The organism is Bradyrhizobium zhanjiangense (assembly GCF_004114935.1).
Taxonomy (GTDB): Bacteria; Pseudomonadota; Alphaproteobacteria; order Rhizobiales; family Xanthobacteraceae; genus Bradyrhizobium; species Bradyrhizobium zhanjiangense.
On sequence record NZ_CP022221.1, the window covers coordinates 1441060 to 1497268 of the forward strand.

At 64.9% G+C, this 56209-nt stretch carries 51 protein-coding genes and 1 tRNA gene (2 of these 52 running past the window's edge); 25 read left to right on the forward strand and 27 right to left on the reverse strand.

The features are described 5' to 3' along the window. The 3 genes in view from XH85_RS06855 to XH85_RS06865 are tightly spaced (each overlapping or abutting the next) and all read left to right on the forward strand, a layout consistent with a single transcriptional unit that may run on beyond the window. A protein-coding gene (locus tag XH85_RS06855; protein ID WP_128931282.1) for a M3 family metallopeptidase crosses the window boundary here: on the forward strand, positions 1–280 show its final stretch. 1802 nt of this gene lie to the left of the window's left edge; 280 of the gene's 2082 nt are visible here — the last part of the coding sequence; the start codon falls outside the window, past its left edge; the stop codon is at positions 278–280. Then, positions 280–918 (forward strand): DUF1007 family protein, encoded by a 639-nt coding sequence (locus XH85_RS06860; RefSeq protein ID WP_128931283.1) that lies wholly within the window; start codon positions 280–282, stop codon positions 916–918. The genes XH85_RS06855 and XH85_RS06860 overlap by 1 nt, the downstream gene beginning before the upstream one ends. Then, entirely contained in the window at positions 915–2030 is a 1116-nt protein-coding gene (locus XH85_RS06865; protein ID WP_206734814.1) for a nickel/cobalt transporter, read from the forward strand. The genes XH85_RS06860 and XH85_RS06865 overlap by 4 nt, the downstream gene beginning before the upstream one ends. Before the next feature lie 157 nt (positions 2031–2187). Here XH85_RS06865 and XH85_RS06870 read toward each other — a convergent pair whose 3' ends face one another. Next, positions 2188–2586, reverse strand: a complete 399-nt coding sequence (locus XH85_RS06870) for an MAPEG family protein (RefSeq protein WP_091892110.1) — start codon at positions 2584–2586, stop codon at positions 2188–2190. 79 nt (positions 2587–2665) lie between these two features. On the opposite strand from XH85_RS06870, the gene hemH reads away from it, so the two are divergent. From hemH to XH85_RS06890, 4 genes are all read left to right on the forward strand, one after another. After that, on the forward strand, positions 2666–3703 hold the full coding sequence (gene hemH / locus XH85_RS06875; RefSeq protein WP_128931285.1) for a ferrochelatase: 1038 nt from the start codon (positions 2666–2668) through the stop codon (positions 3701–3703). Positions 3704–3714: 11 nt separating this feature from the next. After that, positions 3715–4692 carry an ABC transporter substrate-binding protein gene (locus tag XH85_RS06880; RefSeq protein ID WP_128931286.1) on the forward strand — a complete coding sequence of 326 codons (978 nt, stop codon included), beginning with the start codon at positions 3715–3717 and terminating at the stop codon, positions 4690–4692. 229 nt (positions 4693–4921) lie between these two features. Further along, the gene (locus XH85_RS06885; RefSeq protein WP_128931287.1) at positions 4922–5923 is read left to right on the forward strand and encodes an SPFH domain-containing protein; all 1002 of its coding nucleotides are present in this window, start codon (positions 4922–4924) and stop codon (positions 5921–5923) included. 70 nt (positions 5924–5993) lie between these two features. Continuing rightward, entirely contained in the window at positions 5994–6437 is a 444-nt protein-coding gene (locus XH85_RS06890) for an NfeD family protein (RefSeq protein ID WP_128931288.1), read from the forward strand. Positions 6438–6515: 78 nt separating this feature from the next. On the opposite strand, the gene XH85_RS06895 is transcribed toward XH85_RS06890, so the two are convergent. Continuing rightward, positions 6516–6911, reverse strand: coding sequence for a winged helix-turn-helix transcriptional regulator (locus XH85_RS06895; protein ID WP_128931289.1), 396 nt, complete (start codon positions 6909–6911; stop codon positions 6516–6518). Between the two features lie 71 nt (positions 6912–6982). Here XH85_RS06895 and XH85_RS06900 point away from each other — a divergent pair, with 71 nt between their 5' ends. Continuing rightward, complete coding sequence (locus tag XH85_RS06900; RefSeq protein ID WP_128931290.1) at positions 6983–7540, forward strand: carboxymuconolactone decarboxylase family protein; 558 nt, start codon at positions 6983–6985, stop codon at positions 7538–7540. A 237-nt stretch (positions 7541–7777) separates the two neighbouring features. Here XH85_RS06900 and XH85_RS06905 read toward each other — a convergent pair whose 3' ends face one another. Further along, positions 7778–8785, reverse strand: coding sequence for a KpsF/GutQ family sugar-phosphate isomerase (locus XH85_RS06905; RefSeq protein WP_164940100.1), 1008 nt, complete (start codon positions 8783–8785; stop codon positions 7778–7780). A gap of 193 nt (positions 8786–8978) precedes the next feature. Here XH85_RS06905 and XH85_RS06910 point away from each other — a divergent pair, with 193 nt between their 5' ends. Further along, positions 8979–10733, forward strand: a complete 1755-nt coding sequence (locus XH85_RS06910) for an outer membrane beta-barrel protein (RefSeq protein ID WP_128931292.1) — start codon at positions 8979–8981, stop codon at positions 10731–10733. 176 nt (positions 10734–10909) lie between these two features. Here XH85_RS06910 and XH85_RS06915 read toward each other — a convergent pair whose 3' ends face one another. Continuing rightward, on the reverse strand, positions 10910–12361 hold the full coding sequence (locus tag XH85_RS06915) for a glutamate synthase subunit beta (protein WP_128931293.1): 1452 nt from the start codon (positions 12359–12361) through the stop codon (positions 10910–10912). Between the two features lie 144 nt (positions 12362–12505). Further along, positions 12506–17239, reverse strand: a complete 4734-nt coding sequence (gltB, locus tag XH85_RS06920) for a glutamate synthase large subunit (protein ID WP_128931294.1) — start codon at positions 17237–17239, stop codon at positions 12506–12508. Between the two features lie 490 nt (positions 17240–17729). Between gltB and XH85_RS44750 the strand changes: the two genes are divergently transcribed. Beyond that, positions 17730–18494, forward strand: a complete 765-nt coding sequence (locus XH85_RS44750; protein WP_164940912.1) for a hypothetical protein — start codon at positions 17730–17732, stop codon at positions 18492–18494. 143 nt (positions 18495–18637) lie between these two features. On the opposite strand, the gene XH85_RS06930 is transcribed toward XH85_RS44750, so the two are convergent. Beyond that, entirely contained in the window at positions 18638–19102 is a 465-nt protein-coding gene (locus XH85_RS06930; RefSeq protein WP_164940099.1) for an Hsp20 family protein, read from the reverse strand. 207 nt (positions 19103–19309) lie between these two features. Here XH85_RS06930 and XH85_RS06935 point away from each other — a divergent pair, with 207 nt between their 5' ends. Beyond that, entirely contained in the window at positions 19310–20257 is a 948-nt protein-coding gene (locus tag XH85_RS06935; protein WP_128937129.1) for an alpha/beta fold hydrolase, read from the forward strand. Positions 20258–20475: 218 nt separating this feature from the next. On the opposite strand, the gene XH85_RS06940 is transcribed toward XH85_RS06935, so the two are convergent. Beyond that, a complete protein-coding gene (locus XH85_RS06940) occupies positions 20476–23286 on the reverse strand; it encodes a di-heme-cytochrome C peroxidase (RefSeq protein WP_128931297.1) in 2811 nt (936 codons plus the stop codon). A gap of 184 nt (positions 23287–23470) precedes the next feature. Then, on the reverse strand, positions 23471–25267 hold the full coding sequence (locus XH85_RS06945) for an adenylate/guanylate cyclase domain-containing protein (protein ID WP_164940098.1): 1797 nt from the start codon (positions 25265–25267) through the stop codon (positions 23471–23473). A gap of 211 nt (positions 25268–25478) precedes the next feature. On the opposite strand from XH85_RS06945, the gene XH85_RS06950 reads away from it, so the two are divergent. After that, positions 25479–26111, forward strand: coding sequence for a LysE family translocator (locus XH85_RS06950; RefSeq protein WP_128931299.1), 633 nt, complete (start codon positions 25479–25481; stop codon positions 26109–26111). Positions 26112–26173: 62 nt separating this feature from the next. Here the strand turns inward: XH85_RS06950 and XH85_RS06955 are convergent, their stop codons facing one another. Next, positions 26174–26926, reverse strand: a complete 753-nt coding sequence (locus XH85_RS06955; RefSeq protein ID WP_128931300.1) for a sulfite exporter TauE/SafE family protein — start codon at positions 26924–26926, stop codon at positions 26174–26176. Positions 26927–27097: 171 nt separating this feature from the next. On the opposite strand from XH85_RS06955, the gene XH85_RS06960 reads away from it, so the two are divergent. Beyond that, positions 27098–27988, forward strand: coding sequence for a LysR substrate-binding domain-containing protein (locus XH85_RS06960; protein WP_128931301.1), 891 nt, complete (start codon positions 27098–27100; stop codon positions 27986–27988). Between the two features lie 165 nt (positions 27989–28153). Here XH85_RS06960 and XH85_RS06965 read toward each other — a convergent pair whose 3' ends face one another. After that, entirely contained in the window at positions 28154–29119 is a 966-nt protein-coding gene (locus tag XH85_RS06965) for a Bug family tripartite tricarboxylate transporter substrate binding protein (RefSeq protein ID WP_128931302.1), read from the reverse strand. Between the two features lie 21 nt (positions 29120–29140). Then, complete coding sequence (gene hisN, locus XH85_RS06970) at positions 29141–29923, reverse strand: histidinol-phosphatase (protein WP_128931303.1); 783 nt, start codon at positions 29921–29923, stop codon at positions 29141–29143. Here hisN and XH85_RS06975 point away from each other — a divergent pair. Next, positions 29895–30161 (forward strand): hypothetical protein, encoded by a 267-nt coding sequence (locus XH85_RS06975; protein WP_128931304.1) that lies wholly within the window; start codon positions 29895–29897, stop codon positions 30159–30161. The two genes, hisN and XH85_RS06975, sit on opposite strands and share 29 nt — an antisense overlap. Before the next feature lie 287 nt (positions 30162–30448). On the opposite strand, the gene XH85_RS06980 is transcribed toward XH85_RS06975, so the two are convergent. Beyond that, positions 30449–31339: an N-formylglutamate amidohydrolase gene (locus XH85_RS06980; protein WP_128931305.1), complete on the reverse strand. Its 891-nt coding sequence runs from the start codon at positions 31337–31339 to the stop codon at positions 30449–30451. 331 nt (positions 31340–31670) lie between these two features. Here XH85_RS06980 and cpdR point away from each other — a divergent pair, with 331 nt between their 5' ends. The 5 genes from cpdR to XH85_RS07005 all read left to right on the forward strand — a co-directional run bounded on the left by cpdR (position 31671) and on the right by XH85_RS07005 (position 33766). Then, positions 31671–32030: a cell cycle two-component system response regulator CpdR gene (gene cpdR, locus XH85_RS06985; RefSeq protein ID WP_007597092.1), complete on the forward strand. Its 360-nt coding sequence runs from the start codon at positions 31671–31673 to the stop codon at positions 32028–32030. A 74-nt stretch (positions 32031–32104) separates the two neighbouring features. Next, positions 32105–32179 (forward strand) — tRNA-Val (locus XH85_RS06990). A 197-nt stretch (positions 32180–32376) separates the two neighbouring features. Further along, positions 32377–32592 carry a hypervirulence associated TUDOR domain-containing protein gene (locus XH85_RS06995; RefSeq protein ID WP_128931306.1) on the forward strand — a complete coding sequence of 72 codons (216 nt, stop codon included), beginning with the start codon at positions 32377–32379 and terminating at the stop codon, positions 32590–32592. Positions 32593–32615: 23 nt separating this feature from the next. Continuing rightward, a complete protein-coding gene (locus XH85_RS07000; RefSeq protein WP_128931307.1) occupies positions 32616–33152 on the forward strand; it encodes a DUF488 domain-containing protein in 537 nt (178 codons plus the stop codon). Positions 33153–33280: 128 nt separating this feature from the next. After that, the gene (locus tag XH85_RS07005) at positions 33281–33766 is read left to right on the forward strand and encodes an L-2-amino-thiazoline-4-carboxylic acid hydrolase (RefSeq protein WP_128931308.1); all 486 of its coding nucleotides are present in this window, start codon (positions 33281–33283) and stop codon (positions 33764–33766) included. A 48-nt stretch (positions 33767–33814) separates the two neighbouring features. Here XH85_RS07005 and XH85_RS07010 read toward each other — a convergent pair whose 3' ends face one another. Genes XH85_RS07010 through XH85_RS07030 form a run of 5 tightly spaced genes read right to left on the reverse strand, consistent with a single transcriptional unit; the run spans position 33815 to position 38474 of the window. Beyond that, positions 33815–34606 carry a shikimate dehydrogenase family protein gene (locus XH85_RS07010; protein ID WP_128931309.1) on the reverse strand — a complete coding sequence of 264 codons (792 nt, stop codon included), beginning with the start codon at positions 34604–34606 and terminating at the stop codon, positions 33815–33817. Between the two features lie 4 nt (positions 34607–34610). After that, complete coding sequence (locus tag XH85_RS07015) at positions 34611–35438, reverse strand: carbohydrate ABC transporter permease (RefSeq protein ID WP_128931310.1); 828 nt, start codon at positions 35436–35438, stop codon at positions 34611–34613. Then, entirely contained in the window at positions 35435–36331 is an 897-nt protein-coding gene (locus XH85_RS07020) for a carbohydrate ABC transporter permease (RefSeq protein ID WP_091892059.1), read from the reverse strand. Before XH85_RS07020 ends, XH85_RS07015 begins: the two co-directional genes overlap by 4 nt. Beyond that, on the reverse strand, positions 36328–37683 hold the full coding sequence (locus tag XH85_RS46120) for an ABC transporter substrate-binding protein (protein WP_128931311.1): 1356 nt from the start codon (positions 37681–37683) through the stop codon (positions 36328–36330). The genes XH85_RS07020 and XH85_RS46120 overlap by 4 nt, the downstream gene beginning before the upstream one ends. 26 nt (positions 37684–37709) lie before the next feature. Next, complete coding sequence (locus XH85_RS07030) at positions 37710–38474, reverse strand: FadR/GntR family transcriptional regulator (protein WP_128931312.1); 765 nt, start codon at positions 38472–38474, stop codon at positions 37710–37712. A gap of 172 nt (positions 38475–38646) precedes the next feature. On the opposite strand from XH85_RS07030, the gene XH85_RS07035 reads away from it, so the two are divergent. Beyond that, on the forward strand, positions 38647–40074 hold the full coding sequence (locus tag XH85_RS07035; RefSeq protein WP_245473393.1) for a sulfatase family protein: 1428 nt from the start codon (positions 38647–38649) through the stop codon (positions 40072–40074). Between the two features lie 3 nt (positions 40075–40077). On the opposite strand, the gene XH85_RS07040 is transcribed toward XH85_RS07035, so the two are convergent. Together XH85_RS07040 and XH85_RS07045 are read right to left on the reverse strand one after the other, a co-directional pair. Then, complete coding sequence (locus XH85_RS07040; protein ID WP_128931313.1) at positions 40078–40674, reverse strand: UbiX family flavin prenyltransferase; 597 nt, start codon at positions 40672–40674, stop codon at positions 40078–40080. Beyond that, positions 40671–42203 carry a UbiD family decarboxylase gene (locus XH85_RS07045; RefSeq protein ID WP_128931314.1) on the reverse strand — a complete coding sequence of 511 codons (1533 nt, stop codon included), beginning with the start codon at positions 42201–42203 and terminating at the stop codon, positions 40671–40673. The genes XH85_RS07040 and XH85_RS07045 overlap by 4 nt, the downstream gene beginning before the upstream one ends. A 99-nt stretch (positions 42204–42302) precedes the next feature. Between XH85_RS07045 and ubiT the strand changes: the two genes are divergently transcribed. The 3 genes from ubiT to ubiV all read left to right on the forward strand — a co-directional run bounded on the left by ubiT (position 42303) and on the right by ubiV (position 44777). Further along, positions 42303–42836 (forward strand): ubiquinone anaerobic biosynthesis accessory factor UbiT, encoded by a 534-nt coding sequence (gene ubiT, locus XH85_RS07050; protein ID WP_128931315.1) that lies wholly within the window; start codon positions 42303–42305, stop codon positions 42834–42836. Beyond that, entirely contained in the window at positions 42836–43813 is a 978-nt protein-coding gene (gene ubiU, locus XH85_RS07055) for a ubiquinone anaerobic biosynthesis protein UbiU (protein ID WP_164934691.1), read from the forward strand. Before ubiT ends, ubiU begins: the two co-directional genes overlap by 1 nt. A 67-nt stretch (positions 43814–43880) precedes the next feature. After that, complete coding sequence (gene ubiV, locus XH85_RS07060; RefSeq protein ID WP_164934690.1) at positions 43881–44777, forward strand: ubiquinone anaerobic biosynthesis protein UbiV; 897 nt, start codon at positions 43881–43883, stop codon at positions 44775–44777. Between the two features lie 187 nt (positions 44778–44964). On the opposite strand, the gene XH85_RS07065 is transcribed toward ubiV, so the two are convergent. From XH85_RS07065 to XH85_RS46125, 4 genes are all read right to left on the reverse strand, one after another. Then, entirely contained in the window at positions 44965–46056 is a 1092-nt protein-coding gene (locus tag XH85_RS07065) for an enolase C-terminal domain-like protein (RefSeq protein WP_128931317.1), read from the reverse strand. Positions 46057–46455: 399 nt separating this feature from the next. Then, the gene (locus XH85_RS07070; protein WP_164934689.1) at positions 46456–47679 is read right to left on the reverse strand and encodes an ABC transporter substrate-binding protein; all 1224 of its coding nucleotides are present in this window, start codon (positions 47677–47679) and stop codon (positions 46456–46458) included. 403 nt (positions 47680–48082) lie between these two features. Continuing rightward, positions 48083–49012 (reverse strand): alpha/beta hydrolase, encoded by a 930-nt coding sequence (locus XH85_RS07075; protein WP_128937133.1) that lies wholly within the window; start codon positions 49010–49012, stop codon positions 48083–48085. A 66-nt stretch (positions 49013–49078) separates the two neighbouring features. Next, positions 49079–49393 (reverse strand): hypothetical protein, encoded by a 315-nt coding sequence (locus XH85_RS46125; protein ID WP_245473391.1) that lies wholly within the window; start codon positions 49391–49393, stop codon positions 49079–49081. A 109-nt stretch (positions 49394–49502) separates the two neighbouring features. Between XH85_RS46125 and XH85_RS44755 the strand changes: the two genes are divergently transcribed. Beyond that, complete coding sequence (locus XH85_RS44755) at positions 49503–49643, forward strand: hypothetical protein (protein ID WP_164934688.1); 141 nt, start codon at positions 49503–49505, stop codon at positions 49641–49643. On the opposite strand, the gene XH85_RS07085 is transcribed toward XH85_RS44755, so the two are convergent. From XH85_RS07085 to XH85_RS07095, 3 genes are read right to left on the reverse strand one after another with little or no spacing between them, the layout of a single operon-like run. Next, on the reverse strand, positions 49640–51226 hold the full coding sequence (locus XH85_RS07085) for an ATP-binding protein (protein WP_128931318.1): 1587 nt from the start codon (positions 51224–51226) through the stop codon (positions 49640–49642). The genes XH85_RS44755 and XH85_RS07085 overlap by 4 nt on opposite strands. After that, entirely contained in the window at positions 51223–51927 is a 705-nt protein-coding gene (locus tag XH85_RS07090; protein WP_128931319.1) for a response regulator transcription factor, read from the reverse strand. Before XH85_RS07090 ends, XH85_RS07085 begins: the two co-directional genes overlap by 4 nt. 19 nt (positions 51928–51946) lie before the next feature. Further along, the gene (locus XH85_RS07095) at positions 51947–53455 is read right to left on the reverse strand and encodes a DUF4153 domain-containing protein (protein WP_164940097.1); all 1509 of its coding nucleotides are present in this window, start codon (positions 53453–53455) and stop codon (positions 51947–51949) included. Positions 53456–53644: 189 nt separating this feature from the next. Between XH85_RS07095 and XH85_RS07100 the strand changes: the two genes are divergently transcribed. Further along, positions 53645–55015, forward strand: a complete 1371-nt coding sequence (locus tag XH85_RS07100; protein ID WP_128931321.1) for a glycoside hydrolase family 3 N-terminal domain-containing protein — start codon at positions 53645–53647, stop codon at positions 55013–55015. Positions 55016–55076: 61 nt separating this feature from the next. Here XH85_RS07100 and hydA read toward each other — a convergent pair whose 3' ends face one another. After that, positions 55077–56209 carry the 3' portion of a dihydropyrimidinase gene (gene hydA / locus XH85_RS07105; RefSeq protein WP_128931322.1) on the reverse strand. 322 nt of this gene lie beyond the right edge of the window, so only the last 1133 of its 1455 coding nucleotides appear in the window; its start codon lies off the right edge, out of view — the gene reads right to left on this strand; it ends in the stop codon at positions 55077–55079.

The following is a 56209-nucleotide window of genomic DNA, read 5'->3' on the forward strand; positions in this document are numbered from 1 at the left end:
TCCCACGCAATTTGGCCACATCTTCACCGGCGATCATTATGCTGCCGGCTACTACAGCTACATGTGGTCGGAGGTGATGGACGCCGACGCCTTCGGCGCGTTCGAGGAGGCCGGCGACATCTTCGATCCTGCGGTCGCCAAGCGCCTGCACGACGACATCTACGCCTCGGGCGGATCGGTCGATCCGGAGGCCGCCTATGAGGCCTTCCGCGGCCGCCCCCCGGAGCCCGACGCGCTGCTGCGCCGCCGCGGGCTGCTCGACGACGCCAAGGCGGCCTGATGCGTATGCGCGCCCTGTTCGGATGGCTGCTCGCCGCCGCGATGACGCTGGCAGCGGGCGCGGCGAGCGCGCATCCGCATGTCTGGATCACCGCGACCAGCGAGCTGCTCTATGCCGCCGACGGCAGCATCACCGGCGTGCGTCACGCCTGGACGTTCGACGACATGTTCTCGGCCTATGCGGTGCAGGGGCTCGAGAGCAAGACCAAGGGCGCCTATACGCGCGAGGAGCTCGGGCCGCTGGCGCAGACCAATGTCGAGTCGCTCAGGGAATACGCCTACTTCACCTTTGCGCGAGCCGACGGCAAGAAGGAGCGTTTCCAGGAGCCGGTCGACTACTTCCTTGATTACAAGGATACGGTGCTGACCCTCCACTTCACGCTGCCGCTGAAGGCCCCGGTCAAGCCCAAGCAGCTGGTGCTCGAAGTGTTCGACCGCTCCTTCTTCATCGACTTCCAGATGGCCAAGGACAATCCGGTGAAGCTGGTCGGCGCTCCCGCGGGCTGCCAGATGAAGCTCGAGCGGCCGAACGACGGCACCGCGAGCGCGCAGAAGCTCAATGAGCAGACCTTCCTGAATGGCGAAAATTCGAATTTCGGCATGATGTTCGCCAACAAGATCGCGGTGGATTGCCCTTGAAACCGCAACTCTCCCAGTTCGCGCGCGGGCTTCTCACCTGCGTTGCCGCTCTGCTGGTCGTGTCCGTGGCCGACGCCGCGCCCCACGATCTTCTCGCGCAAAACCCGTTCGGCGCGCCGCGGCCGGTGCAGGCCGCCGAACCGGAGGCCAGCGGCCTCATCGGCTGGCTGCTGAGTAAACAGTCGGAATTCTATCGCCAGATGTCGGCGACCATCCGCGCCGCCAAGTCGGACGGATCGGCGGTGTGGACGCTGCTGTTCATCTCCTTTGCCTATGGCATCTTCCACGCCGCTGGCCCCGGCCATGGCAAGGCGGTGATCGCCTCCTATCTCGTTGCCAACCGCGAAACCGCGCGGCGCGGCATTGTGCTGTCGTTCGCTTCGGCGCTGATGCAGTCGCTGGTGGCGATCCTGATCGTCGGCGTGTCGGCCTGGCTGCTGAATGCGACCGCCAAGACCATGTGCAAGGCGGAAGGCGCGATCGAGATCGCGAGCTATGGCCTGATTGGACTGTTCGGGCTGAGGCTGGTCTGGGTCAAGGGCGGTGCGTTCATCCGCGCGCTGCAGGCCGCCCACCCGGTGCCGGCGATCGCCGGCGTGCCGCACGACCACCATGATCACGATCATCACCATCATCATGATGCCCACGACCATCATGGCCACGCTCATCACCACCACGATCACGGTCACGCCCATCACCATGGGCACGACCACGTCCATGACGAGCATTGCGGCCATTCCCATGGTCCCACCCCGAGCGAGCTCGCCGGCCCCGGCGGCTGGCGGCGCGGGTTCGCCGCGATCCTGACCGTCGGCATCCGCCCCTGCTCGGGCGCGATCCTGGTCTTGGTGTTCGCGCTGGCGCAGGGCCTGCTCTGGGCCGGCATCGCCGCGACCTTCCTGATGGGATTGGGCACCGCGATCACGGTCGCCGCGATCGCAATCGTTGCCGTCTCCGCCAAGGACATCGCCGCCCGCCTGAGCGGAGCGCGCGACGGCAGTGGCGCGTTGTTCATGCGCGGCATCGAATTCGGCGCCGCCGGCCTGGTACTGCTGTTCGGTGTCGGCCTGCTGTTCGGCTACATCGCCGCCGAACGGACGACGTGCTTTTGAGCTTTTTCCCCCTCTCCCCTTGCGGGAGAGGGTGGCTCGCCGCGTAGCGGCGAGACGGGTGAGGGGTCTGTCTCCTCACGAGCAGTCTTGCGAATGGGATAGAACCCCTCATCCGGCGCTTCGCGCCACCTTCTCCCGCAAGGGAGAAGGATGAAAGTCACACCGGCAGAAACCGCTTCAAGGCCGGCATGAAGAAGATCCCGAGATTGATCGCAAAGCCGATGCTCCAGAGGATCGAGCGCAGCGTCGGCCGGTTGCCGAGATAGGTCAGCACATAGGCGATCCGCACGATCAGGAACAGCGCCGCGAGCTCATCGATCAGCCGCTGCGGCGAGTCCCTGTATTCGGCGAGCAGCACCGCGAAGGCGAAGAACGGAAAGGTCTCGATGCCGTTCTGGTGCGCACCGAGCGCACGCTGCGCGATGGCATCCGCATAGAAGGCGGGGTCGCGCGGCCGGGAATTGTCGAACGTGCGAAACCTGATCCATTTGATCGAGGCGATCGTCGAGAGATAAAGCAGCAGCGCTCCCAGGACGCACCATTCCGCGAGTGTCATCTTCCCTCCCGTGGGTAGCGACCCTAGCGAAACCGGCCTCATCTTGACAAGTTCAGACCAACGCGCGAGGCACAGAGCCATGACCAGCGTCGTCCCCGTCGAAAGCGCGAAACCGGCCGCCCAATCCGCCCTGCCGCGCGTCGGCGTACTCCTGATCAATCTCGGCACGCCCGACACGGCCGATGCGCCCGGCGTGCGGGTCTATCTGAAGGAGTTCCTCTCGGATGCCCGCGTCATCGAGGACCAGGGCCTGCTCTGGAAGCTGGTGCTGAACGGGATCATCCTGCGCAGCCGTCCCCGCACCAAGGCGCTGGACTACCGCAAGATCTGGAACAATGAGCGCAACGAGTCGCCGCTGAAGACCATCACGCGCTCGCAAGCCGACAAGCTCGCGGTCGCGCTGTCGGATCGCGGTCATGTGGTCGTGGACTGGGCGATGCGCTACGGCAATCCCTCGATCAAAGCGGGCATCGATGCGCTGATCGCGAAGGGCTGCGAGCGCATCCTCGCCGTGCCGCTCTATCCGCAATATTCCGCCTCGACCTCGGCGACCGTCTGCGACGAGGTGTTCCGCGTGCTCGCCCGCCTACGTAACCAGCCGACGTTGCGGGTGACGCCGCCTTATTACGAGGATGCGACCTATATCGAGGCGCTCGCGACCTCGATCGAGACGCATCTGGCGAGCCTGCCGTTCAAGCCGGAGTTGATCGTCGCCTCCTTCCACGGCATGCCGAAATCCTATGTCGACAAGGGCGATCCTTATCAGCAGCACTGTATCGCCACGACGGAGGCGCTGCGCCGCCGGCTCGGCATGGACGAGACAAAGCTGCTGCTGACCTTCCAGTCTCGTTTCGGCAATGACGAGTGGCTTCAGCCGTATACGGACAAAACCATGGAGCGTCTGGCGAAAGACGGCGTGCGCCGCATCGCGGTGGTGACGCCGGGCTTTTCCGCCGACTGCCTGGAGACGCTGGAGGAGATCGCGCAGGAGAACGCCGAGATCTTCAAGCACAATGGCGGTGAGCAGTTTTCCGCGATCCCCTGCCTCAACAATAGCGAGCCTGGCATGGACGTGATCCGCGCTCTCGTGCTGCGCGAGCTTCAGGGCTGGATTTGATGGTGTGCCCCATGAATCGCCGCGAGCTCCTGGCGCTTCTTGGGATGATCGCGGCACTGCCGGCCTCAGTGCAAGCGCAGCAGCCGGATGCGACGCGCCGGCTCGGCGTGCTCTCGGTCACCGCCGCCGAGGATGCGATCGGGCAGGCGCGCAGCACCATCCTGGTCGAGGCACTCGCCGGCCATGGCTGGAAGGAGCGCGATAATCTGCGGATCGACTGGCGCAGCGGCGGCGGCGACCGGGCGCGGATTGCGCGCCTTGCGGACGAGCTGGTCGCACTCAAGCCCGACATCCTGCTCGCGGTCGGCACGCCCTCGGTGGAGGAGCTGCGCCAGCGCACCGCGACGATCCCCATCGTGTTCGCCGTCGTCACCGATCCCGTCAGTCAGGGTTTTGTCAAAAACCTCGCGCATCCCGGCGGCAACGTCACCGGCTTCACCGATTATGACGGCCCGCTCGCCGGCAAATGGCTGGAGATGCTGACGCAGATCACGCCGCCCGTCCACCGCGTCTTCGTCGTCTACAATCCCGCCACCGCGCCGTTCGCGCCCCTGATGCTGCGCACCATTGAAGAGGCGGCGCGGACACTTCACGTGACCATCGAGCCCGCGCCGGTGAACGACGCCGGCTCGATCGCCGCACTGGCCTCGCGGAAGGACGGCGGCCTCTTGGTCCTGCCGGACTTCTTCACCATGGCCAACCGCGCAGATCTGCTTGCGGCGATCGCGGAGGCGCGCGTGCCCGCGGTGTTCTGGAGCCGCACCTTCGTCGAGGAGGGCGGGCTGATGTCCTACAGCACCGACAGCGCCGAGCAGCTGCGCCGCGCCGCTTCCTATATCGATCGTATCCTCAAGGGAGCGCCGGCGGCCGATCTGCCGGTCCAGAATCCCACCAAGTTCGAGCTGACGATCAATCTGAACACGGCCAAAGCGCTTGGCGTCACGCTTCCGGCCGGCCTGCTCGCAATCGCGGACGACGTCATCGAGTGAAGCCGTCCGCGGCGGATGGCATGGCCGGATGTGTTAATATTTGTCGGTAGGTCTGCGCCGCTCGCTTTCAAGAGCCTTCCGCAAATACATATCGTGAGCATTCCCTCTCCGCGTGTCTTGTGCAGAATCGCGCTGATGCCGACGTTACTCGCGACCGCTGAACCGGTGGGGTCGCGATCCCGACCAATGACAGCGCGGGGAAAGGCTTTTTTCCCGGCTTGGAGGACATATGAGCGGTTTCGATATTTTCGCGATTGTTCTGGTTTTGCTCGTCATCGTCACGCTGGTAGCCGGCGTGAAGACGGTGCCGCAGGGTTATGACTGGACCATCGAACGGTTCGGCAAATACACCCAGACCTTGAGCCCCGGGCTCAATCTGATCGTGCCCTATTTCGACCGCGTCGGGCGCAAGATCAACATGATGGAGCAGGTGATCGACATTCCCGAGCAGGAGGTGATCACCAAGGACAACGCCACCGTGACGGTGGACGGCGTCGCCTTCTACCAGGTGTTCGATGCCGCCAAGGCGAGCTACGAAGTCGCCAACCTCAACCAGGCGATCACGGTCCTGACCATGACCAACATCCGCTCCGTGATGGGCTCGATGGATCTCGACCAGGTGTTGTCGCATCGCGACGAGATCAACGAGCGCCTGCTCCGCGTCGTCGACGCCGCGGTCTCGCCCTGGGGCGTCAAGGTCAACCGCATCGAGATCAAGGACATCGTGCCGCCGGCCGATCTCGTCGAAGCCATGGGCCGGCAGATGAAGGCCGAGCGCGTCAAGCGCGCCGACATCCTCGCCGCCGAAGGCCAGCGCCAATCGGAAATCCTGCGCGCCGAGGGTGCCAAGCAGGGCCAGATCCTGCAGGCCGAGGGCCGGCGCGAGGCCGCCTTCCGCGATGCCGAGGCGCGCGAGCGTCTGGCCGAAGCCGAGGCCAAGGCGACGCAGGCGGTGTCGGAAGCCATCTCCAAGGGCGACGTTGCCGCGTTGAACTATTTCATCGCCGACAAATATATCAAGGCGTTCGGCCAGTTCGCGGAGGCGCCGAACCAGAAGATCATTATGCTGCCGGTGGAAGCCACCAGCATGCTGGGCTCGCTCGCCGGCATCGGCGAGATCGCCAAGGCGACGTTCGGCGAGAGTGCCGCGTCCGCCGCCGCCGCTCGCCGTCCCGGCTCAGTGCCGCCGACCGGCGGCACGCCGCCGGCGGTGCCCCCGCGGCAGGGGTAAAGCGCATGCCTCGGAAAAGTGGACACCGGTTTTCCGACAAGGGCATGCGCCAAAATAAAGAGGTCGTGTCATGACCAACATGTTCGCATCGCTCGGCACCTGGAATTGGCTGATCTTCGGCTTCATCCTGATGGCACTGGAGGTGCTGGCGCCCGGCGTGTTTCTGTTTTGGCTTGGCCTCGCCGCGCTGCTGGTCGGCCTGATCTCATTCGCTGTCGCCGTGTCCTGGCAGATCCAGCTCGTGATGTTCGCGGTCTTCGCTGTCGCCACCGTACCGTTGTGGCGCCGCCTCGCCCGGCCGAAGCCGGACGCAAGCACGAGCCCGTTCCTGAACAAGCGCACCGAGGCGCTGTTAGGGCGCGAGTTCACGCTGGAGAAGCCGATCATCGACGGCAGCGGCACCGTGCGTATCGGTGACACGGTGTGGCGTGTTGCCGGCCCGGATACACCGGCGGGGACAAGGGTGAAGGTGGTGCAGGTGGACGGCGCGAATTTGACGGTGGCAGCGGCGTGAGATTCTTTGCCTCTCCCCGGGGAGAGGCCGGATTGCATCGCAGATGCAATCCGGGTGAGGGGGAGCCTCCGCGAGTCTTCACTGCTTCCGTCCGCGCGGAGGCTCCCCCTCACCCCGACCCTCTCCCCGCAAGCGGGGAGAGGGAGAAGAGCCTTTCCACCTCTCCGCAAACCGGTGCAGCGGCATGAACGTCTCGCACAATTCTCGCCCCAGCGGCGTCAGCCCGTAGCCTCCGGCCTCGCCCAACTCCACGAATCCTGCCTCGCGCAGCTCCGTTAGCCGCGCCTGCAGCACCGTCGGCGAAGCTTCGTCGCAGGCGGAGCGCAAGCCGCGGGAGGTGAGGGGCTCGCCGCGCAACTCCCACAGGATCCGCAGGCTCCAGCGCCGCCCCAGGAGGTCGAGCAGCGCCATGATCGGCCGCCCGGTGCGCGAGCCGCGCACGCTGCGCGATCTGGTAGTGGCCTGCTTCGACATCGTCGCCTCTTGCGTCATGCTACAGATAATGTAGCTTATCGCTACAATAATTGTAGCAAACGAGATGGCCCATGTCCCAGCCGATGCCGCGTATCGCGCCGCTCGATCCGCCTTATCCCCAGGAGATCCAGGCGCAGTTCGATCGCATCATGCGCGGCGCGCCCCCGCTGCTGCTGTTCCGGGTGATGGCGGGCTGCGCTCGCGCCTGGGACAAGTTTCGCGCCGGCGGCCTGCTCGATCCCGGCCCGCTCTCGCTGCGCCAACGCGAGATCGTCATCGACCGCACCTGCGCGCTGAACCAATGCGAGTACGAATGGGGCGTGCATGTTGCGATCTTTGCGGGGCCCGCAAAGCTCACCGAGGATGAATTACGCGCGACCGTGTTCGGCGATGCGACGTCGCCGTGCTGGTCGGTGGCTGAGCAGGCGCTGATCGCGGCCGTCGACGCGCTGCATCACCGTGCGATGTTGAGTGACGCCGAGTTTGCCGCGCTGTCCGCGCATTACGATGAGGCGCAGATCCTGGAGATCATGCTGTTGTGCGGCTTCTACCGCACGGTGTCGTATCTGGCGAACGGCTTGAGGCTGCCGTTGGAGGAGAGCGCGGCGCGGTTTCCGGCACCGCTCTAACCGCCGTCATTGCGAGCGCAGCGAAGCAATCCAGAGTCTTTCCGCACTGCAGTCTGGATTGCTTCGCTGCGCTCGCAATGACGGAGGAGAGAGAGGAGCACTACACTCTCACTGTCATTCCGGGGCGCGACGTAGTCGCGAGCCCGGAATCCATTGGGCAGCGACTCGGAGTGGAATGGATTCCGGGCTCGCGCCCAAGCGGGCGCGCCCCGGAATGACGATGTGGAGGCAGCGGCCCTACGCCACGCCCGCCCGCAACAGATCGTGCAGATGCACGATGCCGACCACCTTGTTTGCCTCGGTGACGACCAGCGTGGTGATCTTGCGGGTGTTCAGCACCTCGATCATCTCGGTCGCGAGCATCGAGGGCGGCACCGTCTTCGGCTCCCTCGTCATGATCTCGTCGACCGTCGCGGTCAGCAGGTCGGGGCGCATGTGGCGGCGCAGGTCGCCGTCGGTGATGATGCCTGCGATGGCGCCGGCGTCGTCGATGATGCAGACGCAGCCCAGCCCCTTGGCCGACATCTCGACCACGGCGTCCGACATCTTGGTGCCGAGCGGCTTGACCGGAATTTCCGCGCCCGTGCGCATGTAGTCGCGGACGAATTTCAGCATCGCCCCGAGCTTGCCGCCGGGATGGAAATGCGCGAACTCCAGCGCAGTGAAGCCGCGGCCTTCGAGCAGCGCGATCGCGATGGCGTCGCCGATCGCGGCCTGCATCAGCGTCGAGGTGGTCGGCGCCAGATTGTGCGGGCAGGCTTCGCGCGCCTTCGGCAGCTCGATCACGAGATCGGCGGCTTGTCCCAGCGAGGACGCCGCGTTCGAGGTCACCGCGATCATGGGAATCGCGAACCGCGCCGAATAATTCACGAGGTTCTTCATCTCCGGCTGCTCGCCGGACCAGGACAGCGCCATGATGACATCGTCGGGCGTGATCATGCCGAGATCGCCATGGCCGGCTTCGGCCGTGTGCACGAAGAAGGCGGGCGTGCCGGTCGAGGCCAGCGTCGCCGCGATCTTGCGGCCCATATGGCCTGACTTGCCGAGCCCGGTGACGATGACGCGGCCCTTGGCGTTGCGGATCAGGTCGACCGCTCTCGCAAATGCCGCACCCAGCGGGCCGCGCAGGGCGGTGGCAAGCGCGTTGATGCCGCCGCTCTCCGTCTCCAGCGTGCGGAGCGCGGATTCGACGCTATCAGGGATGGTGCCGGATGATGTGGTCATCAGCGGTTTCGAACTCGGCATGTTCAGGTCCAGGGAGGAGGGGCGTTCGCCCGTTGGCGCTTGCTTAGCACGCCGCGGCCGTGGAGGCGACGCGGCCCCCGAACCCCCTCAACGGGTCATTAACCATAATTGTTTTAACTCCATTAACGATGGTTCCCGCCAACCGATGGGAGGCCGTCGTGAAAGTGTTTGATTTCGTTGGAGTTCTTCCATCGTGGGGTCGTCTCCAGGCATCGGCCGGAGCAAACGCGCGCATTTCCTGCGCGCCGCTTTGCCGTGCCTCATGCTGACGGCCTTCGAGGGCGCGCCGGCGGGCGCCCAGAGCCTCACGCCTGACCTGTTCAATCCCAACCGCGGCGGCTTCGCCTCGCCCGAGACGCTGCCGACGCGCCGCACCGCCGGCGTGCCGCAGGCGCCATCGGATGCGCTGCCGACGCTGCCCGATCCCAACGATCCGCGCAGGCGCCAGCAGCCGCCGGCAGCTCCGCGCGCCGGCCAAGGCTCGACCAATCCGGTCCCGACCTACGGCCTGCCCGCCGCCAACGGCGCGAGCGGCTCCGGCTACGACTCGCTCAACCGCAAACGGCAGCAGCCGAAGCTCTATCCCGGACAGCCGAAGCCGAAGCGCCCGGTCGGCCCCGGCTCAAAGGTAGCGCCGGCAACGCCGGAGAGGACGCTCGCCCCGCCGCGCATCGCGCCGCCGCCGTCCGAGACCGCGCACAGGACGCCGGTGCCGCCCGCGATGGCGGGCAACGTGCCCGGCCAGCCACTGCGCCGACGCCTCAAGCTGGATGAGGATCCGTTCGGCGCGGTCGGCGACTATGCCGGCAGCTTCCTGATCAAGGGCGGGCTCGAGCTCTCGACCGGCTACGACACCAACCCCGCGCGCCTGAACAAGCCGGTCGGCTCGCCGGCCTACGTGGTCGCGCCCGATCTCCTTGTGGTGTCCGACTGGGAGCGCCACGCGCTGGTTGCCGATCTGCGCGGCTCGTTCTCGGGCTACACCAACAACATGCCGGCGACGATCAACGGTTTCCCTTCGCCGTCGCCGGTCGAGGTTGACCGCCCCGATTTCACCGGCCATGTCGACGGCCGCGTCGACGTCACCCGCGATTTCAAGCTGACCTCGCAACTCCGCCTGCGGCTCGCCACCGACAATCCCGGCAGCCCGAACGTGCAGGCCGGCCTGCAGAAATACCCTGTCTACGCCGCCTACGGCGCCACCGTCGGCTTCGACCAGACTTTCAATCGCTTCCAGGTCGCGGCCGGCGCCACCGTCGATCGCACCGCCTACACCGATTCAAAGCTCACCGACGGCTCGACCTCTGCCAATACCGATCGCGACTTCAATCAGTATGGCGGCGTGGGGCGATTCTCCTACGACCTGAAGCCGGGCCTCAAGCCGTTCGTGGAAATCCAGGGCGACACCCGCGTGCACGATCAGGCCGCCGACCGCAACGGCTACTTCCGCGATTCAAACGGCGGCTATGCCAAGGTCGGCTCGTCCTTCGAGTTCTCGCGCATCCTCACCGGCGAAATCTCGGTCGGCTATTCCGCGCGCAATTATGTCGACCCGCGTCTCAGCCAGCTCTCTGGCTTCCTCACCACGGGCTCGCTGATCTGGAATGCGAGCGGCCTCACCACGGTGAAGTTCTTCACCGACACGCAGATCGCCGAGACCACGATTCCCGGCTCTTCCGGCGTCCTGGTGCGCACCTATTCGGCCGAAGTCGACCACGACTTCCGCCGCTGGCTCACCGCCGTCGGCAAGTTCACTTACGGCACGCTCGACTACCAGAACCAGAATCGCAACGACAAGACCTACTCGCTCGAGAGCAATCTGATCTACAAGCTCAACCGCAACATCTGGATCAAGGGCACGCTGCGCCACGACATCCTGGATTCGAACGTCGCGGGGGCGAGCTCGTCGGGGACGGTGGTGGTGCTGGGGGTGAGGCTGCAGAATTAGCTGCGCGTGGCCCGGTGGTCATCGGCGCTGCCAAGCTCTCAGTCGTCGCCCTGGCGAAAGCCAGGACCCATTACCCCAAGGAGTGGTTTGGCGACGACTGGTCGTTCGGGATGAGTACCGTCTGCCCTGGATAGATTCCGCGGTATGGGTCCTGGCTTTCGCCAGGACGACAGCTGCTACCGCGGCAAATCCGTCTTCCCCATCAAGAACGTATCGATCGACCGGGCACACAGCCGCCCCTCGCGGATGGCCCACACCACCAGCGACTGGCCGCGGCGCATGTCGCCGGCGGAGAACACGTTCGGGCGCGAGGTCTGGTAATCGAGCGTGTTGGCCTTGACGTTGCCGCGCGGGTCGAGGTCGACCGCGAGCATCTTCAAGAGGCCCTCGTGCACGGGGTGGACGAAGCCCATGGCGAGCAGGACGAGCTCGGCGCCGAGCTCGAACTCGGTGCCGGCAATCGGCTTGAACTTGTCGTCGACGCGCACGCAGTGCAGCTTCTTGACCTTGCCGTTCTCGCCGGAAAATTTCTGCGTCAGCACGGCGTATTCGCGGATCGCGCCTTCTGCCTGGCTGGAGGACGTCCGCATCTTGAGCGGCCAGTTCGGCCAGGTCAGGCCCTTGTTCTCGCGCTCAGGGGGAGCGGGCATGATCTCGAGCTGGGTCACAGACAGCGCGCCCTGGCGCAGCGAGGTGCCGATGCAGTCAGATCCGGTGTCGCCGCCGCCGATGACGACGACATGCTTGCCGCCGGCCAAGATCTCCTGGACGCCGCCGAGCGGCTCCTCGGAGACGCGGCGGTTCTGCTGCGGCAGGAAATCCATGGCGTAGTGAATGCCTTGGAGATCGCGGCCGGGGATCGGCAGGTCGCGCGGAGCTTCCGCGCCGCCGGTCAGGGCGACGGCGTCGTACTCGTTCAGCATCTCGCGCGGATCGACATTGCCGTCAGCGCCGACATGGCTGTTGTAGTGGAAGGTGACGCCCTCGGCTTCCATCTGCTTGACGCGGCGATCGATGATGCCCTTCTCCATCTTGAAGTCGGGGATGCCGTAGCGCAGCAGGCCACCGGCCTTGGCGTACTTCTCGAACAAATGCACGTCGTGGCCGGCGCGCGCGAGCTGCTGCGCGCAGGCCATGCCGGCCGGACCCGAGCCGATCACGGCGACCTTCTTGCCGGTCTTCTCAGTCGGCACTTCCGGCTTCAGCCAGCCATTGTCCCAGGCGCGGTCGACGATCGCGCATTCGATGGTCTTGATGGTGACGGGGTTGTCGTCGATGTTGAGCGTGCAGGACGCTTCGCACGGCGCCGGGCAGATGCGTCCCGTGAACTCCGGGAAATTGTTGGTCGAGTGCAGGTTGCGCGAGGCTTCTTGCCAGTTGTCCTGATAGACGAGATCGTTCCAGTCCGGGATCTGGTTGTTGACCGGGCAGCCGGGCGTGCCAGGCGCGACCGAGCCGGTACCGTGGCAATAGGGAATGCCGCAATTCATGCAGCGCGCGGCCTGGTCGCGCACCTCCCTCTCGGAAAGGGGAACGACGAACTCCTTGTAATGCTTCACGCGCTCGGCGACCGGGGTGTACTTGCGGTCATGCCGTTCGATTTCGAGAAAACCCGTGATCTTGCCCATTAAACCCGTAGTCCCTGCCGGCTAATTCGTCTGTTGTTTCCTCAACCGTCATTGCGAGGAGCGAAGCGACGAAGCAATCCAGTCTGCATCAAGGAAGAAAGTCTGGATTGCTTCGCTTCGCTCGCAATGACGGGGTGTGTTGCCTTACGCCCCGATCGCGATCTTCGGCTCGGCGTCCGCGTTGGCGGCCATTTCGCGCAGCGCGCGCCGGTACTCGACCGGCATCACCTTGCGGAATTTGGGCAGCCAGTCCTTCCAATTGGCCAGGATGTCGGCGGCGCGCTTGGAGCCGGTCGCCTTGGCATGGCGCGAGATCAGCACGTGCAGCCGCTCGACGTCGGAGGCGAGCAGGTTCTTGAACACGTCGACCCGGCCATGCGCCTCGAGGTCACCGAACTGGTTGTAGGCGCTCTGGGCGATCATCTCTTCCGACAGCACCGGCTCGAGCTCGACCATCGACAGGTTGCACAGCCGGTCGAAATCGCCGGCCTCGTCCAGCACATAGGCGATGCCGCCGGACATGCCGGCCGCGAAGTTGCGCCCGGTCTTGCCGAGCACGACCACGATGCCGCCGGTCATGTATTCGCAGCAATGATCACCCGCGCCCTCGACCACCGCCACGGCACCCGAGTTACGCACGGCGAAGCGCTCGCCGGCGATGCCGCGGAAGTAGCACTCACCCTCGATCGCGCCGTACATCACGGTGTTGCCGACGATGATGCTCTCTTCCGGCACGATTGCAGAGTTCTTCGGCGGCTTGACGATGATCTTGCCGCCCGAGAGGCCCTTGCCGACATAGTCGTTGCCTTCACCCTCGAGCTCGAAGGTGACGCCGTGGGCGAGCCAGGCGCCGAACGCCTGGCCGGCGGTGCCCTTGAGGCTGACATGGATGGTGTCGTGCGGCAGACCGGCATGGCCGTAGATCTTGGCGACCGCACCCGACAGCATGGCGCCGGCGGAACGGTTGGTGCTGTTGATCGCAGCTTCGATTTTGACCGGCGCACCGCGGTCGAGCGCAGGCGTCGCCTTCTCGATCAGCGTGCGGTCGAGTACCGCCTCCAGATGATGGTTCTGACGCTCGGAGTGATAGATCTTCTGGCCCTTCTCTTCCTTCTGCTTGACGAACAGCTTTGAGAAGTCGAGGCCCTTGGCCTTCCAATGCGCGACCAGCCTGGTTTGGTCGAGCAGCTGCACCTGGCCGACCATCTCGTTGAAGGTGCGGAAGCCGAGCGAAGCCATGATCTCGCGGACTTCCTCCGCGACGAAGAAGAAGTAGTTGATCACGTGCTCGGGCTGGCCGGTGAAGCGCTTGCGCAGCACCGGATCCTGCGTCGCGACGCCGACCGGGCAGGTGTTGAGATGACACTTGCGCATCATGATGCAGCCGGCCGCGATCAAGGGCGCAGTGGCGAAGCCGAACTCGTCGGCGCCGAGCAGCGCGCCGATCACGACGTCACGTCCGGTGCGGAAGCCGCCGTCGACCTGGACCACGATGCGGCTGCGCAGCCGCTCGCGCACAAGCGTCTGATGGGTCTCGGCGAGGCCGATCTCCCAGGGTGAGCCGGCATGCTTGATCGAGGTCAGCGGCGAAGCGCCGGTGCCGCCCTCGAAGCCCGCTATGGTGACGTGGTCGGCGCGCGCCTTGGCGACGCCCGCAGCCACGGTGCCGACGCCGATCTCGGAGACGAGCTTGACCGAGACGTCGCCCGTCGGGTTGACGTTCTTGAGGTCGTAGATGAGCTGCGCCAGATCCTCGATCGAATAGATGTCGTGGTGCGGCGGCGGTGAGATCAGGCCGACGCCCGGCGTCGAGTGCCGGACCTTTGCGATGGTGGCGTCGACCTTGTGGCCGGGCAGCTGGCCGCCTTCGCCGGGCTTGGCGCCCTGCGCCATCTTGATCTGCATCATGTCGGAGTTGACGAGATACTCCGTGGTGACGCCGAAGCGGCCCGAGGCGACCTGCTTGATCGCCGAGCGCATGGAATCGCCGCTCGGCATCGGCTTGAAGCGGTCGGCTTCCTCGCCGCCTTCGCCGGTGTTGGACTTGCCGCCGATCCGGTTCATGGCGATCGCGAGCGTAGTGTGCGCCTCGCGCGAGATCGAGCCGAAGCTCATCGCACCCGTGGCGAAGCGCTTGACGATCTCCTTGGCCGGCTCGACCTGGTCGAGCGGGATCGGCTTGCGCTTCTCCTCCTCCGCGTTCTTGATCCGGAACAGGCCGCGCAGCGTCAACAGGCGCTCCGACTGCTCGTTGAGGATTTTTGCGAAGGCGCGGTAGCGCTCCTGCGAATTGCCGCGCGCGGCGTGCTGGAGCAGCGACACCGACTCGGCGGTCCAGGCATGGTCCTCGCCGCGGCTGCGATAGGCATATTCGCCGCCGACGTCGAGCGCGCTCTTGTAGACCTGAGCCTCGCCGAACGCGTCGGCATGACGGCGCACCGCCTCTTCCGCGATCTCGGCAAGACCGACGCCCTCGACGCGGGTGTGCGTGCCGGCGAAGAACTTTGCGACGAAATCCGCTTTGAGGCCGACCGCGTCAAAGATCTGCGCGCCGCAATAGGATTGGTAGGTCGAGATGCCCATCTTGGACATCACCTTGAGCAGGCCCTTGCCGATCGACTTGATGTAGCGCTTGACGATCTCGTAATCGTCGAGCGAGCCGGGCAGCCGGTCCTTCATCGCGATGATGGTCTCGAACGCGAGGTAGGGATTGATCGCTTCAGCACCGTAGCCGGCAAGGCAGGCGAAGTGATGCACTTCGCGCGGCTCGCCGGATTCGACGACGAGGCCGACCGAGGTGCGCAGGCCGGTGCGGATCAGGTGATGATGCACGGCGGCGCAGGCCAGCAGCGACGGGATCGGCACCCGGTCGGTGCCGACCATGCGGTCAGACAGGATGATGATGTTGACGCCCTCGCGCACTGCGCTTTCGGCGCGCGCGCAGAGTTCGTCGAGCACCTGGTCCATGCCGGCCGCGCCGAGACCGGCGTGGAAGGTGGTGTCGAGCGTGCGCGACTTAAAGTGCGTGTCGGCCACCTCCGAGATCGAGCGGATCTTTTCCAGATCCGCGTCCGTCAGGATCGGCTGGCGCACTTCGAGGCGCTTGGTCGTGGCCATTCCTTGCAGATCGAACAGGTTCGGTCGCGGCCCGATGATCGAGACCAGGCTCATCACCAGCTCCTCGCGGATCGGATCGATCGGCGGGTTGGTGACCTGCGCGAAGTTCTGCTTGAAGTAGGTGAACAGCGGCTTGGCCTTGTGCGACAGCGCCGAGATCGGCGTGTCGTTGCCCATCGAGCCCGCGGCTTCCTCGCCCGTGGCCGCCATCGGCGTCATCAGGATGGTGATGTCTTCCTGGCTGTAGCCGAACGCCTGCTGGCGATCGAGCAGGGACAGGTTGGAGCGCACGCCGGTGGTCGGCACCTTCGGCAGCTCTTCCAGCACGATCTGGGTCCGCTCCAGCCATTCCTTGTAGGGATGGCTCTTGGCGAGCTCGGCCTTGATCTCGTCGTCCGGGATCAGGCGGCCCTGCTCGAGATCGACCAGCAGCATCTTGCCAGGCTGCAAGCGCCACTTGGTGATGATCTGGTCCTCAGGGATCGTCAGCACGCCCATCTCGGACGCCATCACGATGCGGTCGTCCTTGGTGACGAGATAGCGCGCGGGCCGCAGGCCATTGCGGTCGAGCGTGGCGCCGATCTGGCGGCCGTCGGTAAAGGCGATCGCGGCCGGGCCGTCCCACGGCTCCATCAGCGCGGCATGATACTCGTAGAAGGCGCGGCGCTTCTCATCCATCAAGGGATTGCCGGCCCACGCCTCCGGAATCATCATCATGACGGCGTGCGGCAGCGAGTAGCCGCCCTGCACCAGAAATTCGAGCGCGTTGTCGAAGCAGGCGGTGTCCGACTGTCCCTCGTAGGAGATCGGCCAGAGCCGGTTGATGTCCTTGCCGTAGAGCTCGGAGCTCACCGAAGCCTGGCGCGCCGCCATCCAGTTGGTGTTACCGCGCAGCGTGTTGATCTCGCCGTTATGCGCGATCATGCGATAGGGATGCGCCAGCGACCAGGCCGGGAAGGTGTTGGTCGAGAAGCGCTGGTGAACGAGTGCGAGCGCGCTCTCAAAGTCCTTTTCGTGCAGGTCCGGATAGTACTTGCCGAGCTGGTCGGCCAGGAACATGCCCTTGTAGATCACGGTGCGGCAGGACATCGAGCACGGATAGTAGCCCGCAAGGCCGCGGTCGCGGCGCAGGTAGATCGCCTGCGAGATCGACTTGCGCAGGATGTAGAGCCGGCGCTCGAACTCGTCCTCGGTCTTGGCGGTGCCGTTGCGGCCGATGAACACCTGCATGCAGGCGGGCTCGGTCGGCTTCACGGTGACGCCGAGAGAGGAGTTGTCGGTCGGCACGTCGCGCCAGCCCAGCAGGGTCAGGCCCTCTTCCTTGATCTGGTCGGCGATGATACTCTTGATGACGTTGCGCCAGGCGGTGTCGCGCGGCATGAACAGCGCGCCGACGGCGTATTCGCCGGGCGCCGGCAGCTTGAAGCCGAGCTCCCCGGCCTTGCGGCTGAAGAAGGCGTGCGGGATCTGCACCAGGATGCCGGCACCGTCACCAGCGCGCGGGTCGGCGCCGACCGCACCGCGATGCTCGAGATTGCAGAGGATGCTGAGCGCGTCCGAGACGATCTCGCGCGACTTCTTGCCTTTGATGTTGGCGATGAAGCCGACGCCGCAGGAATCCTTCTCGAGGGCGGGATCGTAAAGGCCTTCGGCTTTGGGGCGCGAATTGTGCTCCTGAATCGGATCGGTCGTTTTCGAGGCGACCGTCGCCGACAGCTGTTCTGCCACGATGTTTGCGCGCTCGAATTGCGACCCGTTCATTGTCCTGTCCTCTCCATGCGGCAAGGTGCCTCACCGCCATCTTCGGCGCACCTTGGGCGTTCCGCGGCACCCGCCTCTGGGTCACCGCTCGTCCGCTGCGAGCCGCATTTTCTTAAATTCAGGCCTAGGCGTTCTTCGTCCCCGAGAACGGCTTTGCCTGGTACCTTCCCGGCGCTCGAGAGCACCAGTTCTCGCTGCAATCCCTGTGCCGGAACCGCAAGCAAAATTGAGACAGTCTTCCTGTCCTAACCATCACCTTGCCAAATTTTTGTCTAGCACACAAGCGCGCGGAAGTCCCGATTCCCGATCTGTCAATCAATCGCTTTCCAAAAGTTGCGCAGCCCCGGTTTTGAAGCAAACGCGCCCTGATCCGGCCCCGCGGGCGCCGAAATCCCCAATGAAGCTTCGGATCAACCCTTCGGAAGGCGCGCCATGCCGCGAGAAGCGAAAGAGGGCGGCCATCGGAGGGCCTGACAGGAGCGTCTCGACCATGAAGTTTTTCACAGGATGTGTGGCCGCTGCCGCGCTGGCGCTGGCCGCAAGCGCGGCGCACGCGCAGGTTCCCGCGAACGGTATCGCGAGAGGGGCCGTTATCGCAGCGTCGGATTTCGACGGGCCCTACGCGCCGCCGGAGGCCGCGCCGCTCCCGCCGCCGCGTTACGGCTATGGCTATGGCTACGAGGAGCGCGGTGCGGCCCCGGGGCTGCTGCCGTCGACCGAAGTCTACGCGGTGCTGCGCGAAAACGGCTTCTCGCCGCTCGGCATCCCGCGCCTGCGCGGCACCGTCTACACCATCGCGGTGATCGACCATCGTGGCGACGATGGCCGGCTGGTGATCGACGCCCGCGACGGGCGGATCATCCGCTTCATGCCCGCCGCTGACGCCTACGGCATGGCGCCCGCCTATGATGAGCGCGCGGTCGCGCCTTACGGCCCGCAAAGCGCGCTGCCGCCGCCGACCGTGATTCGCAGCGGCCCGCCGCGCCCGCCGGCTTCGATCCCGCATGTGGCAAGCCGCACCGTGCCGTTGCCCAAGGCCGCCCCGCCGCGCGGGGCTGTGCCGGTGGCAGCGGCGAAGCTGGCCGAACCCGCGCCGCAGCAGGCTCAGGCGCCGCAGGCACAGCCGCAGCCCGCGCAGCAAACCGCGGCCATCCAGGCCAAGCCCGCCGAAGCTACTGCTTCAACCGTCCAGGCCAAGCCGGCGGCAACGATCCTGCCGACGCAGGAGATGCCGGCGGCGCAGGGGCTGGACTAGGCTCCTGAGCTCCCGGTGTCGTCCCGGCGAAGGCCGGGACCCATAACGGCCTGCGCCGGGACGACATCGGAGAGTTTAGCAAAACGAAAAAAACGCCCCGGGGCACCGGGGCGTTTTCGCAACTCGGAAGTGGCGTGTGTGCGTTAGGCGGCTTGCGCCGAGTTCTCGATCACCTGCGCCTTCGGGGCGCTGGTGTTGATCGCGATCTGGCGCGGCTTCTTGGCCTCGGGAATCTCGCGTACGAGGTCGACGTGAAGCAGGCCGTTCTCGAGCGAAGCGTCCTTCACCTGCACGAAATCGGCAAGCTGGAAGGCACGCTCGAAGGCGCGCGCGGCGATGCCGCGATAGAGCACTTCGGACTTCGAGTTCTCGTTGGCGACTTTCTCGCCCTTGATCGTCAGCGTGTTTTCCTTCGCGACGATGGAGAGCTCGTCCTTGGCGAAGCCGGAGACCGCAACGGTGATGCGGTAGGCATTCTCGCCGATGCGCTCGATGTTGTAGGGGGGATAACCGGGGCTGCCGTCCGAGCCGGCCTGGTCGAGCAGGCTGAAGAGGCGGTCGAAGCCGACGGTGGAACGATAGAATGGGGTGAGATCATAGCTACGCATGGTCAAGTCCTCCATTGAGCGACTGTTTGGGTAACCCGCCCGCCAATCGGGCCGGGCTTTCGTCTGTGTGCAGCCTGATGTTCCGGTTCCGAAACACTGGTAGCGGCCTGCACGAAAATGATATGGGTGGAACGAGACGGCGTTCAAGAGGGCGGCATTTGCGCCTTTTCGGCGCTTTAGCCCCTTGATTTGCAGTACTTGCCGCCTATGACGCTGGTCTCGATCCCGTCCAATCCCGTCCCCGAAAACGTCGTCAGTGGCACCATCAAGACCCCCGATGGCGCCGAGCTGCGCTTTGCGCGCTGGGCGCCGCCGGCGGGCCGCAAGGGTACGGTCTGCGTCTTCACCGGACGCAGCGAGCAGATCGAGAAATATTTCGAGACCGTGCGCGACCTGCGCGACCGCGGCTTTGCGGTGGCGATGATCGATTGGCGCGGGCAGGGCCATTCCTCGCGTCGCCTGCGCGATCCGCGCAAGGGCTATGTGCGCGACTTCGCCGATTTCGAGATCGACGTCGAGACCTTCGTGCAGCAGGTGGTGCTGCCGGATTGTCCGCCGCCGTTCTTCGCGCTCGCCCATTCCATGGGCGGCACGGTGCTATTGCGGGTCGCGCATGCGGGCAAGCGCTGGTTCGACCGCATGGTGCTGTCGGCGCCGATGATCGACCTGCCTGGCCGCACCACGTCGTTTCCGGCCCGCGCGCTGCTCAAGACGATGCGCCTGTTCGGGCAGGGCGGCCGTTATGTCCCCGGCGGCAGCAGCCGCATCACCGGGCTCGATCCCTTCATCAACAATCCCCTCACCAGCGACCCGGTGCGCTATGCGCGCAATGCCGCGATCCTGGAGGAGGATCCGACGCTGGGGCTGGCGTCACCGACGGTGGCCTGGGCCGACGCGGCCTTCAGCGCGATGCAAACCTTCAAGCGCCTGAAATATCCGTCAGAGATCCGCCAGCCGATCCTGATGCTGGCGGCCTCCAGCGACACCGTGGTCTCGACCGCTGCGATCGAGGAGTTCGCCTATCATTTGCGCGCCGGCTCGCATCTCGTCATCGCGGGCTCGAAGCACGAGATCCTCCAGGAGCAGGACCGTTACCGCTCCCAGTTCTGGGCCGCCTTCGACGCCTTCGTGCCGGGCACGCCGCTGTTCAAGTGAGGACGGTGCCCCCCCTCGCCCCGCTTGCGGGGAGGGGGTGGGGGGGAGTCTCCGCAAGGATGATGAGAGTTGAGTTCGCGGAGAGTTCTTCATTCTCCGTCATTGCGAGGAGGTCGCGACAAAATTGCGTAGCAATTTTGCGCTGATGCGACGAAGCAATCCAGGCTGCCTGCGCGGAGACAGTCTGGATTGCTTCGCTTCGCTCGCAATGACGGTGCTCACAGCGTCTTCAAATACTCGATCAGGTCGTAGCGCTCTTGCTCCTTGAGCACGCGGCCGATGGTGCCGTCCTTGCCCGGCCCTGGCGTGCCGTCGAACGAGTGGCCGGCATTGCTGTTGCCAAACAACTCGGTGCCGTCAGACGCCCGCGTCGAGAAGCGCGACTGCCCGGTCTTGCAGCTCTCGCCGTCGGCGACCGCGAAGCCGACCTGCTTCGGATCGTAGTCGCGACCACCACCCATGCAGAACGATTTCGGGCGCTCGGCCGCGGGGCTCAGCATCCAGTAGAGCGAGGGCACCGATCCGTTGTGCAGGTAAGGCGCGGTGGCCCAGACGCCGTTGAGCGGACGCGCGCGATACCAGGGCCCCCGCTCCTCTTTATCGGGCGGCTGCGGACCGGGATTGGGACAGTTCCTGCGCTTACCCCACCAGGCTTGCTGAACCTTCGGCTCGATCTTGGCATCGTCCATCGCCTTGCGGGCGACGATGTCCACGAGCACCATCAGGCCGAGCGAGTATGGCATGTCGGTCGAAGAAATATCCGGCAGATTGCAGCTCCACCAGGCATTGAGCTTCTGAGTGGGATCGAGCTGTAGGAAACCCGGCACCTGAACCGTGCGCGTCGCCAGCACGCTGGCCTGAGCCGGGTCGGTCCCCATGCCTTTGGCGCTCTTCTGAACCTCGTTCAGGAATTTGTCAGCGCCGATGGTTTCCCACCGCGACGAGGACCAGATGCTCTGGGCCGGAAATTCGGTGTCGAACACGGGATCGTTGACCGGCCCGAGATGGCATTCGACGCAGATCTCCGCGTAGAGCTTGCGGCCACGTTTGACGCGGTCGCCATCGATCCTCCAGGCATCATCGCCGAAGATGTCCGACGGCCATTTCGGCGATGTCAGTCCGGAGAGCTGCTTTTTCGGATAGGGCGCCGACCCCTTCAGCAGATCCTCGATCCAGTTCAGATTCTTGATGTCCATCGACGAGCGGAACAGCCTGTCTTTGGGCGTAGTGTCGGACAGATTCAGCAGCGCGGTCACGCCCAGCGCTTCGCCGGCGTTGCGGATCAGCGGCTGCTCGATGGACGCGTCATATTGCGCGAATTTGAGCCAGGGCACGGTCCAGATCGGCGGGAAGCTGACCGGCGCATCCTTGGCATGCAGATTCTTCTCGAAGCCGCTGAGGCCGCTGAGCGTCATGTCCTGCGCGAACACCTGATTGCCGATGCGGTTGAGCGCGTCGAGGCGGCCGTATCCTTCCTCGGTGTCCTGCTGTGGCTCTTGCCGCTTCGTCTTCTCGTTGAACCTCGTCTTGCCGTCGATGGTTTTCGCGTAGGTCTTCTCCCAGTCGATCAGGAACGTGCTGATCGCGCGCAGCTTCTGCTTTAGCGCATCGCGGTCCACATCGCTGGCGGAGGCGCCGAGCACACGGTCGGCGAAGCGCGTAAAGCGGCCCGGCACGAACAGCGTATAGGCGATCGACAGGCCGGTCGTGACCTCGAGCCTTCTCAGGTCGGTCATCGCGGGGCCGCCGTCGAAACGGATGTCGATGCCCTTGTAGCGGATCTGGCCGGTGTGGCAGGCAGCGCAGGTCAGGCCGATCCGGTCCTCGCCGATCTGCCCGGTCGCAGGATCGGGGACGCCGGTCATGCGTGCGAAGCCGACGGGCAGGCCGTCGACGTTTTCGGCCTGAGCACCCCAGTTCACCGGCGGATCCCAGAGCCGCGCCGGCACCGGCTTCGTCTTGTCGTAGACGTTGGCATAGCCGAACCGGCGCAGCGTGGCGTCGTCGGTGTTGATCGTCTGCGGGCTCGGGATGAAGCCGAAGCGCTGCAGATGGTCGCTGTCATGCAGCATGCCGGGCTTTGCGAAGAAATGAAGCCGCGGCTGCTCGAGCGCCATGAACCAGCGGTAGGGCACCGGGAAGGTCGCGGTGCCCTGGCTGGCGTGATGAAACCAGTGCCGGTCCTCCAGCGCCCAGTTCTGCTCGAGCCAATACGCGGCCCGCGGTTCGACGTGCTCGGGCAATGGCGGCGCCACCAGATCCCCGAGAATGCCGGGCAGCATGGGCTGGAATTGATCCGGAAAACGCAGCGCCACGATGCCAAAGACGAGGAGCGCGGCGACGAGTCCGCCGGCAGCGCGCAAGATCAGTGAGGGCGGGGTGACGGGCTGGCTGACAACTCGCTGGGTGATCCTGTCAGGGAATTTGCGCTCGTTGAACAATGTACTCACCTCGGCCACGCTGAGATAGCGGTCATCACCCTGACCCTTGCCCATGATCTTGAGCAGGATCGGCCATTCGAACTTCATCAGGATCGGGTAGTACCAGCGCGATTGATTGCCGGCGCGCTTGAGGTTGTCCTTCATGAAGGTCTGGATTTGCGAGGCGTTGAGCCCGGTCTCGGTGCCGCCGCCATCGGGATCGGTATAGGTGCCGCCGAAACTGGCGAGCCGCGAGATCTCTTCCTCGTTGACGCGACCGTCGACGCCGAGGATGCGCGAGCCGGCACCGAGCTTGTCGAGCGGGCCGCCGCGCAACATATTGAGCTGCGCGCCCCAAAAGATGCTTTGCAGGATGCGACAGGCGCCGTTGGCGATCAGCGCGACGCCACGGACCTGGATGCGGGCCGAAACCTTCTTCACCCCCGTCTCGCCGCTTGCATTCGCGATGGTCTGTGACAGCGTCCGGAGCGGGACGGTCCCGCCATCGACGAAGCCTTCGCCGACGAGGCCGCGCAGGAATGGACAGGGATTGTTCGGCGAGACCTGGATCGAGGGGTCGAAGGGCGGCTTCGAAGCGCGGTCATGCATGGCCCAAATCCTGAAAGCAGCGAATCGCAAAAAAAGACGCGCCGATCAAGCGCGGAAAGTCCTAACAAACCGACAGCAGACCATACTACTTCAGCGTGTGATGAAGTGTGGCTGATTTCACTGTCCTGTCAACAACAGCGGGCGCGAGCAGCTTTTCGCGAAGGGCGGTACCGCGGCAGGCCCGTCAGGACTCGGCGGCGCGTTTGACGTCGCTCTGCACCAGGGTCAGCTTGCCAAGCGGCACGCCGGCCTTCAGCAGACCCTCGCGGTAATGGGCGATGTCCTCGGGCCGCTTCCAATGGAAGTTGCGCAAGTGCCTGTCGACATTCAGAGTTGGATAGTTTCCCATCAGCACGCTAGCGGCCTCGCTCGCCTCGCCGCTCCGTCCCATTTGGGCCAATGCCGCGGCGCGGATCGCCAGCGCCTGCATGTGGTTCGGGTTGATGTAGAGCTGCTCGCGCGCCCATGACAGGGTCGCGTCATATTGGCGCAACAGGTAGTGACTGAAGGCGTTCAGCGCCGCCCATTGGTAGCGCGGGTCGCTGTTGTCGCGCTGCGCCGCCATCGAGAACAGCTCGATCGCCTCGCGGTGCTCGCCGATAACGAAATGGCAGATGCCGAGCACGCCGCGTGCGCCGTTGTCATAGGGGTTGAGTGCGACCGCGCGCTTGGCGGCGTCCATCGCGGCCTCGTAATGCCCTTCCATCGCATGGGCCCAGGACAGGATCGAGAACGCGAAGGAGGAACGCGGGTCGAGCCTGACGCTGGTCTCGGCGAGGTTCATCGCCTCGGCCCACATCTCCCGCGTGCCCTTGACCCAGCCGAACTGGATGCTCTGGATCTGGATCGTGGCGAGATAGGCGTGCGCGATCGACAGCTTGGGATCGAGCCGGATGGCCTCGCGGAACAGGTCGACGGCGGTGGCCAAATCCTCCTTGGTCTGCCGGTAGTAGTGCGACAGCCCCTTGAGGAAGCGGTCCCAGGCGCTCACGTCGGTCGAGAGCCGCGCCGGCGCTGAGGCCTCGGCCCGTACGATCTCGGTGGCAATGGCGGCGGACAGGTTGGTGGTGATCTCGTCCTGCATCGCGAACAGGTCGCCGATGTCGCGGTCGTAGCGGCCGGTCCAGAGCTGCTCGCCGGTCTCCGGCGCGATCAGCTCGGCGGTGACGCGGATCTTGGCGCCGGCGCGCCGCACCGAGCCCTGGATCAGATAGGTGGCGTCGATCTCGCGCGCGATCAGCCGTGTGCTGATGTTCCTGCCCTTGAAGGCGAAGGTCGAGTTGCGGCTCAGCACGCGATAGAAGGATTGCAGCGACAGCGCGTGGATCAAATCCTCGGTCAGGCCGTCGGAGAAATATTCGTCCTGGGCATCGCTGAGATTGGCGAAGGGCAGCACGCCGACGATCGCGGTGCGATACTGCTGCGAGAGGGCGGACGCCTCCCTCAGCTCGGGCGCAAGCGCCGGCGCGCCCTCGGGCGTCCAGGTCCAGACCCCGACCGCGTCCTTGATGTTCTTGAAGCGATGGTTGCCGGCGTCGGTGAGCGGCACGGTGAGATGCTTGCTCGCCTCGCGATAGGCCTTCGCCGAGATGGCGAAGCCGCCGGGGCTCGCCACCGATTCCAGGCGGACGGCGATGTTGACATCGTCACCGAACACTTCGTCCTCGTCGGCGATGACGTCGCCCATGTGGATGCCGAGCCGGAACTGCATGGCGCGGTCCGCCGGCAGATGCCGGTTGCGCTCCGCCATCAGCGTCTGCATCGCCATCGCGGCTTCGGTGGCGCCGACGATCGAGGCAAACTCGAGCAGGAAGCCGTCGCCAGTGTTCTTCACGACGCGGCCGCCGTGATTGAGGATGATGGGGTGGATCGCGCTGCGATGGGCCTTGAAGGCGGCATGGGTGCCGGCCTCGTCGCTGCCCATCATGCGCGAATAGCCGGCGACATCGGCGCAGACGATGGCAGCCAGACGTCTTTCCATATCCCAGGAGCTCCAACGGATCTGCGACCGGCCACGGCGTGGCCGTCGCCTCGAATCCCGCATTTCAAGAACCCTGCCTTTATAGAGCAGATAAGGCGGCGCGAAAGTATGATCCGCATTGCAAATTCGAGGTAAATCCCACGCAATTGCGGCAGTGGACGGGGAAGGGCGAACCGAATATGCCGCCTCAAGGCCGACGCGGGGACCTCACATGCTGGGCATTCACGAAATCTGGCTTTTCATCCTGTCGGGCGTGCTGCTCAACATCACGCCGGGCCCTGATACCGTCTATGTGATCGGACGCAGCATGCAGATGGGCTGGCGGGGCGGGGCCGCCGCTGCGCTCGGCATCAGTTGCGGCTGCTTTTTCCACGTCACGGCCGCTGCGATCGGCCTTTCGGCCCTGCTGATGGCCTCATCGACCGCGTTTTCGATCCTGAAGCTGGTCGGCGCGGCCTATCTCCTCGTCACAGGACTTCAGATGCTGTGGTCGCGCCCGGCGCTGGCCTCGGCCATCGACGAACCCGTGCGGAGCTCGCTGCGGCGGGTCTTCCTCCAGGGCGTCTTCACCAATGCGCTCAATCCCAAGGTCGCCCTGTTCTTCCTGGCCTTCCTGCCGCAATTCGTCGCAGCCGATTCAGCCCACAAGCCGCTCGCCTTCCTGACGCTCGGCCTGATCTTCATCTGCACGGGCACGCTGTGGTGCCTGGTGCTGGCCGCGTTCGCGGCGAGGGCCGCCCATCGCTTGCGGCGCTCCGAGGGCGTGATCGCCTGGGTCAACCGCGCGCTCGGCGGCCTCTTCATCTATCTCGGCATCCGCGTCGCCATGCTGGAGACGCGGTGAGCGCACCTCTCCCTACGGGAGAGGTGAACGAGCGTCACAGCCTATATCGATTTCGTTAGCTCTCAGGCGAATTCCTTCAGCAGCGCGCTGCCGGCGAGATAGAGGCCCAGCAAAATCATCGCGATCAGGAACCAGCGGCGAAACGCTTCCGCCGGCATCCGCGCCCGCACCGACTGGCCGATGAACATGCCGGCAAAGGCCATGGCAAGGCCGACGGCGCCGGGCACGGCATTGGCCGGCGTCAGCAGTCCGCCGGCGGTCAGGTTGAAGGCGAGCGCCAGCGTCGCCGTCGTGAAGAACACGCCGAGCGCCTGCACCAGCTCGTCCTTCTCCATGCCGATCGCCTGCATGAAGGGCATGGAGGGGATCACCTGCACGCCGGTCGAGGCCGAGATCACGCCGGTGACGACACCGACCACGCCGCCGACCCATTTTTCGTTCTCAGGCGCGACGCGGAAGTGGAATTTGTTCAGGCCGATCACGGCGTAGATGACAAGCAGGGCGCCGAGCACGATCGTGCCGTAGCGCGCATGGGGGCCGGTCAGCGCGCCGGCATTGAGCCAGCATCCGATCACGGTGCCGATCATCAGCGGCCACAGCCGCCTCAGGATGTCGCGCAAGTGAGGGCCGACGAAGGTCTGCCAGATGTTGGTGACGATGGCGGGCACGATCACGATGGCGATCGCGCGGCTGGGCGCCATGCTCACCGCGAGCAGGCCGATGGACACGGTCGGCAGGCCGAGCCCGACCACGCCCTTGACGAACCCGGCGACCAGGAAGACGGCGGCGATGACAATGAGGAGGGGGTCGATCATATCTGCACATTGACCGAAGCCGCGAGCCGGCACAATCTGGAGGTTACGGAGACAGCCTTCGTTCTGAACGAAGGCTAGAGCGATCGGACCCGGAGGGCCGCTTTAGCGCAAAGTGCGCAGCGGTTTTCCGACAAGATCATGCTCAAACAATAAGGTTGAGAGAAAACCGTCATGCGCTTCGATCTCGTCGACCTCCAGCTCTTCATCGCGGTCGCCGACCAGCGCAGCATCACCCGCGGCGCGGAGCGCTCGCACTTGGCGCTGGCCTCGGCCAGTGCGCGCATCAAGGGCCTCGAGGACGCGCTCGGCGTCGCACTGCTCAAGCGCGGCCGCCGCGGCGTCGAATTGACCGCGGCCGGCGAGAGCCTGCTCGATCACGCGCGCCTCGTCATCCACCAGATCGACGCCATGCGCGGCGATCTCGCCGGCTTCGCCAGCGGCGTGCGCGCCAGCGTACATTTCCTCGCCAACACCTCAGGGCTCTCGGAACACCTGCCGAAGGCACTGGCCGGCTTTCTGCGCGAGCATCGCGACGTCGCCATCGACATTGAGGAGCGCGAGAGCACCGACATCGCGGCGGCGATCACCGCGGGCGCTGCCGATCTCGGCTTTGCCGCCGAGCACGCGCTGCCCGAGCATATCGAGCGCTTCCGCTTCAGCGAGGATCGGTTGACGCTGGTGACGTCGCGCCGCGGCCCGTTCGCCGGCCGTCGCCAGATCGACTTCCAGGAGGCGGGGGCCTGCGACTTCGTCGGCCTGACCAGCGCCACCGCGCTTCAAATGCACATCTCGAAGCACGCGGCCCGGCTCGGCATGCGCCCACATTTCCGCGCGCGCCTGCGCGATTTCGACGCGATCTGCCAGATGGTCGCCGCCGATGTCGGCGTGGCGCTCATGCCCGAAGCCGCCGCCCGCCGCTGCGCCAAGACCATGCCGCTCGCCATGGTCCGCCTGCGCGATGCTTTCGCCAACCGAAAGCTCGTGATCTGCGCGCGCAGCTTCAAGACGCTGCCAAGGCCGGCCAAGATGCTGGTGGAACATTTAAGGGCGGCGGCGGTGTGAAGGGGCACTTAAGGTGCTCCGCAGCGATGGTGCGCTCCCTCTCCCGCTTGCGGGAGAGGGGTGGGGAGAGGGTGTCTACGCCAGGGAGATTCCCCGAGAGGAGAGAGCCCTCACCCGGCGCTTCGCGCCGACCTCTCCCGCAAGCGGGAGAGGTAGAAACCGGCGCTACTTCGCCGTCTCGATCCCAGCGTCTTTGATCACCTTCGCCCACTTCTTGGTCTCGTCGGCGATGAAGCTGCGAAAATGTTCGGGCTCATCGCCGATCAGCGTCGCGCCTTGGGCGGCGAGCTTCTCCTTCACCGCCGGATCTGCCATCGCCTTCGTTGCCAGGCCATGCAGCGCAGCGATGATCTCCTTCGGCGTGCCCATGCCGTACCAGTTCTCGATGCGCAGCTGCGGAAACCCCGCTTCCGCCGTGGTCGGCACCTCCGGCGCGGTCGGTGCACGCTCGGCCGAGCCGACCGCGATCGGCCGCAACGCGCCGGCCTTGACCTGCGGCAGCAGCACCGGCAGATCGAGGAACGTCATCTGGACCTGCTGGCCCAACAGATCATTCACCGCGGGCGCAGCACCGCGATAGGGCACGTGCACGATGTCGATCTTCGCCGTCAGCTTGAACAATTCGCCGGCGAGATGCGGCAGGCTGCCGGGGCCGGAGGAGGCGAAGTTGAGCTTTCCCGGCTGCGCCTTGGCGAGCGCAATCAGCTCGCCGATGTCCTTGACGGGGACATTGGTCGCGACCACGAGCATTTCCGGCACGGTCGCAACCAGCGTCACCGGCGTGAGGTCGGTCAGTGTGTCATAGGCTACCTTCTCCATGCTCGGGCCGATCGCGAGCGCGCCGGCTGAGGAGATCGCGATGGTGTAGCCGTCGGGCGCGACCTTGGAGACGGCATCCGTGCCGAGCACGCCGCCCTGGCCGCCGCGATTGTCGATCACCACCGGCTGTCCTGACAACTCGGACATGCGCTGGCCGATCACCCGCGCGATGATGTCGTTGGGCCCGCCGGCCGGGAACGGCACGATCAGCTTGATCGGCTTGGCCGGGAAATTCTGCGCCGACGCCAATGACGGCAGCAGCAGGAACAATCCCAAGAACAATTCAACGAGCAGCCTGCGTGAGACGGTCATGCAAGCCCTCCGCTCGCGTTGTTATTGGTTCAAAAGCTTGAGTGCTTCTTCGTGGACCCTGGGGTCGCCGGCCGCGATGATGCGGCCGCCCCCCTGGGCCGGCTTGCCTTCCCAGGTGGTGACGACGCCGCCAGCGCCGGTCACGATCGGGATCAGCGCCGCGATATCGTAGGGTTTCAGCTCGGTCTCGACCACGAGGTCGACATGGCCGGCGGCGAGCATGCAATAGGAGTAGCAGTCGCCGCCATAGCGCGACAGCCGCGCGCCCTGCTCGATGCGACCGAAGATGGCGCGGTCGCTCTCGTTCATCAACAGCGGGCTGGTGGTGTAGGTCGTGGCTTCCGACAGCGAGGCGCAGCGCCGGACCTGGAGCCGGCGTTCGCCAGAGGGGCCCTTGTAATTGGCCGAGCCGTTGTCGCCGGAGAAGCGTTCGCCGATGAAGGGCTGGTGCATCATGCCGAACACCGGCGCGCCCTTGTGCAGCAGCGCGATCAGCGTGCCCCAGATCGGAAACCCGCCGATGAAGGATTTGGTGCCGTCGATGGGATCGAGCACCCAGACATAGTCAGCGTCGTCGCGCTCATTGCCGAACTCCTCGCCGACGATGCCGTGCTGGGGGAAGCTGGCCTTGATCAGCCGCCGCATCACGGCCTCCGCGGCGCGGTCGGCCTCCGTCACGGGATCGAAATCCTTGGTCTTGCTCTTGTCGTCGACCGACAGCGAGGTGCGGAAGAATGGCAGGATGGTTTCGCCGGAGGCGGTGGCGAGCCGTCCGATGAAGGCGGAGAAGTCGATCACCGTCACGGCGTGTCCTCAAAAGCGAAAGTCGGATGAAGCTCGCTTCTGCCTAGCTCAAATCCGCAGAATCTTGCAGCGCTGTCTTGATTTGCTCCCTGGTATTTTGAATGCCGCAACCGGCTGCCTCATCTCAGTCATCTCCTGGCCAAATATCGATCACAGTGTTGAAAACTTAGTTCCGACCATGCCTCGTTTGTATGCAAACACTTATCAACTCATTGAATTTCCTTATCAAAGAAACTGAATCTGGGTTTCCATGGAAGCAACTGAGCCATGTCCTATTGCATGGGAAACGACTGAAAAGCCCTTGCACTTTGTGCGGCGCGGTCGCATATTGTTGCGGTGCGGTAGCGCTTGGCGTTACCGCTGCCCTCCTTGGGCGTTTCCTCCCTAGACTTGGGCCGCTTCTTCATCAGAAGCGGCCCTTTTTTCTTTGGGCCTCTGTTTTCATTTCAGAGCGCGCAAACTTGCGAAGCGAAAACGCGTTCGCGCCGTTGGCTCGCGGCACTCTCGTCCGAGAGTAAGAGGCGACTATTCCGCTGCGGCCTGGAACGAGCCGAGATCGCCGAACGGGATCGTGGTCGCCAGCACGTCGGCGAGGATGCCGAAGTCGCTTGCGACTTGCGCAAAGCGCGGACTGCGCTCGCGCCGCCGTTCGTCCATATAGATCGCGCGATTGAGCTCGAGCTGCACCGCGTGCAGGCCGCTCGCGGGATTGCCGTAATGCTCGGTGATGAAGCCGCCGGCATAGGGCTTGTTGCGGCCGATCGAATAGCCGAGGCCCGTCATGGTTTCCTCGACGCGGTCGGGAAGCAGCGGCGTGCAGCTCGTGCCGTAGCGATCGCCGATCACGATATCGGGCCGGCGCGGCTCGTCTCTGCTGACGCCGACCGAGGGCATCGAGTGGCAGTCGACCAGCACCACGGTGCCGAACAACTGGTGCACCTTGTTGATCAGCCGACGCAGCGCGCGGTGGTAGGGCTTGTACAGCGTCTCGATCCGTCCCAGCGCGTCGTCGACCAGGATGCGGTCGCGGTAGATTTCCTGTCCGTCACCGACCACGCGCGGAATGGTGCCGAGACCGCCGGCGACCCGCATCGAGCGGGTATTGGCAAAGCTCGGCAGGCGGCCGGTGAACATGCGGGGATCGAGCTCATAGGGCTCGCGGTTGACGTCGACATAGGAGCGGGGAAAGTTGACCCGCACGGTCGGAAAGCCGCGATCGCTCAAATGGCCGATCAGCTCGTCCATGAACGAATCTTCGGACCGCCGCAGCGTCGGCAGGTCGATCCTGGATGCGATGAGGAATTCGTCCGGATAGGTCGAGCCGGAATGGGGCGAGTTGAAGATGACCGGGGCACGCCATTGCGCGGGCTCCACGATCTCGAAGGCTGGCGACGTTTCGCCGTCAAACCGGGTCATCTTCTCAGGCTTCGTCCCTTCGCGCCGGGATCTGGCATGGTCCAGATCGCATTGATTCGGCCGATCGAGCGGCTCTTATGTGACGTCATTGTCCGGAATCGCAACCATTCTGCCAAGCGAAAAGATGTGACGGGCACTGGAACACGTCTTAACCCTGCGGGCAGCGGGGTGGGGATCTCCGCGCGCGGCTCGATTGATTCGAGCTGCGTTCAGGTTCACAAAGGGCCGGCAGCAGCAGCCGTCTCAGGGTTAAGATTTTCACCCCAAATTTACCCTCTGTCGGGCTTAGTGACCTCTGCTGATATCCTCTGGGGATTCGACGTTTCCTGCCATGCCAAAGATCCTGCTCGCCGAAGACGACAACGACATGCGCCGCTTCCTGGTCAAGGCGCTGGAAAACGCCGGTTTTCAGGTCTCGTCCCATGACAACGGCATGGCCGCCTATCAGCGGTTGCGGGAAGAGCCGTTCGAGATGCTGCTGACCGACATCGTGATGCCGGAGATGGACGGTATCGAGCTCGCCCGCCGCGCCTCGGAACTCGACCCCGACATCAAGATCATGTTCATCACCGGCTTCGCCGCGGTGGCCCTGAACTCGGATTCGGACGCCCCCAAGAACGCCAAGGTGCTATCCAAGCCCGTCCACTTGCGCGAATTGGTCAGCGAAGTGAACAAGATGCTGGCGGCCTGAATCGGCCCCCTTCCGTCCTTGCGCCGGCTCCCCTGAGCCGTTATAGGGACCCCACCCGATCTAGACGACCTCTAGGGCACGTAGCTCAGCGGGAGAGCACTACCTTGACATGGTAGGGGTCACAGGTTCGATCCCTGTCGTGCCCACCATCCTTCGCTCGCGAAGCGAGTGAAGGATGCCGCGCCGTAGCCCAACGGGCGCAGGCGGGCTGCCGCCGCGAGCTACGGCTCGGCAAGCCACCAATCTCACTGCGAAACATGTCCGGCGTAGCTCGAAGAGCGTAGACGGACTGGCACGGCTTGCTCGGTCTTCGGGAACACCCCACCGGCTCCGGCATTGTTCCGCCATGCCAAAAATCTTCAAGCGCGGCGACCACGTCAGCTGGAATTCCGAGGCCGGCCGGGTGCGCGGCCATATCCTGCGCGTGCACACCGAGGACGTCGACTACAAGGGCTACGTCCACCACGCCACGCCGGACGACCCGCAATACGAGATCAAGAGCGACAAGACCGACCACGTCGCCCTGCACAAGGGAAAGGCGTTGCGATTGTTGCGGAGTTGAACGTGAGGTGAGCAAGGCATCCCATGGCTCATCCCTTCTTCACCATCGGCCATGCCACGCATTCGATCGAGGGATTCATCGAGTTGTTGCAGGGCAGCTCGATCACATATCTGGCCGACGTTCGCACCGTGCCCCGCTCGCGCACCAACCCGCAGTACAATCGCGACACGCTGCCGCAGTCGCTCGCGGCCGTTTCGATCGGCTACGAACATATCGCCTCGCTCGGCGGCCTGCGCAGCCGCAAGCGCGAGGTGCCGCGCGAGACCAATGCTTTCTGGCAGAACGGCAGCTTCCACAATTATGCCGACTACGCCATGAGCGCGGCCTTTCACGAAGGTCTCGCTCATTTGCGCGATCTCGGGCAGACGCAGCGCTGCGCCATCATGTGCGCGGAAACATTGTGGTGGCGATGTCACCGCCGCATCATCACCGATTATCTGCTCGCCGCCGGCGAGACCGTGTTTCACATTCTGGGACCAGGGCAGGTCAAACAGGCCGAGATGAATCCGGCGGCGCGCGTCATGGCTGACGGCCGCTTGGTTTATCCTGCGCAAAGTTAGCCAATCGTCGCTGTTGCGGCTATGCTTGCCGCAGTCCATAGATCCTCTGGGTGAGTTGGTGGTCGCCGCCCGTCACCCATAGGATCTACGCTCCCCTTGATCCGCGTGATCCGCGACGTGAGTTTGCCATGAGCATATCCGTCATCGAACAAGCAAAAATTCAGGCGCAGGTGCTGGTGCCGCTGGTTAAGGCGCTGCAGGCCGAGCTCGGCGAGGCGCGCGCCAACGCGCTGGTGCGCAAGGCGCTCGGAGATCTCTATCGCGGCTTCGGCGAGGAATTCTGGAAAGCCAAGAGCCTAAACGAGAACGAGGCAGACCTCGGCCAGGCGGTCGCGTCCGCCTTCAAGACCTATGCCCGCGACGACGCGCTCGCCTATGACGTCATCGAGCAGTCGAAGGACGTCTTCGCATTCGACGTGAAGCGATGCGCTTATGCCGAGTTCTACAAGGCGCTGGGCGAGCCCGAGCTCGGCTTCCTCCTGGTCTGCACCGCCGACTTTGCCACCGCGGAAGGGTTCGGCCGCGACATCAGGCTCACGCGCACGCAAACCATCATGCAAGGCGCACCTCATTGCGATTTCCGCTACCGGCGCGATCCGGGCGGATCATCGTGAGAGCGTTTGCCGCTTCAGGCCTCGGTCGCGTCGGGATCAGCAGCTGACTTACCGTCCAAGCCGCCAGAACGCCGTCTGCAGCGGGAGCTGATGCTTGATCATCGTGACGCCGTCGACGACCTTCAGGCCGCGGCTCGCACAGGCTTCCATGAATTCGGTGCGGCGGGCGGCGATGATGTCGAATACCGCGCAATCCCCCGGCAGATTGGACGGATCCATCGGCAGCGCGTCGCTCGCGTGCAGGCCGAGCGATGTGGCGTTGACGCAGAGGCCGACGTCGTCGAAGCGCTCCTCGAGGCTGATATCGAGATCGGGGAATTGCCCGCGCAGCTTTGCTGCGAGCAACTCGACCGGAGCGGGCACCTCGTTGAGGATGCGCAGGCGCTTCAAGCCCGCTGCGGCGAGTGCGTGGCAGATCGCGCGGCCGGCGCCGCCCGCGCCGATCACGACAGTGCGGCGCTCGGGATCGAACATGTTGGCCTCGCGTGCGGCGTTCAGAAAACCGCCGCCATCAAAGGACTCCCCGACCAGCTTTCCGTCCGCTTCGATCCGGATCGTGTTGACCACACCCTCGAATGTCGCGGCAGGTCCCACATGGTCGCAGAGTTCGAACGCCGCCGGCTTGTGCGGCATGGTCAGGTTGAAGCCGGCGGTGCTCGGCGATTTCGCCAGCGTGCGGATTGTCCTGGCGAGATCGTCCGGGTGCACATCCATCGGCACCATGTGCCAGTCGAGGCCCCGCTCCTCGAAATAAGGCGTGTAGTATCTGGGCGCACCGACATGGCCGGCGGGATGGGCGAAGATGAAGACGACGCGCGAGGCGCCGGTCGGAAGCTTCATGGCATCATCCCTTGACCGCGCCGGCGGTCAGCCCGGAGACGAGATAACGGCGCACCGCGAGCGAGAAGATCAGCACCGGCGCCATCACCAGCGAGCCGCCGGCGGCGATCTTGCCCCATTCCCAGCCCTCGTAGTTCATGAAGTTGACGACGGCGACCGGCGCGGTGCGTGCATTGGTCCGGGTGAGGATCAGGGCGAAGAAGAAATCGTTCCAGGCGTAGAGGAAGCAGAGGATCGCGGTCGCGGCGATGCCGGGCGTCACCATCGGCAGCACGATTTTTGTGAACACCGTGCGCGTCCGCGCGCCGTCGACGAGGGCGGCTTCCTCCAGCGAAACCGGTATGGTGTCGAAGAACGGCTGCATCATCCAGATCACCAGGGGCAGGTTGAAGCTGGTGTAGACCAGCACCAGGCCGGTGACGGTGTCGAGCAGCCCGATCCAGCGATAGAACAGGAAGAAGGGAATGGTGAAGGCGATCGGCGGCGCCATGCGCGTCACCAGGATCGCAAAGGAGAGCGCATGCTTGCCGCGCCCGGCCCAGCGCGACAGCGCGTAGGCCGCAGGCACGCCGGACAGCAGTGCGAGCGCGGTCGAGAGCGAGGCGCTCAAGAGGCTGTTGACGAAGGAGGCCGAGAACGCGCTGTGCCAGAGCGAGACGTAGTTTTCCAGCGTCGGCGTGAAGATCAGCGGTGGCGGGAATTGCAGGATCTGGTCGTTGGACTTGAAGCTCATCTGCAGCAGCCACAGAAACGGCGAGAGCACGACGAGCAGCGTCATGGTGATCGCGACCAGCCGCCCAGGCGTCGCGCGGCGTCCGGAATGGTGGCTCATGCCATCGCCTCCCGCCGGCGCCCCATCCAGACCAGGGCAAGGCTGATGCCGGCGACGAGCAGCAGCATCACGACCGTGACCGCGCTGGAATAGCCGATCTCGTTGGTGTCGAAGGCAAGGAGATACGCATAGTAGTTCGTGACTTCCGTGACCGTGCCCGGACCGCCGCTGGTCAGCAGGAAGATCAACGGAAACGCCTTCACGCTGTCGATCAGGCGGAACATGCCGGAGATGACGAGGATCGGCGTGATGAAGGGCAGGGTGACGTACCAGAAGATCTGAAGCTTGCTGGCGCCGTCGACCAGGGCGGCCTCCGAATATTCGTCGGGGATGGTCTGGAGCGCCGCCAGCACCATCAGGAAGGTGAAGGGCAACCATTCCCAGGTGTCGGCGATGATGATGGCGGTCAGCGCGAAATCGACGCTGGAGGTCAGCGCAGGCATGGTGAAATTGAGGAGCTGCGCGGCGTAATAAAGCGGGCTGATGTCGGGCGTGTAGATCAGCTTCCAGATCACCGCGACGACGATCGGCGGCAGCACCATCGGGATCAGGAAGAAGGTGCGGGCGAACTCGACGAAGCGCGACGGCACGTTGAGGAGCAGCGCGAGCAGCATGCCGAGCAGGACCTGGAACAGCACACCCCAGCACGACAGTTTTGCCTGCACCCAGAGTGAATTGACGAAGCGGGGATCGCCGGGCAGCAGGCCGTAATTGCGCAGCGGCACGCTGAAATCGGTCGCCGAGCCCGGCGCCGTCAACTGGAACGGCGTCAGGCTGGTCACGACGAGATAGATCGCCGGAAGCACGGCGACCGCAAACAGCACGATCAGGCTCGGCGTGAGCGCGCAGGCGATGAAGCTGCGGCGCTCCGCGTCAATTCCACTCTCGCTCAAAGCTGCGTCCCGGCACGGCGGAGCGCGGCGATCGCCTGGTCCTGCGCGGCGTTCATCGCGTCCTTCGCGGGCAGCTGGCCGGTTGCGACCTGCTCGAACGCCTTGTTGAGCACGTCGCCGACGATCGGGAACTCCTTCACGGTACGATAGGCCATGTAGTTCTCGCCCTTGGCCGGCAGCTCCAGCACTTCCAGATAGAGCGCGCCGAGATCCTGGCCGTTGACGGTGTTGAGCTTGCGATAAGCTTCGCTGGTGATGATGGAGCGCCGGCAGACCGAGGAATGGCCGTGCTCCTTGACAAGCCGCATCGAGATGTCGGGGGAGAGCGCCCATTTGATGAATTCCCACGCCGCCTTCTTGTTCTTGGCGTTCTTGGGAATGCCGAGCCCCTGGCTGTTGGAGGCGGGGTGGTCATGCACGGGTCCCGCGGGCATCCGCACCACGCGCGCTGTCTCCTTCACCTTGCTCTCCTCGGACAGCAGGATCGGCGTCACCCAGGCGCTGGAATGGATGAAGATGTTGGCGCGTCCCGTGAGCACCGACTGCCGCGCCTGGTCTTCGGTGTAGGTCAGCACGCCCTTCGGCGCGCTCTTCAGGAGGTTCGCATAGAATTCGATGCCCTGGATGGTCTCGGGCGTGTTCAACGCCGGCATGATGTCGGAGGGCGGCTTGCGGAAGATGTTGCCGCCGAAGCCCTGGATGTAGGGCGGCAGATTCCAGTGATGCAGCTGGAACGAGGTGATGCCGCTGACGCCGTCGGTGCCGTTGATTTCGGCGCAGACCTGCTGGAGCTCGGCGAACGTCTTCGGGACCTTCAGCCCCTTCTTCTCCATCAGATCCATGCGCGACAGCCCCATCAGCATCGCGCCGCCTTCCCAGGAATAACCGTAAGTCGCGCCCTTGGCGTCGCGGTAGGGCACCTGCGCGCCTTCGACGAAGTCCTTGGGATTCCATTCGGCCGGGGTCAGATTGGCATCGCCGGTGAACTCGTCGAGATTGGCCAGCAATCCCGCCGCGACCCAGCGCGCGGCCAGGATGAAGGTGACGTTGACGAAATCATAGGCCGAGCCGCCGGAGGACAGTTCGAGATTGGCCTGTTGATTGTAGACCGGGAAGGCCGAGAGCTGGAGATCGACCTTCATCCCGGTTCTCTCCTCGAACTCGGGGATGTATTTCTGCAGCAGCGTGAAGAAGCGGTGCTGGAACGAGGCGCCGTGCAGCGTGACGCCGGCAAACGGTTTCGTCTGCGCGATCAGCGGCGCGGGAAATGCCGTAAGCGCCGCGGTCGCGGCGCTGGCCTGCAAGAGTTTACGGCGGGTGAGCGAACTTCCGCGCGATGCGTTCTTCATCATGTCCTCCCAATTATTGTTTGCCGGTTTCAACGCGCCCGTCTGGTGCGGGCGTTCTCGTCCTCGGCATCCTTCTTTCGCTGGCGCGACAGGGCCGAGACGATGTTCTGTTCGGTGAGATCCATGAGCTTGTGCATGGCCTGGCGCGCGCCGTCCGGATTGCGCGCCCAGATCTCGTCAAGCACCGCGCGATGATAGGGCAGGCTTTTCCGCGGTGCGCCCGGATTCGTCGTCGACAGGTTGAACGACATCCGCAAGGCTGCCGCGACCGTCGCGCCGAAGGCGATCAGAAAGTCGTTGCCCGTGGCGATCAGGATGCCGCGGTGAAACTGCAAGTCGGGCTCGGCATAGGCGAGCCGGTCCATGCCGGCAGCGTCCATGCCGCGATAAGCGCGTTCGATCCGGGCAAAATCCTCATCCGTGCCGCGCATCGCGCAGATCGCGCAGGCCTCGGGCTCGATGATGCGGCGGACCTCCATGATCTGCTTGGCGAACTCCTGCGTCGGCAGCGCCGACAGCGTCCAGTTCAGCAGCTCCTCGTCGAGCATGTTCCAGTCGAAGCGCGCGCGGACATGCGTGCCGGCTTTCTGTTTCGAGGCGATCAATCCCTTCGCCTTCAACAGCGATAGCGATTCGCGGATCGAGGCGCGGCTGACGCGGAAGCGCGAGGCCAGCTCGACTTCGCGCGGCAAGATCGTGCCCTCGCGCCACACCCCGGTCAGGATCAGTCGCGCCACCTCGCGGGCCACCTGGGCGCTCGCCTGCGGATTATCGCTGCTGTCGGTCTTGGCCACGGTGAACCCGGTTCCGTGAAGTCAAATGTCTGATTTATTGCAGATGCTGACGACGCGGCGGAAGAATTCCGGCCGTCCATATGCAAGATAATCTCATGGCGGCAGGTTTGACAAGAATTATTATGTCAGACATATCTCCTCCCGGATCAATGCCGCGCAGGACAAAACCATCGTGACAAAGCCCCACATCGTCCTGGTCATGACCGATCAGCAACGCTTCGACACGATCGCGGCGACAGGCCATCCCTACATGAAGACGCCGAATCTCGATCGGCTGGTGCGTGAGGGCGTCTATTTCGACAATTGCTTCATCAACGCGCCGAGCTGCGTTCCCTCGCGCGCGGCGCTGTTCTCCGGCCTCTATCCGCACGCCTCTGGCGTGCTGAAGAACGGGCAGCACTGGCAGAAGACGTGGGTCACCAATCTGGCGGAGGCTGGCTATCACTGCGTCAATGTCGGCAAGATGCACACGATCCCCTACGATGCGAAGGCCGGCTTCCACGAGCGTTTCGTCGTCGAGAACAAGGATCGCTTCTTCGAGGGCCGTTGGTTCGCCGACGAACTCGACAAGGCCTTTGCCGCCCACAAGCTGACAAAGCCGTCGCGCGCCGGCTACCGCAGCCTGCCGGACTATGGCGACCGCATGGGCGCTTTCACCTGGGAGATGCCGAAATCGCTGCATCCGGATATCTTCGTCGCGGAGACCGCGATGTGGTGGCTCGAGACCCGACCCAAGCCCGAGGCGCTGTTCATGCAGATCGGCCTGCCCGGACCGCACCCGCCCTATGATCCGCTGCCGGACTATCTGGAACATTACCTCGCGCGCAACGACCTTCCGGTGCCGCAGCCGACCGAGGCCGAGATCGAGGGGCTGCCGGCCTATCTGAAGGAGAAGCGCCGCCACGATACCGAAGTCGATCATGACGCGGTGTCATGGAAGCTCGCGCCGACGCACGACCAGATGCGGCGCCTGCGCGCGCATTATTATGCCAACGTCACCATGATCGACGAGCAGATCGGCCGTCTCCTGCAAACGCTGGAAGACAGGGGCTATCTCGACAATTGCGTCGTCATCTTCATGTCGGACCACGGCGACAATCTCGGCGAGCACGGCCTCAGTCAGAAATGGTCGATGTACGAGCCCGTCACCCGCATCCCGCTGCTGGTCTGGTCACCGGGACGGTTCACCGGCGGGCGCCGCATTGCCGGGAAGTGCCAGCTGTTCGATCTCGCCCCGACCATTCTGGATCTCGCCGGCGCACAGCATCCGAAGCCGTTCCAGGCCCGCAGCCTGCTTCCAGCCCTGAAGGGCGAAAAATGGGCCGGCCGTGGCTTCGTGTTCAGCGAGCAGGCCGGCGACGTCGCCATGACCGGCGCAAGGCTGATCACCATGGTGCGTGACGACAGGTGGAAGGTCGTGTTCATTCACGGCGCCGAGGACGGGCAGCTGTTCGATCTCGCGACCGATCCGCTCGAACGGCACAATCTCTTCGGCATGCCGGAGCACGCCGGAATCATCAGCCGTCTGAAGGACGCCTTCATCGACTGGCGGCAGAACAGCCTGCTGGAGACGATGGATCTGAACGCGGCCGCGCGCTGATGCCTATGAATCGTCGGCGTCACGGCCGTGCCATCTCAACGCCGGCGCCGAGACGTCGGGCAGGCCCAGCAGGTTGATCGCGCGGCAGGCGATCTGGTCGACGATGTCGGCCACCGACTGCGGCTTCAGGTAGAAGGCGGGCAGCGGTGGCGCAATGATTGCGCCGATCTCGGTCGCTTGGAGCATCGCGCGGAGATGTCCGAGATGCAGCGGGCTTTCTCGGACCAGGAGCACCAGACGCCGCCGCTCCTTGAGCTGCACGTCGGCCGCACGCACGAGGAGATTGTCTAGATGTCCCCAGGCGATGGCCGACAGCGTGCGGATCGAGCACGGCGCCACGATCATGCCGCTGACCGGAAACGAGCCGCTGGCGATGCTGGCGCCGATGTCGGCAGGATCATGGTCGCGGAAGGCGAGGGCGCGCAGCCGGGGCAGCGCGCCGGCACCGGCTTCCTCGGTGAGCGTGCGCTCGGCCGCCGGTAAGATTACGAGATGCACCGCGCAAAGCGGATTCTCCGCCAGCCGCTCGACGATGCGCATGCCGATGGCCGCGCCCGAGGCGCCGCTGACGCCGACGACCACGCCATGCCGCGCGCTCATGCGGTCTCGCGCTGTTGAGGTCCAGCCATTGCGCCGAGGCCGAGCGCCGGCCACATCCTGTCGACCCTGGCGATCACGGCTGGATCCATCATCAGGGGCTCGCCCCAGGCCCGCTCCGTCTCGGGCGGAATCTTGGTGGTGGCATCGATTCCGAGCTTGCCGCCGAGGCCGGATTTCGGCGAGGCGAAGTCGAGATAGTCGATCGGCGTATCCGAGAGCGTGACGAGGTCGCGCGAGCTGTCGCTGCGGGTCGCGACCGCCCACATCACGGCGCGCCAGTCGCGGATGTCGATATCGTCGTCGACCACGATCAACAGCTTGGTGTAGCTGAACTGCGGCAGCATCGACCACAAGCCGAGCATCAGCCGTCGCGCTTGGCCGGGATAGCGCTTCCTGATGGAAGCGATCGCGACCCGGTAGGAGCAGGCCTCGGGCGGCAGCCAGCAGTCGGTCACCTCGGGGAATTGCTGCCGGATCAGCGGCACGAACAGCCGGTTCAATGCTTCGCCGATCCGGGACGGCTCGTCCGGCGGGCGGCCGGTGAAGGTCGAGAGATAGATCGGCTGTCGGCGCGACGTGATGGCGGTGACCCGAAGCACGGGAAAGGCCTCGACCGAATTGTAGTAGCCGGTGTGATCGCCATAGGGGCCCTCGGCGGCCGTCTCGGTTGCCGAGACGAGGCCCTCGATGACGATCTCGGCCGCGGAGGGGACCGCGAGAGGAATCGTCAGGCACGGCGTCAGCTCGGGCCGCTCGCCGCGCAGGAGACCTGCGAAGCGCAGCTCGGACATCGTCTCCGGCAGCGGCAGCACGGCGGCGAGGATCGTCGCGGGGTCGGCTCCAATGACGATCGCGACCGGCATGTCGCGCCCGCGTGCCTTCCATTGCTGGTGATGCCGGGCGCCGCCGCGATGAGCGAGCCAGCGGATGATCGAGCGGTCGCGACCGAGGATCTGCATGCGGTAGACGCCGACATTCTCTTCCTGGTCCGCGACGGGCGACTCCGGCGGAGCGGTGATGACCAGCGGCCAGGTGATCAAGGGTGCGGGCTCGCCCGGCCAGCAGATCTGCGCCGGCAGTTTTGTTAGATCGATGTCCTCGCCCATCGCCACGCGATCCTGCACCGCCGCCGCAGGGCGCGATCGTGGCCGCGTGGCAAGCGCGGCGCGCGCCAGCGGCAGCTTGCGCCAGGCATCCCGGACGCCGTGCGGAGGACGCGGTGCGCGCAACTCGGCCAGCAAGACGCCGAGCTCTTCCAGCCGGTCCGGCGTGATGCCCATGCCCCACGCGGTTCGCTCCACCGTGCCGAACAGATTGGTCAGCAGCGGCATCTCGGAGGGAAGGCCGTCGGCCCTGACTGGGCGTTCGAACAATAGTGCAGGACCGTGTTCGCCGATCACGCGCCGGTGGATCTCGGTGATCTCATGGACCACGGAAACCGGTTCGCGAATGCGTCGCAGCTGCCCCTTGCCTTCGAGGAAGTGCAGGAAGTCGGATAATTCGCCGAAGCGCGGAACGTCACGTTGCAAGCGAACGGTCTCCTGAAAAAGCAGAAGCTAGCCGGCGAGATTTCGATCTTCATTGTTCCCGCTCAAATACATTTGCGCGCAATCGGCTCAGATGACGGAATGAGTCATTCGTCCGTCGCGTCCGGTTCGTTGCCGACAATCCCGCCGCTGCTCGCTCTGGCAATACGTCCCTTGCCGCTGCTGCCGCTGCAATTCGCGTTTCGTGGCTTCCTGTCGCGGATATTGAGGCGCAATCCCGGCCTGCTCGACCGGCTCGGACCACATCGCCGCGCACGGTTCGGGATCAAGCCGGTCGACCTGCCGTTCGCCTTCATCGTCGAGGCCGCGCCGCCGCTTCTGTCGGTGGTGCGCGAGCTGCCGCAAGGCCTGGAAGCCTATGTCTCCGCTTCGCTCGCAAACCTGCTGGCCCTGGTCGAGGGCAGGGTCGATGGCGACGCGCTGATGTTTTCGCGTCAGCTCGGAATCGAAGGCGACATGGAGGCTGTGCTGGCCTTGCGCAATGCGATCGACGATGCGCGGCTCGATCTCGCCGCGGAGCTGGCTTCCCTGTTCGGTCCGTTGGGCGAGCCGGTGAGGCGTTCCTTCGAGGCCGCGCGGGACAGGCTGACCGGCCCGCCGCAGGAGCAGAGGTGATGGAGCTGATCTGTCCCGCCGGCACGCCGGCCGCGCTGCGCAGCGCCATCGATGCCGGGGCTGACGCCGTCTATTGTGGCTTCAACGACGAGACCAATGCGCGCAATTTTCCGGGGCTGAACTTCAGCCGCGACGAGCTGCGTAAGGGAATCGCGTTCGCCCATGGACGCGGCGCGCGCATCCTGGTCGCCATCAATACCTTTCCGCGGGCGTCGTCCGTGACGCTCTGGCAGCGCGCCGTGGACGATGCCGTCGATGCCAGAGCCGACGCGCTGATCGTCGCCGATATCGGGCTCATGGATTACGTCGCCAAACGTCATCCGGGCCAGCGCCTTCATGTTTCGGTGCAGGCTGCCGCCGCAAATCCCGATGCCATCGCGTTCTACGTCGAGATGTTCGGGGCGCGCCGCGTCGTGTTGCCACGCGTGCTCAGCGTTGCGGAGATCGCCGAAATCACCCGCGAGACGGCGTGCGAGACCGAAGTGTTCGTGTTCGGCGGCCTTTGCGTGATGGCCGAGGGGCGCTGCTCGCTGTCGTCCTATGCGACCGGCAAATCGCCGAACATGCAGGGCGTCTGCTCGCCGGCGAGCCATGTGGCCTATGAGGAGACCGCGCAGGGAACGACGTCCCGGCTTGGTGGCTTCACCATCAACCGCTTCGCCCCGCAGGAGGCCGCGGGCTATCCGACCCTCTGCAAGGGGCGGTTTTCCACCGCGCATGGCGACGGCTACGTCGTCGAGGACCCTGTCAGCCTCGATGCCACGACGCTGCTCGGGGGATTGCGAAGCGCCGGCGTTGCCGCCCTGAAGATCGAGGGGCGTCAGCGCGGACGGGCCTATATCGAGAGCGTGGTCCGTCATTTCCGTCGCGCACTCGATACAATCGAGCAGGGGCGCGAAGCGGACATCGTGAGCCTGCGGCCCTTCACTGAAGGCCAGGCCTCTACGCTCGGCGCCTATCGCAAGACATGGCGATGATTAATGGCGATGATTGATGGCGATGATTGCAACCGATGGCGGCCGGCCATCAATGAGAGAAGCCCCGATGCAGCTGAGGCTCGGCCCCGTCCTCTACAATTGGGCGCCGGAGCGCTGGCGCGATTTCTACTTTCGGATTGCCGACGAGGCGCCGGTCGATGTCGTGTCCGTAGGCGAGGTCGTCTGCTCGAAACGCTCGCCGTTCTTCGCGGAGCACCTGCCTGACGTGATCGAACGGCTCCAGCGTGCCGGCAAGCAGGTCCTGCTGGGTTCGCTGATCCTGGTGTCGCTGCGGCGCGAACGGCGTCAGACCGAGGAGCTCTGTGCGGCTGACAGCGCATTGGTCGAGGTGAACGACCTGACCTGCCTCCGCCCGATCAAGGGCCGGCCGCATGCGATCGGTCCCTACGTCAACATCTACAACGAGACCAGCGCGGCCTTTCACGTCCGGCAAGGCGCAGCGCGCATCTGCCTGCCGCCGGAATTGCCGATCTCGTCAGCGGCGGTGATTGCCGCAGCGGTGCCCCAGGCCGTGATCGAGATTTTTGCCTTCGGCCGGGTGCCGCTGGCGATTTCCGCCCGTTGTTACCATGCGCGGCTTCACAAGCTGTCCAAGGACAATTGCCGCTTCGTCTGCGAAAAGGACCCGGACGGGCTCGCGTTGAAGACGCTGGACCAGCAGGAGTTCCTCACGATCAACGGCGTCCAGACCCTGTCGCATGCCTGCACCAATCTCGTTGGAGACGTTGCTGCATTGCGCGAGGCTGGGATCGGCTCGCTGCGCCTATCGCCGCAGGATTGCGACATGGTGGGTGTTGCCAGAACCTTTCGCGATGTGCTCGACGGACGCAACTCAGCCGAAAGCGCAAGCCGCCGCTTGTCCGATCTTTACCCGGGCGTCGCCTTTGCCAACGGCTTTTTTCGCGGCAAGCCCGGCTTTTCCTTCGCGTGCTCCTCGCAATGACGACGATGAGTAGTTGCGCGCACATCATCTCCCCCGGGTCGTCCTGGCGAAGGCCAGGACCCATACCGCGTGATCCCTCGATTGTGAGCGCTCGCAGTACCGAGCAGCCGGTCTTCGGCAAACTACTTCCCGGGGTAATGGGTCCTGGCCTTCGCCAGGACGACGGCGGCGCTGGCGGTCGGCGCCATTAGCTGACCAGATATTTGGCGACCGCCGCCTCGTCCCACGCAATCCCGTTGCCGGGCTCCTCGCTCGGCAGCGCAAAGCCATCCTTGATCTTTAGCCGCGTCGACAGCACCGCGTCGGCCCAGTCGACATATTCCAGCCAATGCGCGGTCGGCGTCACGCACAACAGATGCGCGCTGACCTCGGAAAACAGGTGCGTCGACATCTCGATGCCGGCGGCGTGCGCCAGCGCCGCGGCGCGCAGCCAGCCGGTGACGCCGCCGATGCGCTGGACATCAGGCATCACGTAGTCGCAGGCTTCCGCGGAGAGTGCCGCCTGCATCGAGAATGCGCTGTCGAAATTCTCGCCGATCTGCACCGGCGTGTGCAGCGCGTCCGCAATACGGGCGCTGCCCTCATAATCGTCGTGGCGGATCGGCTCCTCGATCCAGGTGAGGCCCTCGTCGTCGAGCATCTCGCCGCGGCGGATGGCTTCGGTGACCGTCAGCGCCTGATTGTAGTCGCACATCAGCGTCACCTGATCGCCGACGGCCTTGCGCACAGCGCGCACGACGGCGAGATCCTCCCGCGCATCGGGTCGGCCGACGCGGATCTTTGCCGCCCGAAAACCCTCGGCCAGCAGCTTGTGCGCCTCCTCGACTGCGGCGCTCGCGGGCATGATGCCGAGCCCCTTCGAATTGTAGGCCCTGACCGGCTTTGGCGCGCCGCCGAGCAGGCGCGCCAGCGGTAGGCCGCGTGCACGAGCGAGTGCGTCCCATGCCGCCATGTCGATGCCGGATTGCGCCAGCCGTTGCAGCCCGGCGAGGCCCAGCAGCGTGAAGCGCTGGGCGAGCTTGCGCTCGATCTCGAACGGCAGCAGCTCGTCGCCGACGACGAACTCCGACATTTCCGTGACCATGGCCGTCAGCGGCTTCAAGGCAGACGGCGTGATCGAGAACAGATAGGCGTGCCCGCGTACGCCCTGGTCGGTCTCGCAGTCGATCAGCACCAGCGGCGCTTTGGCGACCGCCCCGGTCGAGGTCTGGAGCGGCAGGTTCATCGGCACGATCACGGGCCGCGCCTGGAAGCGCTTGATGCGGATGGTCTCGGTCATGGGTCTCTCCCAGCGGAGCGGATGCAGGTCGGCGCCGATCTTAAACATCCGTGATGAAACGAAAAGGCGCCTGCTGCGACCACCATGAAATGGGGTTGCGCCACCGCGGTGGTGAAGTCCGGTAATCCAGCGCGAGTCCGCTCGCTGCCGGAAGCGCGCTGGCATCGCTCAAGCCGGTGTGAGGTCGATCAGCGTTGCCTGATTGAGCCTTCGTTGTGGCCGCGAGAAAGGTCTGCTCCCTCTCCTGCTTGCGGGAGAGGGCTGAGGAGAGGGTGTCTCCTCCTCAACGGGACGATCCCCAAGCGGAAAGAGCCCTCACCCGGCGCTTCGCGCCGACCTCTCCCGCAAGCAAGCGGGAGAGGTGATCCCGCGCGGCGCTCACACGCGCCCTGAGGCGTCTCACCGCGCCGCGCCTTCGGTGAAGGCGGTCTCGATCACCTCGCCAAAAGGCTGCCAGGAACGGCCGTCGAACTGGACGAGCCGCATCTGCTTGATCGGCAGATAGTTGCTGGGCGAGGTATTCATCCTGATGTTGGGCAGCGCGACGGAGGGGTGATAGCCCTTAAGCGAAGCCGCCTGACGCATGATGTTGTCACGCGAGAAGTCGTCGCCGCATTGCTTCAGCACCTGCGCCAGCGCTTCGGCCGCGGCGTAACCGTAGAGCGCGGCGCTGCTGTTGGTGCTTTCGGCCTGATGGTATTTGTCCATGAAGGCGAACCAGTCCTTCATGGCGGCATCGTCCTTCCATGCGGGATCGCTCGGATCCTTCAGAAAGGCCGCGGAGATCACGCCGGCGGAGTTCTCGAGGCCCGCGGGCGCCATCGCATTGGCGATCGAGGCGGAGGCATCGTTCACGATGAAGACCGGATGCCAATTGAGTGAGGCCGCCAGCTTGATCACCTTGGATGCCGTCGACGGCACGCCGAGAAAGACGAAGATGTCGGCGCCCGCGCGCTTGAGGATCGAGACGTGTCCGTCGAGATGTTCGTCGGCGATGTCGAAGGCGATGTCGACGAGGACATGACGGTTGAGGTCGCCAAGGCCTTCCTCGATGCCCTTGTAGAGCATGCGGCCGAACTGGTCGTTCTGCCAGAGCACCACGATCTTCTTCCGGGGATAATAGGCCTGGATGTAGTTGGCGTAGATGCGCCCCTCCGACCGGAACGACGGCTGCCAGCCCATGGTCCAGGGAAACGCGCTTGGCTGGCTCAGCTCCTCGTCGCCGGAGGCGACGAACAGCTGCGGGATCTTCTTCTCGTTCAGATACCAGCGCGTGGCGAGATTGCCGGGCGTGCCGAATGACCCGAACATCAGGTGCACGTCCTCGGTCTCGACCAGATTGCGCGTCAGCTCCAGCGCAGTCGCCGGATCGGAATTGTCGTCGCGCGTGATGAAGCGGACCTTGCGGCCGTTGATGCCGCCACGCGCGTTGATCATGTCGAAATAGGCGGCCTCCGCTTGGCCGATGGCGCCGAACTCCGAGAGCGGTCCCGAATACGGCATGACATTGCCGATGCGGATTTCCTTGTCGGTCGTGGCTTGCTCCGCGTGTTGCAGGGACATCGCCCCAAGCGAAGCCAAAGCGACGATCAAAACGAACAGCAGCCTGCCGGTGACGCGCATGCTCGACACCTTGATGTTGGCCCCCGAAAAGGTCGGCTCAATCCCCACCAAGGCTGGTTGATGTAGGTCAAGCGTTTGGCGATCGTATGGCTTGATCGCCGGGTTTGATGTTGCAGAGCATTGAGCCAAAACGGCAGGTGTGTTGACGCGCCGCGAATCCTTTCGCTGCTGGAAAGCGCGCTGGCATCGTTCAAGCCGGCGTGAGGCCGATCAGGCTTGCCGGATTGAGCCCCCGTTGTGACCGCGAGGAAGGTCTGCCCCCCTCTCCCGCTTGCGGGAGAGGGCTGGGGAGAGGGTGTCTCCACAGAGAGACTCCCAACGAGGAGGAAGCCCTCACCCGCGCCTTCGGCGCGACCTCTCCCGCAAGCGGGAGAGGTGAGGAGATCCCGGCTCTATAGCCCCCCTACGGCAGCCCCCGCGCCTCGAGCTGATGCACCAGCAGCAGTGTCGGCTCGGCGAGGCTGTCGCCGGAGCCGTCCAGGCCAAAGGCGCTCGCAATGCCGTCGCGGCTGCGCAGCAGCGTGCTGCGCGGACAATGGCCGGCGCCGCAGAGCGTCTTCTTCAGGGTCTCGCCTTGCGCGACGACGCCGGCGGAATCGTCCGCGGCCCAGGCCAGCAGGATCGGCACGTCGACATTGAGGATGCCGGGGAAGACCGATCGCTTGTTATATTGGCTGGCGTCGCTGCCGAGATAGGCCTTCTCGCTGTCGCTCGCGTCCTTGCCCGCGCGGTAGATGCCGGACACCAGGACGACGGCGGCGACATCGGCGCGGTCGGCCTGAAGCTCGGGATGCGCCAGCAGGGACGCGACATGGAAGGCGCCGGCGCCGTAGCCGACCGCGACGATCTCGCGGGCATCGCCGTTGAACAGGTCGATATTGCCGTTAACCCAGGACAGGGCCGCCGCCACGTCGCTCGCGCCGGCGGGCCAGGGCGCCAAAGGTGCCAGGCGATAGTTGACGCGCACCCCGATCATGTCGTTGCGCGCGGCAAAGCACATCGCCTGGTCCTGGATCTGCCGGGCCAGCTCGGGCGCCGCGCGGTCGCCGGTGAAGGTGTCGCCGGCCACGAACAGCAGCACCGGCCGCGGCGTATCCGCCTTGGTCGCGCTGGTCGCGACGTCGAGCACATTGGCCTCGCTCTCGCCGTAGCGCAGGCCACGCGAGAAGGTGACCTGCTCGCACAGCCGCGCGGTGCCGCCGGCAGTCGTGTCGGAATCGGTGAGGCCCACTCGCACGAGATTGGCTGGTGGCGACAGCCTGGCCGGCAAAGGTCCGTGCGCGGAGGCCGTGGTCATGGTCAGAGTTAAGAAAAAAGCCAGATAATTCTTCATGGTGATGCCGGCCTTGCGGGACTCATATTGGCTCGCCGGTTTGGCCTGTCTTTTCAATTCGCCTCATTAGTCAGCTGGCCTTGAGGCGAATTCACGGCACCTTTGGTCGGCACGTGGCCGCTTTTGCAATGCAAGTTCGCAGCCGGCCGGACGATTGCGCAGCGCGGCTTTTTTATCTCGATCCGTCAAGGCGTTGCCCGGCGCCATCCAGCCTCGCGCCGGAAACGGCTTTCTACTGTGCATGGGGTTGTTTTCGCAGTTTTTGTTTTGGACGGCCGGCACAGCACGTGCCGGACGCCGCCCGTTGGCAGCTCGGCGATTGCCCTCAAAGGCGCCGAACTGGAAGCGCTGAAGCGGCAATGCTGCGATGCGGCCGATCAAGTCCTGCTCGACCGCGGCATCGATAAGATTTCCTCGCACGTCCGTGATGGAACCTAATGGCGACTGGTGCGACTTACATATGACGCGGGAAGTAACGTGCGAGGCTGTCATGGCAGAGAAGCATACCGCCGATCCGGCAGAGATCATGCGGGCGACCGGTCATCCTGAGCTGGAATATGCCGCCGGCTGGACCATAGCCGGTCTCGTCACCATCGCCGCCATCGTCGCCGCCTGGGTGTTCGCCATCTAGGCAGCTGGAAACTGGAGCTCGAAGGCCGCGCCCTCGTCGGTCGGCTTGAGCCTGATTGAGCCGCCATGGCTCGCCATCACCGCGCGTGCGATCGCCAGCCCCATCCCGGTGCCGCCCTGGTCGCGGCGGGTGGTGAAGAAGGCGTCAAAAATCCTGTCGCGGTTGGGCGCCGAGATCGGCTCGCCGTCATTGCTCACCGTCAGCAGCAGGGTCGTGCGCTCGAAGGTCGCCTCCAGCCTGATCGTCCTCGCCCTGTGCCGCACCGCGTTGTCGGCGAGATGCGACAGCACGATCAGCGCCTTCTCGCCGGACATGCCGATCGCGCGGTCGAGGCTGCCGCTGGCCGAGATCGCGCTTTCCGGAAACCGGCTTTTGAGATCGGCAATCACGGGGGCAAGCTCGGTGCGTTCGTTCTGCGGCAGGCTTTCGGCGCGGGCGAGCTCACGCAGCCGCTGCGCCATTGCCTCCAGCCGCTGGGTGTCGGACAGGATGTTGGTGATGAACGTCGTCTGCTCGGCCGGCGTCAGACTGCCTGATTTGCCCTGAAGTGAATCCTGCAAGAGCTCGGCCGCACCCTTGATGGAAGTGAGGGGCGATTTCAGCTCATGGGTGAGGTGGGCCGAGAACGTTGCGATATAGTCCGAGCGACGCGCCAGCTGCTCGGCCATGCCGAGGAAGCTGTGCGAGAGCTGGGCGAACTCGCGCGTGCCGTAGTGCCGCAGCGGCCGGAACGCCTCGCGGTCGCCGCGGCCAATTCTGGCGGCGCGGTCGATCAGCTCGCGCATCGGCAACGTGATGGTGCGCGAGAAAACGAGGCCGATCGCGATCGTGCCGAGGACCACGGCGAGCCCCGCCAGCACGAACTTCGCCCGCTCCTGGTAGAGATGGTCAAAAATGTTGCTCGGCGTCCGCGTGGTGTAGATCACCCCGGCGACGCGGTTGTTGACGATGACCGGCATCGCCGAGAACACGTGCACGCCGAGACCTCGGCTGAAGGAATAGATCGGCGGCGGCGGCTTGTCCGGCACGCGGTTACGCAAGGTGGCGCGGTATTGCCCGTGCAGCGCGTCCGCGACCTCCTCGATATGGGCGAGCGACTGCCCGACCTCCTGTCGGCCGGCGATCACCACGCCCTGCGGATCGAGGATGCGAAAGCCCGCCAGCGTCACCTTCTGGGTCTCGCGGATGATCGGCGTCAGTTTTGCGCCGATCTCGACATAGGCCTGCTCTGCCGGCCGGGCTGCGGCCTGCGCATCCGGCCTGCGCCGCAACAAATCATTGGCGGTGAGGTCGAGCGCGGGGCGGATCGGCGTGAACTGGTCGCCGGGATCGGGCAGCACGCCTGGCGGCACCTCGGCGCCGAGCGTCAGGCCGCTGTCGAGCCTTGCAATGACTTCCTGAGCATAGATCGTCGCGAGCACGCGGCTCTGCGCGATCAGCTCGGCCTGGGTCTGGCGGATGAGCTGGTTGTCATAGAGGCGGAAGAAGAACAGGCCAACCAGCGGCAGCACGGCGACGGTCGTCAGCACCGTAAAGATGACGAGCCCAAGCGACGGCCGCCATTTGTCGGGCGCCGCGCTCATGCCTCTTTCTCGCAGCGGCCGAGCTTAAAGCCGACGCCGTGGATGGTCTCGATGACGTTCTCGCAATTCAGCGCCGCCAGCTTGGCGCGGATGTTGCGGATGTGGCTGTCGATGGTGCGGTCGGAGACCTGGATGTTGAGCTGATAAGCGGCCCGCATCAGCTGCTCGCGGTTGAAGACGGAGGTCGGGCGGGTCAGGAAGGCGCGCAAAATGCCGAACTCGATTGCCGTCAGTTTCAGCGGCGTGCCGGCGAAGGACGCCCGGTGCTGCTCGGGATCGATCAGAAGATTGCCTTGCGCCAGCGCGGTGGGACCGGCCTTGATCTCGCCGTTGCGCGGGCCGAGACGGCGCAGGATGACGTTGACCCGCGCCACCAGCTCGCGCGGGCTGAACGGCTTCGTCACGTAGTCGTCGCCGCCGATCTCGAGACCAAGGATGCGGTCGATCTCCTCGTCACGCGCCGACAGGAACAGAATCGGCACGTCGGAGCTTTTGCGCACCTCGCGGCAGACGTCGAGGCCGTCGAATTCCGGCATGCCGATGTCGAGCACGATCAGATCGGGCCTGTCGGCGGCGAAGCGGGCGAGCGCCTCCTTGCCGTCGCGCGCTTCGATCACGTCCATGCCGGCCTTCCTGAGGGCGACACGGATGACCTCGCGGATATGACCCTCGTCGTCGACGATGAGAATGCGATGCGCCAAGAACTTCTCCGCTAGCTCGTCAGCCTGCCGGTTGGCTGCCGGACTGAGCTTTCGCCTGGGCGTCCAGCCTGCGCTGGAGCCTCCAGTTGCGAAAGCCCCAGCTTCGCCAGGCCAGATCCGGGCGCTGCTGTTCTACAAGGCGGTCGCGGCGCGACACAAGGCAGCTCTCGGGGGTGCCAGACCGCAGCAAGATGGCCTTGTCGATGGCGGGCAGCGCCTGCGGCCCGAGCGTCAGGAGATAGTTGATGTCGATCTGCACGCCCTTGCCCGATGCTTCCCGGCTGTGGGTGACATTGTAGTCGGCAATGAAGGCATCGAAGTTCACGAGCGAGCAACCATAGAGCACGATCGCGAGCGCGATCAGATTGACGCCGACGAGCCATTGGTTGGACCGGTTGAGGGCGATGCGGCTCACGATCAGGACCAGTCCCAGCGCGACCAGCCCCATCCAGATGAAGGCCGCGATGCGCCAGTAAGTCAGCGTGTAGATGTCCACGTAGAGCTCGAGGCGCAGGATGGAGGAGGCGACGAGCAGCACGTTCTGGCCCACCCAGAGATAGACCAGCGGCCGGATCACCTTCGATTTCTCGGCCGGCCCGCCCGGGCGCATCGCCACCAGCACGAAGGCGGCGGCGAGCAGCGCGGTTACGATCAGCGGATAGGCGCCGCGATGGGCGTACCACGCATAGGTCAAATTGTCGGGCAGCGCCACATGGCCCCAGAGATAGATGCCGTCGAGAATGGACTGTGCCGCGAACAGCAGGTTGAACAGGATCAGCGAGCGCAGGATGGTGGAGGGACCGAGAAATTCCGCCGAGACTTGGGACGGGAGCGGCGGCGGCACGGGACCATCGGCAACGGTCGTGGTGACAATCGTCTTGCGCCGCCAGCGCACATGAATGAACGGCCAGACCAGCGCCAGCATCAAGGCCCAGAACAGCACGCGCGGGATGCTGACATATTCGAGGATGAGCTTTGGATTGAGCAGGGACACCCACCGCTCGATGAACGGATTGGCTGCTGCGAACAGCGCGACGAAGACGGTGCCGAGCGCTGCCGGCAGCAGCCACAGCGCGACGCCGCGGGTGAACGCCGACATGTTGAACACCTGGGGCGCATCGAGGAAGAACCTGAAGGGACCGAGCAGGACGAAGTTGCGTAGCGCGCGGGTCCGCTCGGCGAACTCGGTCGTTTCCGGATTGGTCGCGAGCAGCATGGCCATGAGCAGCGCCGCAATGAGGATCAGGAACGACAGCGTGTTGAGCTCCTCGATGGCCGGCACGAGGCCGGCGACGAGAATGGCGGCGCCGATCGTCGCGCGCCGCGAATCAAGCGAGTCATGATTGAAGGGCACCGACACGCAGACCGTCGCAATTGCAAACAGTGTCAGCGACAGCCCGATCCGTTCGTCGTAGAACAGCCAGTCCGCCAACGCAGCTAGTGCCAGCGTGCAGCCAAGCTTGGCCGCAATCGAGGAATGCCTGATCGGTTGGATATCCGCTGCGATCGTCGAAGCCAGGCTCGTCATGTCTAAGAGACCTTTCGTGATATGTGGCATCACGAAGTCTGAACGGTACTTGTGCAGAAGCCGCGATCATCGTCTGCACGGTTTCAGGAGTCTTTTGCAGTTTTCGTGCAGGCGCGCTTTTGCCGCTCGCGTAGCGCAAATCGCCTTGATAGGTGCGGAGCATTCGCCACTCCTCGCACGTGATGCATCATGCAATTGCTCCGCCGCATCGGTCTCGTCCTGCTCTGGCTTGCCGCGCCTGTCGTCGCGTTCGCGGCAGCGAACAAGAACGATCCTTATCTGCTGCCACTGCGCGGCGCCGGAAACATCGCGCTTGTCGTCGCAAGCATCATGATCGTCATCGTCCTGCTGCGCAGAAAGCATTGGCGCAGCACGGCGGGCAAGCTGCTCGTCATGCTCTGGTGCCTGCTGCCGGTTCTTATGTCTGCAGCGCATCTGAAGTTCGAGCTGCGCAAGCATGATGTCCTCGCCGCGAGCCCCGCTGAGGCGCGACAACTCGGGCCTCACTTCGTGGTCGGCTATTCCTCCTTTCCTGAGGTTGCGCGCTTGGCCGAGGAGGGCCTGATCGGCGGCGTCTATGTCACCCGGCACAACATCCGGGGACGGACGGTCGAGGCGCTGCGTGCCGAGATCGCAGCGCTCCAGGATATCAGGCGCGCCGCCGGCCTGCCGCCGCTGGTCGTCGCCGCGGACCAGGAGGGCGGCATCGTCGGGCGCCTCGCGCCGCCGCTGACGAAGGTGCCTGCGCTGGCGACGCTCAGCGGGCTCGCGCCCGACGACCAGCAGGCCAAAGCCGAAGAGTTCGGCCGCATCCATGGCCGCGAGCTCGCGGGCCTCGGCGTCAATCTCAATCTCGCGCCGGTGCTCGACCTGAAGCCGCCGGCGAGGCGCAACCGCCTCGATTTCCATACGCTGATCGGGCAACGGGCGATCGCGACCGATCCCGCTGTCGTCAGCACGATCGCGAGCGCCTATGTGCGCGGGCTGGAAGAGTCAGGCGTCGGCGCCACGCTCAAGCATTTTCCCGGCATTGGCCGCGTGCGCACCGACACCCATCACTTCAGCGCCAGCCTCGATGCGCCGGTGAAGGAGCTGGAAGCAACGGACTGGCTCCCATTTCGCGAGGTGCTGTCGCATTCGCGCAGCGCGCTCATGGTCGGTCATGTCACGCTCACCGCCGTCGATCCCGATCGCGCCGCCTCGCATTCGAAACGCGTCGTCGAAGGGATCATCCGCGACACCTGGAACCACCAGGGCGTGGTGATGACCGACGATCTCGTCATGGGCGCGATCTACCAGCACGACGTCTGCAAGGCCGTGGTCGAGGCGATCAATGCCGGCGTCGATCTGCTGCTGGTTGCCTATGACGGTGCGCAGTTCTACCGCGTCTTCGCCTGCGCGCTGAACGGATCGCGTCAGGGCAAGCTCGACGCGGCGATGCTGCGCGCGAGCGCGGCGCGGCTCGAAAGAGGCTTCCCGACCGAGCAGGCGCGAGCCGCCTTACTCACCAGAAGTACACTTGAGATAGCGCGTGCCGCCTCGCGCGCGAGGGGCGATTGAACGCGACGTGCATCCGCGCCAGGCAACCGAGATGGCTGAGCTCTTCGCGCGGCGAGAAGTGTTACGGCGTCACCGCGCCGCGTTCGACCGCGTGCGGGGCCGTCAGCTTTTTCCAGGTCGAATTGGCCAGATGTACCGGCGAAAATGGCGGCCGCTCGACAAAACGGCCGTCGCCAGCCTCGGCGCGCAACCTCCCATCCTTCCACGCGATGCGGCCGCGCGATAGCGTCACCGCCGGCCCGCCGATGCAGGAAAAGCCCTCGAACACGTTGTAATCGATCCGGCTCATCTGCCGCTTGGCGCTGATGGTCCTGGTCGCCTTGGGATCCCACACCACGATGTCGGCATCCGAACCGACGGCGACAGCACCTTTCCGCGGGTAGATGTTGAGGATGCGGGCGATGTTCGCCGAGGTCACCGCGACGAATTCTTCCGTGGTCAGCCGCCCGGTGGCGACGCCTGCGGTCCATAGCAGCGCGAGGCGGTCTTCGAGGCCGCCGGTGCCGTTCGGGATCTTTCTGAAGTCGCCGAGGCCGAACCGTTTCTGCGCGGTGGTGAAGGCGCAATGGTCGGTCGCGACCACCTGGAGCGAGCCGGCTTGCAGGCCGGCCCACAGGCTGTCCTGATGCGATCTGTCGCGGAACGGCGGTGACATCACGCGCTGCGCGGAATGATCCCAGTCCTTGTTCTGATATTCATCCGCCTCGAGCAATAGGTGCTGGATCAGTGGTTCGCCATAGACGCGCTTTCCAGCCGCGCGTGCCCGCGCGATCGCCTCATGCGCCTCGCGGCAGCTGGTGTGCACGATGTAGACCGGCGTGCCCGTCATGTCCGCGATCATGATGGCGCGGTTGGTGGCTTCGCCCTCGACCTCCGGCGGCCGTGAGTAAGCGTGGCCTTCGGGGCCGGTGACGCCGCGCGCGATCAGGGCCTCCTGCATCAGGGCGACGACGTCACCATTCTCGGCATGGACCACGGGCATGGCGCCCAAATGAGCGCAGCGGGCGAACGAGTTGTAGAGTTCGTCGTCGTTCACCATCAGCGCGCCCTTGTAGGCCATGAAATGCTTGAATGTGTTGATGCCGTAGGTTTTGACCACGGTCTCCATCTCGTCATGGATCTGCTTCGACCACGACGTCACGACCATGTGGAAGCCGTAGTCGGAGGCCGCCTTCTCGGATTTGCGGCGCCAAT

Bases quoted from the DNA above. Each gene is read 5' to 3' on its own strand.
- cpdR (WP_007597092.1), top strand. From the start codon at position 31,671: ATGCCAAAGATCCTGCTCGCCGAAGACGACAACGACATGCGCCGCTTC.
- XH85_RS07065 (WP_128931317.1), bottom strand. From the start codon at position 46,056: ATGACCGAGACCATCCGCATCAAGCGCTTCCAGGCGCGGCCCGTGATC.
- XH85_RS06975 (WP_128931304.1), top strand. From the start codon at position 29,895: ATGAAGGCGGAGAAGTCGATCACCGTCACGGCGTGTCCTCAAAAGCGA.
- XH85_RS06870 (WP_091892110.1), bottom strand. From the start codon at position 2,586: ATGACACTCGCGGAATGGTGCGTCCTGGGAGCGCTGCTGCTTTATCTC.
- XH85_RS06980 (WP_128931305.1), bottom strand. From the start codon at position 31,339: ATGACCCGGTTTGACGGCGAAACGTCGCCAGCCTTCGAGATCGTGGAG.
- XH85_RS44750 (WP_164940912.1), top strand. From the start codon at position 17,730: ATGAAGTTTTTCACAGGATGTGTGGCCGCTGCCGCGCTGGCGCTGGCC.
- XH85_RS07005 (WP_128931308.1), top strand. From the start codon at position 33,281: ATGAGCATATCCGTCATCGAACAAGCAAAAATTCAGGCGCAGGTGCTG.
- XH85_RS06955 (WP_128931300.1), bottom strand. From the start codon at position 26,926: ATGATCGACCCCCTCCTCATTGTCATCGCCGCCGTCTTCCTGGTCGCC.
- XH85_RS06930 (WP_164940099.1), bottom strand. From the start codon at position 19,102: ATGCGTAGCTATGATCTCACCCCATTCTATCGTTCCACCGTCGGCTTC.
- ubiV (WP_164934690.1), top strand. From the start codon at position 43,881: ATGCAGCTGAGGCTCGGCCCCGTCCTCTACAATTGGGCGCCGGAGCGC.
- ubiU (WP_164934691.1), top strand. From the start codon at position 42,836: ATGGAGCTGATCTGTCCCGCCGGCACGCCGGCCGCGCTGCGCAGCGCC.
- XH85_RS07100 (WP_128931321.1), top strand. From the start codon at position 53,645: ATGCAATTGCTCCGCCGCATCGGTCTCGTCCTGCTCTGGCTTGCCGCG.
- XH85_RS06885 (WP_128931287.1), top strand. From the start codon at position 4,922: ATGAGCGGTTTCGATATTTTCGCGATTGTTCTGGTTTTGCTCGTCATC.
- XH85_RS06890 (WP_128931288.1), top strand. From the start codon at position 5,994: ATGACCAACATGTTCGCATCGCTCGGCACCTGGAATTGGCTGATCTTC.
- XH85_RS46120 (WP_128931311.1), bottom strand. From the start codon at position 37,683: ATGATGAAGAACGCATCGCGCGGAAGTTCGCTCACCCGCCGTAAACTC.
- XH85_RS07000 (WP_128931307.1), top strand. From the start codon at position 32,616: ATGGCTCATCCCTTCTTCACCATCGGCCATGCCACGCATTCGATCGAG.
- XH85_RS44755 (WP_164934688.1), top strand. From the start codon at position 49,503: ATGGCAGAGAAGCATACCGCCGATCCGGCAGAGATCATGCGGGCGACC.
- XH85_RS06950 (WP_128931299.1), top strand. From the start codon at position 25,479: ATGCTGGGCATTCACGAAATCTGGCTTTTCATCCTGTCGGGCGTGCTG.
- XH85_RS07015 (WP_128931310.1), bottom strand. From the start codon at position 35,438: ATGAGCCACCATTCCGGACGCCGCGCGACGCCTGGGCGGCTGGTCGCG.
- XH85_RS06935 (WP_128937129.1), top strand. From the start codon at position 19,310: ATGACGCTGGTCTCGATCCCGTCCAATCCCGTCCCCGAAAACGTCGTC.
- XH85_RS06945 (WP_164940098.1), bottom strand. From the start codon at position 25,267: ATGGAAAGACGTCTGGCTGCCATCGTCTGCGCCGATGTCGCCGGCTAT.
- XH85_RS07085 (WP_128931318.1), bottom strand. From the start codon at position 51,226: ATGAGCGCGGCGCCCGACAAATGGCGGCCGTCGCTTGGGCTCGTCATC.
- XH85_RS06995 (WP_128931306.1), top strand. From the start codon at position 32,377: ATGCCAAAAATCTTCAAGCGCGGCGACCACGTCAGCTGGAATTCCGAG.
- XH85_RS07075 (WP_128937133.1), bottom strand. From the start codon at position 49,012: ATGAAGAATTATCTGGCTTTTTTCTTAACTCTGACCATGACCACGGCC.
- XH85_RS06860 (WP_128931283.1), top strand. From the start codon at position 280: ATGCGTATGCGCGCCCTGTTCGGATGGCTGCTCGCCGCCGCGATGACG.
- XH85_RS07040 (WP_128931313.1), bottom strand. From the start codon at position 40,674: ATGAGCGCGCGGCATGGCGTGGTCGTCGGCGTCAGCGGCGCCTCGGGC.
- XH85_RS06900 (WP_128931290.1), top strand. From the start codon at position 6,983: ATGTCCCAGCCGATGCCGCGTATCGCGCCGCTCGATCCGCCTTATCCC.
- XH85_RS06905 (WP_164940100.1), bottom strand. From the start codon at position 8,785: ATGCCGAGTTCGAAACCGCTGATGACCACATCATCCGGCACCATCCCT.
- hemH (WP_128931285.1), top strand. From the start codon at position 2,666: ATGACCAGCGTCGTCCCCGTCGAAAGCGCGAAACCGGCCGCCCAATCC.
- XH85_RS06965 (WP_128931302.1), bottom strand. From the start codon at position 29,119: ATGACCGTCTCACGCAGGCTGCTCGTTGAATTGTTCTTGGGATTGTTC.
- ubiT (WP_128931315.1), top strand. From the start codon at position 42,303: ATGAGTCATTCGTCCGTCGCGTCCGGTTCGTTGCCGACAATCCCGCCG.
- gltB (WP_128931294.1), bottom strand. From the start codon at position 17,239: ATGAACGGGTCGCAATTCGAGCGCGCAAACATCGTGGCAGAACAGCTG.
- XH85_RS06895 (WP_128931289.1), bottom strand. From the start codon at position 6,911: ATGTCGAAGCAGGCCACTACCAGATCGCGCAGCGTGCGCGGCTCGCGC.
- XH85_RS07010 (WP_128931309.1), bottom strand. From the start codon at position 34,606: ATGAAGCTTCCGACCGGCGCCTCGCGCGTCGTCTTCATCTTCGCCCAT.
- XH85_RS06880 (WP_128931286.1), top strand. From the start codon at position 3,715: ATGAATCGCCGCGAGCTCCTGGCGCTTCTTGGGATGATCGCGGCACTG.
- XH85_RS07070 (WP_164934689.1), bottom strand. From the start codon at position 47,679: ATGCGCGTCACCGGCAGGCTGCTGTTCGTTTTGATCGTCGCTTTGGCT.
- XH85_RS07095 (WP_164940097.1), bottom strand. From the start codon at position 53,455: ATGACGAGCCTGGCTTCGACGATCGCAGCGGATATCCAACCGATCAGG.
- XH85_RS06940 (WP_128931297.1), bottom strand. From the start codon at position 23,286: ATGCATGACCGCGCTTCGAAGCCGCCCTTCGACCCCTCGATCCAGGTC.
- XH85_RS06960 (WP_128931301.1), top strand. From the start codon at position 27,098: ATGCGCTTCGATCTCGTCGACCTCCAGCTCTTCATCGCGGTCGCCGAC.
- XH85_RS06915 (WP_128931293.1), bottom strand. From the start codon at position 12,361: ATGGGCAAGATCACGGGTTTTCTCGAAATCGAACGGCATGACCGCAAG.